This is a genomic window from Nocardioides seonyuensis, assembly GCF_004683965.1.
GTDB classification, from domain to species: domain Bacteria; phylum Actinomycetota; class Actinomycetes; order Propionibacteriales; family Nocardioidaceae; genus Nocardioides; species Nocardioides seonyuensis.
Genome location: NZ_CP038436.1, coordinates 284,370 through 340,888, shown reverse-complemented (window position 1 = coordinate 340,888; position 56,519 = coordinate 284,370). Strand labels below are relative to the sequence as shown.

Below are 56,519 nucleotides of genomic sequence, written 5' to 3'. Positions count from 1 at the left end.
CTGCACTTCATGCGGAGCGCGATCACGAGGGACTCGACGGTGTCGCCGAGGTACTCCGCCGGGTAGTGGCGTGAGAAGACCAGCATCGCGCGCCGGTTGCAGGCACGGAAGCCGGAGGTGACGTCGGTGAGCCTGGTGCCTGCCAGCCTGCTGAGCACGGCGGCCAGGAGGAACATGGCCCAGCGGCGCGGACCGCGCACCCGGTAGGGGTCGTCGGAGGAGGCGAAGCGGGCTCCGATGACGATGTCGTGGTCCTCGAGCGCATCGACGAGCGGCTTCAGGAAGGACGGGTCGTGCTGGCCGTCGGCGTCGATCTGCACCGCGACGTCGTAGCCCTGGGCGTAGGCCCAGCGGTAGCCGGCGCGCATGGCGCCTCCGACCCCGAGGTTGAAGGGCAGCCGCAGGACTGCGGCGCCGGCTGCACGTGCCCGCGAGGTGGTCAGGTCGCCGGAGCCGTCGTCGACGACGAGCAGGTCGGCGTCAGTCACTCGCTCGCGGATCTCGCGCACAGTGTCGGCGATGCAGTCCTGCTCGTTCCACGCCGGCACGATCACCAGGACGCGAGGCTTGGGGATGGCTGCCGGCACGGCGGGGATGCTACCAACGGACGCCGGTCCCACCGGCTCCATCAGGCCTCGCCCATCATGAGCGCGAGCCCCCACGTGAGGACGCCCAGGGCCAGCAGTGCGTACCTGGCCCAACGGTGGCGGGTGTCGACGAGCAGGGCGGCGGAGAGGATGGCCCAGGGGAGGAGCGAGTGGCCGTAGCGACTCGGCAGGGGCACGTAGTTCTCCTCCACGACGCCGACTGCGATGGCCAGGGCAGGTGCTGCCACGATCGCGACCACCACGGTGGCCAGGCCCACGAAGCGGTGCTGGGCGATGACTCCCTTCGACATGGCCAGGCCGGCCGCGCCTCCGATCGCGAGCAGCGTCGCTATGGCGAAGACCGGCAGGCTGGCCGGCCCCGTCGCGTGGGGGGACAGCGCTCCCTGGCCGATCACCGGGAGGAAGTTGCCCAGCTCGATGACCAGGTGCTTGCGCTCGAGGGGGACGGCGAAGCCGAACTGGGGCTGGGGTCCGAGCGCGATCGACGACCGGATCGCGAGCCACACGGCCTGGGCCGCCATCGAGCCGAACACGATGGTGAGGGCCGACAGGGTGCGCCGGTCGCGGACGAAGGCAGCAACCCGGGAGCCGGCGCCCCGGCGATCCCGGTGTGCCGCGAGCGCGGCGGCCAGCAGCAGCACCACGGCGGCCACCACGAAGCCGATGAGGTTCTGGAGCTTGAACAGCGTGGCGAGGGCAGCGGCCGCGGGAAGCACCACCAGGGACCAGCGGACGCCGTCGAGGGCCCGCACGGTCAGCCATGCGGCGATCGCCCCCGAGGCGAGGGCTGGCGCGTCTGTGGAGATGTACGTCGTCGCCCAGTAGGCCGGGAGCGACCCCACCAGCACCAGGCCCAGCCCCAGGGCGACCGGAAGCGGCACCCGGGCCCGACGCATCGCGAGGTAGAGGAACACCGCTCCGAGGCTGAGCCAGAAGCCGCCGACCGCGCGTCCGGCGTCGACGAAGTCGACCCCTGCCCAGATCAGCGGCTGGGCGAGCGCGCGCGTGGTGAGGAAGTAGAGCGGGGTGTAGAGGTCGGCGGTGGTGCCGCCGGCGATCGGGTAGCCCACGCTGTTGGGGGCGCGGCACGCGTCCTTGTTGACCCCCATCTCCGGGATGGCTCGGACGCCGTTGCAGACCATGTAGCGACGCGCGAAGAGGGGCATCTCCTCGCCCTGCCGCACGATTCCCTGGTCGGCGACCACGGCGTAGTAGCCGACGTACTGGTACTCGTCGATGGGCGACATCATCTCGTGCTCGGCCACCTGCTCGGTGGTGAAGACGAACGAGGCCAGCACCAACGCGAGCACGGCCAGGAGATCACCTCGGCGGTGCCACCAGCGACGCGTCGAACGGGTGGTCGCTGCTTCTTCCATGGCCGCGACCCTAAACCGCGGACAGGCACTCCTCGCACACGAGGTCTAGCCTTGGCGCTCGTGCGCCAACAGCCCGAGCAGCAGGCCCCGCCCGTCCAGCGCCTCCGCGTGAGGTACGCCAAGCGCGGGCGGCTGCGATTCACCAGTCACCGTGACTTCAGCCGTGCCTTCGAGCGAGCGGTCTTCCGGGCGCGCATCCCGATGGCGTACTCCTCGGGCTTCAACCCGCACCCCAGGATCTCCTACGCGGGGGCCGCCCCGACCGGATCGGCCAGCGAGGCCGAGTACCTCGAGCTGGCGCTCGCCCAGGTGGTCTCGCCGGCCGACGTCCACGCCGACCTCGACGAGGCCCTGCCTCCCGGCCTCGACGTGCTCGAGGTGGTCGAGTCACAGGGAGGGTCGTTGGCAGACCTCCTCGAGGCCAGCCACTGGCGTCTGGAGGTCGATGGGGAGCCGGCGGCGGCACTCGAGGCGGTCACGGCCTTCCTGGGCGCCTCGGAGGTGCTGGTCGAACGGATGACCAAGAAGGGCCTGCGCGAGTTCGACAGCCGTGCCGCCGTCGCCTCCCTGGCGGTCGTGGACTCCCAAGCGCGTACGACGATCGACCTGGTCCTGCGTCACGGCACCCCCTCGGTCCGGCCCGACGACGTGCTCCGCGGCCTCACCCAGCTCACCGGCTTCGAGGCGGGGGACGCCCCGCTCATGACCCGGGTCTCCCAGGGTCCCATCGGGGACGACGGCGTCGTGGGCGACCCGCTGGCCCCGCGCGCATGACGACGCGCGGGGGTCGATGTGCGATACTCGCCACGTTCGACGGCCCTTGGGAACGTCCAGGGACCCGCCGAGCCGACGACGTTCTCGCCGGTCCGCACGACGGGCCGGCACCCCGGGTGGTGGAACGTCACCGGACCGCGACGCGGCCCTGACGAGACGGTGACAGCGACTCGTCGCACAGGGGCTCGGCGACCGCGGCAGGTGACGTCACGGCGCCCGACGGCGCAGCAGCGGAGGAAGTCGCCGCCAGACAAGCTTTGTGTTCGCCGCCGATGGTGGGCGAGCGCCATACACCGGCATCTCCCTCGGGGATGCCTGAGGAGCGTCACATGCTCGACGAGGACCAGCCCGGCAACAGCACCGAGAACGCCAGCGGCGAAGGCGGCACCACCGAGGCGGCGCCTGCCGCGCCGGACGCTCCGGCGAAGCCGGTGGTGAAGAAGACCACCCGCAAGGCGCCGGCCAAGCGCACTGCCAAGAAGGCGGCGGCTCCCGCGCCGGCCCCGGAGGCGGTGCCCGACGCTGCTGCGCCTGAGGAGCAGTCCCAGGCGACTGCGCCGGAGAAGCCGGTGGTGAAGAAGACGACCCGCAAGGCTCCTGCCAAGCGCACCGCCAAGAAGGCGGCTCCCGCCACCGACACAGCGGCCGACTCCGCTCAGGACACGCTGCCGGAGATGTCGGCAGAAGCCGAGCCGACGCCCAGGAAGTCGGCGTCCGGCCGGGCCACGAAGAAGGCGACCGCCCCGCGCAAGAGGGCAGCGTCCAAGCCGGAGGCCGATGTCCCCCTCGAGGTCGAGGCAGGTGCTGAGGACGCGCCGCTGGAGACACCGTCGGCGGGCGTGGGTGCCGTGCTCTTCCAGGCTCCCGACGCCACCAAGGCGCCGGTTCGCCGCTCGCGCAAGAAGGCGGCGGCCGTGCCGCCGGTCGAGGACGCCGAGGACACTGCTGACGACGCTGCGGACGACGCACCCGTCGAGGTCGCGGGAGCGGCTGAAGCCGAGGTCGCGCAGGCCGCCACCGACGAGGTCACCGACGAGGAGTCCGCCGAGGACGCTGCCGAGGAGGGCGCTGCCACGCGCCGCCGCCGGCGTCGTGGCGGTCGCCGCCGCCGCAAGCCGGGCGACGGCGCGGCCGACCAGGAGGGCAACGGCGACGACGAGCAGCCCGCTGACGTCGACGACGACTCGACTGCAGAGAGCCCCAGCGGCGAGGGCAAGGACGACGACCAGGGCGGCGAGGGGGAGCCCTCGTCGCGCCGTCGTCGCCGTCGTCGCCGCACCGGCGAGGAGGGTGGCGGTGACGAGGGTCCCAACACCGTGACCCGCGTCCGGAAGTCGCGCACTGGTGACGACCAGATCACCGCTGTCTCCGGCTCGACCCGCCTGGAGGCCAAGAAGCAGCGTCGCCGCGAGGGTCGCGAGGCGGGCCGCCGACGCGCACCGATCGTCAGCGAGGCCGAGTTCCTCGCCCGCCGCGAGTCGGTGGACCGGACGATGGTCATCCGCCAGCGCCAGGACCTCACCCAGATCGCGGTGCTCGAGGACAAGGTGCTCGTGGAGCACTACGTCGCCCGGGAGTCGCAGACCTCGTTGATCGGCAACATCTACCTCGGCCGGGTCCAGAACGTGCTCCCCTCCATGGAGGCGGCCTTCATCGACATCGGCAAGGGGCGCAACGCCGTCCTCTACGCCGGTGAGGTCAACTGGTCGGCGCTGGGGCACAAGGAGGGCCAGGCGCGCAAGATCGAGTCGGTGCTCCAGAGCGGTCAGTCGGTCCTCGTCCAGGTCACCAAGGACCCGGTCGGGCACAAGGGCGCGCGCCTGACCAGCCAGATCAGCCTTGCCGGTCGATTCCTCGTCTACGTCCCGGACGGGACGACGTCCGGGATCTCGCGCAAGCTGCCCGACACCGAGCGCAACCGGCTCAAGAACCTCCTCAAGGAGATCGTCCCCGACACGGCCGGGGTCATCGTCCGGACTGCCGCCGAGGGCGCCAGCGAGGAGGAGCTGACCCGCGACGTCGAGCGGCTCAAGGCCCGCTGGGAGGACGTCGAGAAGAAGTCGAAGGGGAGCGCGCCGCAGCTGCTGTACGGCGAGCCGGACCTGACGCTCAAGGTCGTGCGGGACCTCTTCACCGAGGACTTCGCCAAGCTGGTCATCGAGGGTGACGACGCGTGGGCCACCGTCCACGACTACGTCGAGTACATGGCCCCGGACCTGGCCGAGCGCATGGAGAAGTTCGAGCGCGGCCCGCAGGAGAAGGACGTCTTCGCCGTCCACCGCATCGACGAGCAGATCCACAAGGGCCTGGACCGCAAGGTGTGGCTCCCGTCGGGCGGTTCCCTGATCATCGACCGCACCGAGGCGATGACCGTCGTCGACGTCAACACCGGCAAGTTCACCGGCTCCGGGGGCAACCTCGAGGAGACGGTCACCAAGAACAACCTCGAGGCCGCCGAGGAGATCGTGCGCCAGCTCCGCCTGCGCGACATCGGCGGCATCATCGTCATCGACTTCATCGACATGGTCCTGGAGTCCAACCGCGACCTCGTCGTACGACGCCTCGTCGAGTGCCTCGGACGGGACCGGACGCGCCACCAGGTGGCCGAGGTCACCTCCCTGGGGTTGGTGCAGATGACGCGCAAGCGGATCGGCACCGGCCTCCTGGAGGCGTTCAGCGAGAACTGCGAGCACTGCCACGGTCGCGGTGTGGTCATCAAGGACGCTCCCGTCGAGCCCTCGAAGTCCGACGACGAGGGCCGGCGCAGCAATCGCCGCAAGGGACGCAAGGGCGACAGCGACGACAACGGCAGCAGCGACAACGAGTCGGGAAAAGACCGCTCCGGCCGCGGCTCCGGGCGTGGTGGTCGCGGTTCCTCGGAGCCCGCCGCGCAGACGCCGCCCTCTCCCAAGGACGTCGCGGCCATGGCTCGCCCGGACAAGCCCGTGAGCGACGCGGCTGAGTCGGGCGACACCACCGACGAGACCACGCCGACCCGCCAGCCGGAGCCGGCTCCCGAGCCCGTCGTGCCTGACGCGGCGCCCGAGCAGTCCGAGCCTGTCGTGCCTGACGCGGCGCCCGAGCCTGTCGAGCAGGTCGAGCCGCCCGCATCCCCCGAGCCCGAGCCCACGAAGCCGGCCGTGGTGACCCGGACCCGCAGGCGGGCGGCCAGCCGTCCGGCCGGCCCTCCGGAGCTGGTGCCCGTCGGGGTCGCCGGAAGCAGTCCGACGACTGGCCAGGTCGAGCCGGGCACGGCCACGGTCGAGCCCGGCGTCGCCGGTGACGACGCCGCGCCGGTCGAGCACGTCCCGATCAAGAAGAAGGGGCCGCGCAAGCGCTGAGAGCGCTGCCTGGACGAGACAGAAGAAGGACGCCCGCCGCGAGATCGCGGCGGGCGTCCTTCTCGTGTCGGGTCAGGCGCGCCTGGCGAACCAGGCGTTCGAGTCCTTCTGCCACAGGAACCACAGGGTCGCCACCCCGAGCGCCATGTAGACGCCGTTGAGGATCGGGATGATCCCGGGCTGGGGCTGGGTGAAACTGAACAGCCCGAAGAGGAGGCCCAGCGCCGTCAGCACCGTGAAGACGATGCGTGCCCAGTTGGCTCCCTTCTTGATGAACATGAGCAGGACGATGGCCAGGCCGACGCTGACGAGCAGGGAGATCACCATGGTCCCGATCGCGAACGCCCTGGTGAAGCTCTCGAGGTCGGCGGCGCTGACGCCGTCCGTCGGCGGCTGGCTCTCCAGCGCCTCGTCGATGATGGAGTCGAGCATCACGAAGGTGACCACCATCGTCAGCACGGTCAGCGCGACGCGGGCCCAGATCAGGTTGACGGCTGTCCGGACGGACTTCGGGGGCTCGGTCATGAGGGCCTGCTGGCCGTCGCCGGCCGTGCCGTACGACGACTGGCCGTAGGGGGCCTGACCGTAGGGCTGGGCCGGCTGCTGGCCGTAGTCGGGCTGGCCGTGAGGCTGCTGGCCGTAGTCGGGCTGGCCGTATCCGTCCCCCGGAGGCGGTGTGGAGCTCATGTATCTTTTCCCCTCGTGTGGTGTTCGTGCCCGGGATCGAGCACGTCGGCCAGTATGTCGGAGGTCGGCATTTTGCGGCTCCGAGGGCCGATCCCGTACTCTTGACCGTCGGCGTGATCATGCGCCGATTCCTGTGCGCCCGCGTAGGCGGTGTCGTGCGCAGGCCGTCAGTCCTGACTCGTCAGTGCTGGCCCACCAGTCCTGACCCATCAGTTTCATGCAAGTCCCGACGAGGAGAGTGCCGTGTACGCGATCGTGCGCAGTGGCAGCAAGCAGCAGAAGGTCGCCGTGGGCGACGTCATCGAGATCGACGCGATGGCTGCCGAGGGTGACACCCTCACCCTGCCCGTGGTGATGGTCGTCGACGGCGAGAAGGTCACCGCGACCGGCCTCGACAAGGCGAGCGTGACCGTCGAGGTCACCGGGCGGACCAAGGGCCCGAAGATCATCATCCAGAAGTACAAGAACAAGACCGGCTACAAGAAGCGCCAGGGTCACCGCCAGAAGTACACCCAGGTCAAGGTCACCGACATCTCCCTGTGAGCCCACGCTCCAGGTCGCAACTCCTCGAGAAGGACTGAACTCATGGCACACAAGAAGGGCGCCGCGTCCACCAAGAACGGCCGCGACTCCAACTCCCAGCGCCTGGGCGTCAAGCGCTTCGGCGGCCAGACCGTCAACGCCGGCGAGATCATCGTCCGCCAGCGCGGCACCCACTTCCACCCGGGCTCGGGTGTGGGTCGCGGCGGCGACGACACCCTGTTCGCCCTGGTGGCCGGCGCCGTCGAGTTCGGCACCCGCCGGGGCCGCAAGGTCGTCAACATCGTCCCTGGCGAGTGACGCACCAGCGACACTGAATCTTCCGCGGAGGGCGTCCCTATGCTGGGGACGCCCTCCGCTCCATTTCTCCACCACTCCTCAGGCAGGAACCCCATGGCAGTCCCGACCTTCGTCGACCACGTGACGCTGCACATCGCAGCAGGGCGGGGCGGCAACGGCGTGGCGTCCGTGCACCGCGAGAAGTTCAAGCCCCTCGGCGGGCCCGACGGCGGCAACGGCGGGCCTGGCGGCTCGGTGATCCTGCGGGTCGACACCGACGTCACCACGCTCGTCGACTACCACCACAGCCCCAAGCGCACCGCCGAGCACGGCGGTCACGGCGCGGGTGCCCACCGCAACGGCGCCCACGGCAAGGACCTGGTCCTCCTCGTCCCTGACGGCACGCTCGTCAAGGACATGCACGGCAACGTCCTCGGCGACATGGTCGGGGCCGGCACCGAGATGGTCATCGCGGCTGGTGGTCGTGGAGGACTCGGCAACGCGGCGTTGGCGTCGTCCAAGCGCAAGGCGCCCGGCTTCGCCCTGCTCGGCGAGCCCGGCGACGAGCTGGACGTCCGCCTCGAGCTCAAGGTGGTCGCCGACATCGGCCTGGTCGGGTTCCCCAGCGCCGGCAAGTCCTCCTTGATCGCCGCCATCTCGCGTGCTCGTCCCAAGATCGCCGACTACCCCTTCACGACCCTCGTGCCCAACCTCGGCGTGGTCACTGCGGGGGACACGACGTTCACGGTCGCCGACGTGCCCGGCCTGATCGAGGGCGCCGCCGAGGGCCGGGGGCTGGGCCACGACTTCCTTCGCCACGTCGAGCGCTGCGCGGCCCTGGTCCACGTCGTCGACACGGCCTCGATCGAGCCCGGCCGCAACCCGGTCGACGACCTCGACATCATCGAGGGAGAGCTCCAGCGCTACGGCGGCCTCGAGGACCGCCCCCGCCTGGTCGCCCTCAACAAGATCGACGTCCCCGACGGCCAGGACATCGCCGACATGGTCGTCGACGACCTGGCCGGCCGTGGCCTGCGCGTGTTCCAGGTCAGTGCGGCGTCGGGGGCCGGCCTGCGCGAGCTCACCTTCGCGATGGCGGAGATCGTCGAGGCGGCCCGCGCCGAGAAGCCGGTCGTGGAGGCGACCCGGATCGTGCTCCGGCCGCCCTCCATCGACGGCGGTGCTGACTTCGAGGTCATCGAGACCCCGGACGGCTGGCGCGTCCGCGGCATCAAGCCCGAGCGCTGGGTGCGCCAGACCGACTTCAGCAACGAGGAGGCCGTCGGATTCCTCGCAGACCGCCTCAACCGCCTCGGCGTGGAGGCCAAGCTCGTCGAGATGGGTGCGGTCGAGGACGACCCGGTCCTCATCGGCCCCGAGAACAACTCGGTCGTCTTCGACTTCAAGCCCGGCATCGAGGCCGGCGCCGAGATGCTGGGTCGACGGGGTGAGGACGAGCGGCTGCGCGAGGAGCGTCCCTCGGCCACTCGCCGGCGCGACATCCAGGAGCAGATGCCCGAGCGCGGCGAGACCGAGACGCGAGCCGATGTCGCCCGGCGCATCGACCGCGAGAAGCGCGCCGAGAAGAAGGCCGCCAACAGCTCCGGGATCGGGCCCATGGCCTACGAGATCGGTTCTCCGCAGGACCCCGACTGGGACGGCGAGGAGTGACCGGTCGCAAGTCGCTGGTCCTCGCGGCTCGGCGGATCGTCGTCAAGGTCGGCTCGTCCTCGCTGACCACCACCGAGGGCGGCATCGACCCGGCGCGCGTCCGACAGCTGGTCGAGGTCCTTGCCGGCGTGCGGTCACGAGGGACCGAGGTGGTGCTGGTGTCCTCCGGTGCGATCGCTGCCGGGTTGTCGCCGCTCGGCCTCAAGCGACGTCCGCGTGGGCTCGCCACCCAGCAGGCCGCGGCGTCGGTCGGCCAGGGTTTGCTCGCACACCGCTACCAGGAGGAGTTCGACCGCCACGGGCTGGTCACCGGGCAGGTGCTGCTCACCGTCGACGACGTCACCAGGCGATCGCACTACCGCAACGCCCACCAGACGTTTGCCAAGCTGCTCGAGCTCGGCGTGCTGCCGATCGTCAACGAGAACGACACCGTCGCGACGGACGAGATCCGCTTCGGCGACAACGACAGGCTGGCGGCGCTGGTCGCGCACCTGGTCCACGCCGACCTCCTCGTCCTGCTCTCCGACGTCGACGGCCTCTACGACGGCCCTCCCTCGCGCGCGGGCTCCCGCCTGGTCCCGCTGGTCGGGTCCGACGACGACCTGGGCGGCGTCGAGCTGGGGGCGCCCGGAGGCGCAGGCGTCGGCACCGGGGGGATGACGACCAAGGTCGAGGCCGCTCGCATCGCGACCGGCGCCGGCATCCCGGTCGTGCTGACCTCCGCCGAGCAGGCCGCAGCCGCACTGTCGGGGACCGAGGTCGGGACGCTGTTCCAGGCGACGGGACGCAGGCGTCCGACGCGGCTGCTGTGGCTCGCCCACGCCACGTCGGGCCAGGGCACCGTCTCCCTCGACGCTGGCGCCGTCCGGGCCGTGGTCGAGCGGGGCGCCTCGCTGCTCCCTGCCGGCATCACCTCCGTCTCGGGCGCGTTCGTCGCCGGAGACCCCATCGACCTGGTCGACCCCTCCGGCCAGGTCGTGGCCAGGGGTCTGGTCAACTTCGACGCGGGTGAGCTGCCGGCGCTGCTCGGGCGGTCGACCGCCGACCTCAAGGTCGAGCTGGGCGCGGGCTACGAGCGAGAGGTCGTCCACCGCGACGACCTGGTCGTGCTCTGAGGCAACGTAGGCTTGCCGGGTCATGACAGAGCCACACGTCTACCTCGACCACGCCGCGACGACTCCGATGCGCGGCGTCGCGATCGAGGCGATGACCCGGCACCTCGCCGACGTCGGCAACGCCAGCTCCCTGCACGGCTCGGGCCGGGCGGCACGCCGCGTGGTGGAGGAGTCGCGCGAGACCGTGGCGCGGGCGCTCGGCTGCCGGCCGGGCGACGTCGTGTTCACCTCCGGGGGCACCGAGTCCGACAACCTCGCGCTCAAGGGCATCTTCTGGGCGCGGCGGTCCGCAGATGCGCGCCGCGTGCGGATCCTCTCCACGGCGATCGAGCACCACGCCGTCCTCGACCCGCTCGCCTGGCTGGCTGAGGAGACCGGGGCGGTGGTCGAGCTGCTGCCCGTCGACAACCTCGGTGTCCTCGACCTCGACGCCCTGCGCGCCTCGGTCGCGCGGGACCCCGGGTCGGTCGCCCTCATCTCGGTCATGTGGGCCAACAACGAGGTCGGCACGCTGCAGCCGATCGACCGGGTGGTGGAGATCGCCGCCGAGCACGAGATCCCCGTCCACACCGACGCGGTCCAGGCTGTCGGCTCGGTTCCGGTCGACTTCGGGACCAGCGGGGTGGACGCGCTGACGTTCACCGGGCACAAGGTCGGCGGGCCCTACGGCGTGGGCGCGCTCGTCGTACGACGAGATCTCCCTGTTGCTGCCCTGGTGCACGGGGGAGGGCAGGAGCGCGACATCCGCAGCGGGACCCTCGACGTCCCGGCGATCGCCGGCCTCGCCGCCGCGGTCGAGGCGGCGGTCAAGGCTCAGCCCGAGCACGCCTCGCGGGTGCAGGCGCTGCGCGACGACCTGGTCAGGCGCGTCATCGAGGTGGTCCCCGACGCGCACCTCCACGGCGCTCCGGCCGGGGAGGGGCGACTGCCCGGCAACGCCCACCTGGGCTTCCCGGGCTGCGAGGGCGACTCGCTGCTCATGCTGCTCGACGCGCGCGGCATCGAGTGCTCGACCGGCTCCGCCTGCTCGGCGGGGGTGCCGCAGCCCTCGCACGTGCTCATCGCGATGGGGTGCCGCGACGACCAGGCCCGCCACTCGTTGCGCTTCTCGCTCGGGCACACCTCGCGCGAGTCCGACGTCGACGCCGTGGTGGAGGCCATCGGCCCTGCCGTCGAGCGAGCGAGGGCGGCCCGGGCATGAAGGTCGTGGCGGCGATGTCGGGCGGCGTCGACTCCGCGGTCGCCGCGGCGCGGGCCGTGGAGGCCGGCCACGAGGTGACGGGGATCCACCTGGCGCTCTCGCGCAACCCCAAGTCCTACCGAACCGGTGCTCGCGGCTGCTGCACGATCGAGGACAGCAACGACGCGCGGCGTGCGGCCGACGTGATCGGGATCCCGTTCTACGTGTGGGACCTCTCCGACCGCTTCCACGAGGACGTCGTCGAGGACTTCATGGACGAGTACGCCGCAGGCCGGACGCCCAATCCCTGCCTGCGCTGCAACGAGAAGATCAAGTTCGCCGCGGTCCTGGACCGGGCGCTGGGGCTGGGCTTCGACGCCGTCGCCACCGGCCACTACGCGCAGCTGCGCACGGGGGCGGACGGGCTGATCGAGATGCATCGCGCCGTCGACCACGCGAAGGACCAGTCCTACGTCCTCGGTGTCCTCGACCAGGAGCAGCTTCGCCACTCGCTCTTCCCCCTCGGTGACTCGACCAAGCCCCAGGTCCGGAAGGAGGCGGCCGGGCGCGGGCTCCTGGTCGCCGACAAGCCCGACTCCCACGACATCTGCTTCGTCGCCGACGGCGACAACGCCGGCTGGCTCAAGGAGAAGCTCGGCGCGCGCAACCCCAACACCGGCGGCGACATCGTCGACAGCGTCTCGGGCGAGGTCCTCGGCACCCACGGCGGCACGGTGGGGTTCACCATCGGCCAGCGTCGAGGCCTGCGACTCGGCACTCCCGCTCCGGATGGCAAGCCCCGTTTCGTGCTCGACATCGAGCCGGTGAGCGGCACGGTCACCGTGGGGCCGCGCGCCGGGCTCGCCATCGACCGGATCAGCGGCGTCAGGCCCCGGTGGTGCGGCACCGTGCCGGCCGTGCTCGACGCCGACGACGTCACCGTGCAGCTGCGCGCCCACGGTGCCGAGCACCGCGCCGCGGTGTCGGTCAGTCCCGATGGAGGCGTCGTCGAGATCGAGCTCCTCGAGCCCGCCGAGGGCATCGCCCCCGGCCAGGCCGCGGTCATCTACGAGGGTTCGCGCGTGGTCGGCTCCGCCACGATCAGCGCCACCTCACGCAGCGAGGCCCTCGCGTGACCCCACTCGCCGCGCGGGCCGGCGACCTGCTGGGTCCGCGCCACACCACGTTCGTCGCTGCACTGGTGACTCCCCACGGCGCCGAGACCGACGCGGTCGGCACCGACGTCCACGGTGACGTGGAGCTCGGGTCGGTGACCAAGGGCATCACCGGGATGCTGTGGCGCGACGCCGTCTCGCGCGGCGAGGTCGCCGAGGAGGCCCTGCTGGGAGACCTCCTCGACGTCCCCGATGCCCTCGGGCAGATCCGCCTGGCCTCGCTCGCCACGCACTCCGCTGGCCTGCCACGACTGGCCGGTGGGTCCGAGATGCTCGGCCGCACCTGGGCCCTGTGGCGCTCGGGCCGCAATCCCTACCGCGAGGACCTGGGCGGTCTGCTCGCCCAGCTGGAAGACGTCAAGGTCCGAAGACCGAAACCGGCCTACTCCAACCTGGGGTTCGAGCTGCTCGGCCACGCGGTGGCGGCCGCCGCAGGGAGGCCGTACGCCGACCTGGTGACCCAGCGGATCGCGGAGCCGCTCGGCCTGGTGGACACCTACGTCCCCACGTCCGTCGCGCAGCTGCGGCCCGGAGCGGTGACGCCGCGCAACCGTGCCGGCCGTTCCGTCGAGCCGTGGTCCAACGAGGCCGTCGCCCCCGCCGGGGGAGTGCGGTCCTCCGCGGCCGACCTGGCCGTCCTGCTCCGCGCGATGCTCGACCGCACGATCCCCGGCGCCGACGCCCTGGATCCGCTCGCACCGTTCGTGGGGAGGATGCGGATCGGAGCCGGATGGCTCACCGGCCCGCTCCTCCGGCGCACCGTCACCTGGCACAACGGCGGCACGGGCGGGTTCCGCTCGTTCGTCGGGATCGACCGCGACCACGGTGTGGGGATCGCCCTGGTCAGCTCGACGACCCGTTCCGTCGACCGTGCCGCTGCCCGGCTGCTGGCGGAGGCTGGCGACGCATGACGACCGCCACCGGCATCGGGTCCCTGCCCGGAGACGACGACCGCGCCTACTCCGAGGCCGTCCGCACGGTGCTGGGCGAGCTGCCCGACCTCCCCCACCTGCCCGAGCTGCCGGGGCGCGGCATGACCGCGTCGATGGTGGGACGCGCCCTCGCGGTGGTGTCGGGCTTGGGTGCCGACCTGCAGCCCGCAGGATGGCGCCTCACCGACGCCCCCGGCGTCGACCACCGGCGCGCGCGGTCGCTGCTCGCCCAGGACCTCGACCAGGTCGAGGAGCAGGGCCATGGCCTCACCGGGGGCTTCAAGGTGCAGGTCACCGGACCGTGGACCCTCGCGGCGACCGTCGAGAAGCCGCGCGGCGACAAGGTGGTGTCCGACCACGGAGCCCGCCGTGACCTCGCCCAGGCGCTCGCCGAGGGTGTCCGCGAGCACGTGGCGGACGTGAGACGCCGGCTCCGCGACGTCGACCGGGTCGTCGTACAGGTCGACGAGCCGGCGCTGGCCGCGGTCGTGGGAGGAGGGGTGCCCACCGCGAGCGGTTTCGGGCGGCACCGCCGGGTCGACCTGCCCGAGGCGTCTGCCCACCTGGAGTGGGTGATGGAGGCGATCTCTGCCGCCGGGGGAGAGCCCTGGGTCCACTCGTGCGCGGCGGACACGCCGTGGGGACTGGTCGCCGGCTCGGGGGCGGTCGGACTGTCGGCAGACCTGTCGCTGCTCGGCGCTGCCGACCTGGACGTCTTCGCCGAGGCCCTCGAGTCCGGTCGTACGGCAGCGCTCGGCGTCGTGCCCTCCACCGAGCCGACCACCCCCCCGACCGACGCCGCGTCGGTCGAGCGGGTGCTCCGATGGCTCGACATGCTGGGGCTCGACCACGAGTCCGTCAGCGGGTCGCTCGTGATCACGCCCACCTGCGGGCTGGCAGGCGCGACGTCCGACTGGAGCCGGCGCGCGATGTCGCTGAGCCGCGACGTCGCGCTCAGGCTCTGAGCCCGCCGACCATCGCCAGCGAGGACTCCAGGGCCACGCGGTTCCACTCGCGCACGCCGGTGAGCATGTAGTGGCCGAGCGGGCCCATGTCGTGCAGGGCGACCTCTGCGGCGACCGGCCGGGCGCGGTCGAGGTAGGCCACGGTCTGGTCGAAGGACGTGATGCGGTCGTGCCGCCCGTGGGCACCGACGACGGTCTTGCCCCGCACCGTGTGCACCGGGTCGGCGGCGGACCACCACGGGGCGAGCCCGACCACGCCGACGACCGAGGGGTGGTCGGCGACGTGGACCGCGACCCGGGCGCCCATGGAGTGCCCGAGCAGCGCGACCGGGACCTCGCCGTGCTCGGTGACGACCTGGTCGAGGGCAGCGACCGCGTCCTCGCGCCGGTCCGCCCCGCCGTTCCAGCCGCGCTCCCGGTAGCGGACCAGCCACACCGACGCGCCGGCCTCACGTGCGGGGCCCGCGAGGGTGCGAGCCATCGACGCGGAGCGGAGCCACGACGCGCTGCGGCGGTCCGCCGCCAGCGTGGAGTGGGGCTTGCCGCCGTGGAGCATGACGATCACGGCTCGCGGGCGTCCCGTGGTGTCGTACCGGGTCACGTCGGAGTCAGTCACACCTGTCCTTCGTCGCGGTCGTCGGGGTGGATGGGACGTCAGTGGACCGGTGCCACCTCCTGTGGACCGTCCGTGGCGAGCTCCTCGTGCTTGACGTCGAGGAAGACCCAGACGAGGAGGGAGGCCGCCAGCATCATCCCGGCGCCCGTGAGGAAGGCCTGGGTGGCACCGTCGGCGAAGCCCGCCGCCCTGGTCAGGCCCGCCAGCACCTCGGGGGTGAGGTCGGTCCCGCCCTGTGCTGCCGCGCCGGCCAACTGTGGGCCGACCTCCTCGGCCCGGTCCTGGCTGAAGTGCAGTGCGACCGTGCTAAGCGCGGCGAGCCCGAGTGCTCCACCGACCTGCTGCATGGTGTTGAGGACGCCGGACCCGATCCCGCTGTCCTGCGCCCTCAGGTGGTGGAGGGCGACGAGGGTGAGGGGCACGAAGTTCAGGCCCATGCCGAGCGCCATCAGCACCACGAAGGGAAGCACGTCGGTCCAGTAGCTGACCCCGTCGCCGAGGTAGCGCCCCGACGTCAGGATGCCTGCCGCGTCCTGGGGGACCGAGAGTCGCGAGAAGCCGAAGAGGGCGGTCGCGGACATCAGCGTGCCGACGCCGGAGAGGAACCTCGGGTCGACGTGGCTGATCAGCTTGGAGGCCAGGGTCGCCGAGACGATCATCGCGATCGAGAACGGCAGGAACGCGAAGCCGGTGCGGAGAGGCGAGTAGCCGACGATGCTCTGGATGAAGAGACTGAGGAAGAAGAACATCGCGAACATCGCGGCCGGCACGATCATCATCACTGCGAAGGCGGTCGCGCGGTTGCGGTTGGCGAACACCCGGAACGGCATCAGCGGGTGCACCACGCGGGTCTCGATGAGCAGGAACAGCGCGAGGAGGGCCACGCCGACGACGAGCGCCGTGATGGTCCACGTGTCGCCCCAGCCATAGCTCTCCTGACCTGCCCGCGTCAGGCCGTAGACGATGGACAACAGGCCGGCCGTGGCAGTCACGGCACCGGGGACGTCGAGCTCGCCGGTGTGGCGCTCGGACTCGGGGAGCACCTTGGGCGCGAACACCGCGGCCGCGATGCCGATCGGGACGACGACGAAGAAGGTGTAGCGCCAGCCGGCGACGCCCAGCGGGGAGTCGAGGCCGGTGAGCCAGCCACCGAGGATCAGGCCGACGGCGGCACCCACGCCGGCCATGGCGGCGTAGATCGCGAAGGCTCGGTTGCGCTCGCGACCGGCAGGGAACGTGGTGGTGATCAGCGCGAGGGCGGCGGGGGAGGCCATGGCAGCACCCAGGCCCTGGAGGCCTCGGGCGCTGAGCAGGAGGAGCTCGGTCTGCGCCATGCCGCCCAGCAACGACGCGGCCGAGAACACCAGGACGCCGATCATGAAGACCCGGCGGCGGCCGTAGAGGTCTGCCAGGCGACCGCCCAGCAGGAGGAACCCACCGAAGGTGAGGGCATAGGCGGTGACGATCCAGGACAGGTTGGCGTCATCGATGTCGAGATCGCCCCCGATGTAGGGGAGCGCGATGTTGGCGATGGTGCTGTCGAGCACCACCATCAGCTGGGCGAGGGAGATCAGCACCAGGGCCCAGGTGAGCCGGCGGTGCTCGGCGGGGGTGACCTCCGGCTCGAGCGGGGTCGTTTCGGTGGCGGTCGTGTCGGTCATGGACGTCCTTCGTGAGGAGCTCTGGGCTCGGAGAACCGGGGAGCAGCGGGTCAGGGAGCGGGTACGGCAGCGCGCGCCGCCGGGAGGATCAGGTGGTCGACCACGCGAGCGATGAGGTCGGCGTCGGGCGTCTCGCCGAGCAGGAACACCCGGTGGAGGACGATCCCGGCAGCGGCGGGCGCCAGGAGGTCGACGTCGACGTGGGGAGGGATCTCCCCGCGCTCGATGGCGCGCTGGTAGATGCGGCGCGACACCTCGATCTTGGGGCCGATGAAGTCTCGGCGGTAGGTCTCGGCGAACTCCTCGTCCCGGCTCATGGCCGTGACGACTGCGGCCAGGACGGCGGGGGCCTGGGAATCGCCGAAGGCGCCCACGCCGCAGTAGGCCTCGATCAGGTCCTGGCGCAGGCTCCCCGTGTCGGGCTCGGGATGGGCCACCTTGCGGGAGCAGACCGCGTCGAACACCAGGGCGGGCTTGGACTCCCACCGCCGGTAGAGCGTGGCCTTGGACGCCTTGGCGGTCTGGGCCACCGCGTCCATCGTGAGGCGGTCGTAGCCGACCTCGACCAGGACTTCGATGGTGGCGTCGAGGATCTCGGCCTCGCGGTCGCCCTCCACACGGGGACGGGTCGCTGCCTGCTCCGGGGTCACGGTCGACGCCTCCTGCGGTCATGGAACGGTACGGTTTCGTTCTGTCTGATGGAACGGTACTGTCTCGTTCCATCCCGCGCAAGCGATTATCCGAGGACGGTGTGGTCGGACATCGGGGAGGACCCGTTCGCCACGTCCTCAGATGTCTCGTCGGTGGGGCACGGCAGGATGGTCCCCATGAGCACTGACGAGCCGGGAGGCCCGGAGCAGGTCGAGGTGGAGGCGGCTCCCGCCGAGGCGCGTGAGCGTCACCAGGCGCTCTCGGAGGAGGTCGACGAGGCGCGGTGGCGCTACTACGTCCTGGACGACCCCACCCTCTCCGACGCCGACTTCGACGCGCGGATGCGTGAGCTCGAGGCGCTCGAGGAGGCCTACCCGGAGCTGCGCACCCCCGACTCGCCGACCCAGAAGGTCGGCGGGGCGGTGTCCACCGAGTTCACCGCCGTCGACCACCTGCAGCGGATGGAGAGCCTCGACAACGCCTTCAGCGACGAGGAGCTGACGAGCTGGTACGACCGGATCGTCCGGGACGGGATCGACGATCCGGCGTTGCTGTGCGAGCTGAAGGTCGACGGCCTCGCGATCAACCTGCTCTACGAGAACGGCCGCCTCGTGCGAGCCCTCACCCGTGGCGACGGCCGCACCGGTGAGGACGTCACCCCCAACGTGCGCACGATCGAGTCGGTGCCCGACCGGCTCACGCCGAGCGACGGCTTCGCCGTGCCGGCACTGGTCGAGGTGCGCGGCGAGGTGTTCCTTCCCGTCGCGGCGTTCGAGGCGCTCAACCTGTCGATGAGCGAGGCCGGCAAGGCGATGTTCGCCAACCCCCGCAACGCCGCGGCCGGGTCGCTTCGCCAGAAGGACCCCCGCGTGACGGCCACGCGGGCGCTCGGCATGGTCTGCCACGGGATCGGTGCCCGCGAGGGCTTCGAGCCGACCGCGCAGTCCCAGGCCTACGAGGCCCTGGCGGCGTGGGGGCTCCCGGTCTCCGACCAGGTGCGGGTCCTGCCGTCGATGGAGGAGGTCCGCGCGTTCGTGGATCTCGTCGGCGAGCAGCGCCACTCGATCGTTCCCTACGAGATCGACGGCGTGGTCATCAAGGTCGACGACGTAGCGCTCCAGAGGCGTCTGGGCTCGACCTCGCGTGCTCCGCGGTGGGCCATCGCCTTCAAGTACCCGCCCGAGGAGGTCAACGCGCGCCTGCTGGAGATCCGCACCAACGTGGGACGCACCGGACGCGTGACGCCGTACGGCGTGATGGAGCCGACTCGGGTGGCTGGCTCGACCGTCGAGCGGGCCACCCTCCACAACGCACACGAGGTCCGCCGCAAGGACGTCCGCCCCGGCGACACGGTCATCCTGCGCAAGGCCGGCGACGTGATCCCCGAGATCCTCGGCCCGGTGCTGGCGCTGCGCGAGGAGGGCCTGCCTGAGTGGGAGATGCCCACCGAGTGCCCGTCCTGCGGCACGACGCTGGTCCAGCAGAAGGAGGGTGACAAGGACCTGCGCTGTCCCAACCACCGCGAGTGCCCCGCCCAGGTCCTCGACCGCGTCTTCCACATGGCCGGCCGCGGAGCCTTCGACATCGAAGGGCTCGGTGCCGAGGCCGCGGCCGCGCTCCACGAGGCCGGTGTCGTCGTCAACGAGGGCGACGTGTTCGGCCTCGACGCCGACAAGCTGCGCCGTACGACCCTCTTCACCAGGGCGCCGAAGAAGACTGAGGAGGGGCCCCAGCTCAGTGCCAACGGCGAGCGGCTGCTGGACAACCTCCAGACCCGCAAGGACGTCCCACTCTGGCGGGTCCTGGTGGCCCTGTCGATCCGTCATGTCGGACCGACCGCGGCCCGCGCCCTGGCGACGCGGTTCGGCTCCCTCGACGCGGTTCGCGACGCAGACGAGGAGCAGCTGGCCGACACCGAGGGAGTGGGTCCCACGATCGCCGCCTCGGTGCGGGAGTGGTTCGACGGGCCCGAGAGCGAGTGGCACCGCGAGATCGTCGAGAAGTGGCGCGCCGCAGGGGTGCGCATGGCCGACGAGCGCGACGAGTCCGTCCCGCGCACGCTCGAGGGGCTGACGGTCGTCGCCACCGGCTCCCTCGAGGGGTTCACCCGCGACTCCGTCAAGGAGGCGATCATCAGCCGCGGTGGCAAGGCCTCCTCGTCGGTGTCGAAGAAGACCGACTTCGTCGTGGTCGGGGAGAACGCCGGCTCCAAGGCCGACAAGGCCGAGCAGCTCGGCGTGCGCACGCTCGACGAGGCGCAGTTCGTCGCGCTGCTCGAGGGCGGTCCCGACGCGGTCGCGCAGGACTGAGGTTTGGGTCAGGTCCGTCCACGGTATGAGTAGGGGACCGCACGCCACACACTCGGGGGTCCACCATGCGTCTCGTCTCGATCACCGCGCTCGTCCTGGGGGTCGTCACCCCCTTGGGTGCCGTCCCGGCCGCCGACGCCGCTGCCCCCACCTGCGCCGGCGTCAAGGCCACCATCGTCGGCAACGCCCAGGACAACCGGATCAAGGGCACCCCGCGACGTGACGTGATCGTCGCAGGAGCCGGCAACGACACGATCCGTGGCCTCGGCGGCAACGACCTCGTCTGCGGTGGGGAGGGCGCCGACAAGATCTTCGGGGGGCCCGGCGACGACCGGCTGTTCGGCGAGGCGGACGCCTACTGGGCAGACCCCTACGGACGAGTCCGGCGCGTGGGCGACACCCTGGTGCCCGGCGAGGGCGACGACCGGGTCGACCCCGGCGCCGACCCCCGTCCCGTCTCGGCCGGGGTGACGGCGGTGCCCGACGGCGTGAGCTTCTCGGGAGCGCCGACCGGCCTGGTGATCAACCTGCGGGTGAGTCCCGTCGTCACCACCGCCGAGGGCACCGACTCGATCGTCACCATCCCCACCGGCATGCGGCTGATCGGCACCCAGCACGCCGACACCGTCTTCGGCACCAACTCCGCCGACTGGATCTCCCTGCGCGACGGGGACGACAAGGCGTTCGGCAACGGCGGTGACGACACCATCAGCGCCGACGGCTCCGGTCCTGCCGGCAACGACACGGTGGTGGGCGGTGCCGGCGACGACACGCTCACCGGCTCCTCGGGGTCCGACATGTTCGTGGGCGGCACCGGCCAGGACCGCCTGTCGAGCACCTCGGTCCTGCACCAGGTGTTCCGCGGCGGCGGAGGAGCCGACACCGTGACCTTCCCCCTACCGGTCGAGAGCGGCTTCGTGGCGAAGGGTCACGGCGGCCAGGACAGGCTGCGGCTGCTGGCCAACCCGAACCCTGCGGTCAAGGCGCGAGTGCGCCTGGACCAGAAGCGGGGCCGCACGAAGGTGCGCGACCTCGTGCCGACGTCGCTCGAGGGCACCATCGACGGCTTCTCCGACGTCTACCTGCCGGGCCGGGCCACGACGATCTACAAGGGCACCAACGACTCCGAGATCATCACCGCCGACCTCGACTACCGGGCTCAGATCTACGGGCGTGGTGGCGCCGACGTGCTGATCGGCTCCAACGAGCCCGACCGGCTCGAGGGAGGCGCGGGCTTCGACATCGCCCGGGGCAAGAAGGGCAACGACACCTGCAGGTCGGCCGAGCGGCGCTCGAGCTGCTGATCCGGGAGCCACGCGCGGGTGGTGCTTCCCACCACCACCCCCGGGGTGGACGATGCCTCCATGTCGCGCGCCCGCAGGTTGACCGTGATCGCGGTCGCCTGGGTGGTGCCCGTCGTGTGGGTGGTGGGTGCGCTGTTCGCAGGGCCATCCGACGGGACCGTGCTCTCCTCCGCCCACGGTGGCGCGGGCCGGGACGGCGGGGCCTTGGTGGCTCGCGCGCTCGGCGACGGTCCGCTGCGTCCCGGCGACACCGTGCTGGCCATCGGGGGACGCTCCGTCGGTCAGTGGCTGGAAACCGCGTCCCCGCCCGAGCGGCTCGTCGGTGAGGTGGTCACCTACGAGGTGAGACGGCCGGCTCGGGGCCTCGACCGGATCCTCGACCTGGACGTCACCTTGGTCCGCTTCCCGTTGGCCGACGCGATCGTGCAGGACGTCGCGGCAGTTGCGGTGTGCCTCATCCTCCTGCTGACAGGTTCCGCGGTGTTCTGGCGTCGCCCGGGCGCAACCGCTGCCAGGGCCTTCCTCGCGGGCACCGCCGGGCTCCCCGCCGTCCTCACGAGCGCGCCCTGGGGCATCGGTGCCATCGACCTCGCCGGATCGCGGGGCACGTGGCCGCAGGTGGGCGGGGAGGCGCTCGCCGCCCTCGGCGTCGGGTGTGTGTTCGTGGCGGTCGCCGCACTGGCCCCCGCCGACGCGTGGCGGCGTCGGTACCCGCCGGTCATCCTGACAGCGCTCCTCGTCCCCTGGGTGGGGTACGCCGTGTGGCTCGCTGTCGCGCTCGGGCGCGCGGGGTCCCCGGGCGAACGGCTCCAGGTCATCGGCACCGTCCTCGGGCCTGCAGTGGTTGCCACGATCCCCGTGCTCCTGTCGGTGGTGGCGTTCGACCAGGCGCGTGCATCGCGTCGTGAGGACGTGCTGGCGACCAGGCTCGTGCTCCTCGGTGTCGGATCAGGAGTGGGGGCCTGGCTGCTCCTCGACCCGGTGGCACGCTGGTTGACGGGGGAGACGGTGCTGCCTCGGCAGCTCCTGCTCCTGGTGGTGCTCACCGCCGTCGTGGGCTGCGTCGGATCCGCGATCGCGCACTACCGGCTCGGTGAGATCGAGCCCAAGGTGCGCCGCGGCCTGGTCCAGGCCATCGTCCTGGTCGTGGTGGCGGCTGCGTTCACGGGACTCGTGCGTGCCGCGGACCTCGCCGCCGACGTCTCGGTCGGCTCGATGCTGGCCGGAGGCCTCGCCGCACTGGTCCTGCTGCCGGTCGCGGTCTGGGTGCAGCGCACGCTGCGACGCATGGTCTACGGAGACCGGGAGTTCCCTCGCCGGGTCGTGGCCGACCTGCGTCGTCTCGACCCGTTGACGGCCCCCGAAGACGCCTTGGGTGAGATGCTGGAGCTGCTGTCGCGGCGCCTGCACCTGTCCTTCGCGGCGGTGGAGGTCTTCGCGACTCCGACGTCCGAGGCGATCTCCACGGCCGTCGGCACGTCGTACGGCACACCGGCGACGATCGACCTGGTCGTCGGACGCACCACGCTGGGAAGGCTCATGCTCGAGGTCGACGCCGCGCACGACCCCTTCGGTCCGGGTGACCGGCGCCTCCTGGAGGACGTGGGGACCCAGGCCGGAGCCCTGGTGCAGGCCGTGTCGGTCAACCGTGAGCTGCAACGCTCGCGCCAACGCCTCGTGTCCGCGCGTGAGGAGGAGCGCCGCCGGATCCGGCGCGACCTCCATGACGGTCTGGGACCGTCGCTGGCGACCTTGGCCATGCGCCTCGAAGGGGCGCAGGAGCTGATCGCCCAAGACCCCGGGGCGGCGGCAGACCTGGTGGGTCGGCTGTCCGACCAGGCGCGCGATGAGATCGCCGAGGTGCGTCGCCTCGTGGAGGGGCTTCGCCCGCCCGCGCTGGACCAGCTGGGTCTCGTCACGGCGCTTCGCCAGCGCGCGGCCGAGCAGAGCAGGGGGGCACGGCAGGCAATGGCCTGGACGGTCGAGGCCTCCGACGACGTCGACCCGCTGCCGGCAGCGGTGGAGGTCGCGGCCTACCGGATCGCCATCGAGGCGGTCAACAATGCGCAACGACACAGCCAGGCCGACGAGTGTCGGGTCCTCCTCAGGCGTGAGCCCGATGAGCTCGTGGTGACCATCCGCGACGCGGGCACAGGTCTGGCCCCGGACCGCCCGTCGGGTGTAGGCCTGTCCTCGATGCGCGAGCGGGCCGAGGAGCTGGGCGGCTCGTTCGAGGTGCTCACGGAGGTCGGGACAGGTACGACGATCCGCGCGCGCCTGCCGATTCTTGCTGACACGACGAGGGAGCAGTGATGGGGGAGGCACTACGGGTGCTGATCGCTGACGACCACGACGACTTCCGTCACGGCCTCGAGGCGCTGCTCGCCGCGGCGCCGTCGATCGACGTGGTGGGCACGGCGTCCGACGGAGCGATGGCAGTGGCCCTGTCGCTCGACCTCCAGCCGGACGTGATCTTGATGGACCTCCACATGCCGCGCCTCAACGGTGTGGAGGCGACCGCCCGCATCGTGCAGTCCTCGCCCCACATCGGCGTCGTGGTGCTCACGATGATGGAGGACCAGGAGTCAGTGTTCGCGGCCGTCCGCGCCGGGGCCCGCGGCTACCTGCTCAAGGGTGCTCGTCGGGCCGAGATCACTCGGGCGGTCGCAGCCGTGGGCGCGGGCGAGGTGATCTTCGGTCCGGGCATCGCCGATCAGGTCATGGCCTACTTCGCCGCGGCTCGCGCTCGTCCGGCCGCTGATGCCTTTCCGGAGCTCACCGAACGTGAGCGGGTGGTCCTCGGCCTCATCGCCGAGGGCAAGGAGAACGGCGAGATCGCGCGCCAGCTGAGCCTGTCGATCAAGACCGTGCGCAACCACGCGTCCAACATCTTCGCCAAGCTCCAGGTCGCCCATCGTGCCCAGGCGATCGTCAAGGCCCGAGACGCCGGTCTGGGCCAGGACTTCTAGCGGCAGCCACCCTCGAGCCGCGCGTCCTCGCGGGCGTCGTCACCGAGTGCTCGGGCCTGGGCGAGGTCGAGGCGAATGATGCTCGCGCCGAACTCGGTGCCGGGGGTGCCACCGATCACGCAGGACGTGGCGCGGGAGGGGTCCACCGTCGTCAGCGCCTGCACGAGACGGTAGAGCTCTCGTGGGGAGAGATCGGTCTGCAGACCCGAGATCGCGGCAAGAGCCACGTCCTCCATGAACCCCTCGACGTCCTCGTGGTCGCGGAGCTGACGCAGCGCGCCCAGCAGCAGCCGCTGGTGGTTGGCGGACCGGTCGAGGTCACCACCCTCGAGGACACGTCGCGTGCGCGCGTAGTCCAGCGCCTCCTCGGATGTGAACGCGTTGGTCCCTCGGCGCACGGCCAGACCGTCGTCATCGGTGCGGAAGGCGACCGGCGACTCGACCTCGACACCCCCCAGGGCGTCCACCATCGAGAGGAAGCCGGCGAACCCCGTCACCAGGACCAGGTCGGGAGGTATGCCGACGATCTCGGCGACCGCGTCGGCGGCTCCTTGCGGCCCGGCGTCACGCAGCGCGGTGTTGATGCGTGCCTCGCCGTCGGGGAGCTCGATCCAGGCGTCCCGGGGGATACCGATGCCGACGGCACGTCCGGTGCGCCAGTCGATGCCGATCAGCTGGATCGAGTCGGTGAGTCCCTCGGCCACGTCTGTTCCCGGCCGTGCGTCCGAACCGAGGGCGAGCACCCAGAGCATGCCGTCACCGAAGTCCACCGCCCGGGCCGTCTCGACGGTCGTGAGGCTGATGGTGGCAGGTCGCACGGAGGGATCGGGCACGGCGAGGGAGAGCACGCCGAGGACGGCGACGAACCTGAGCCCCCGGCGCAGCCGTGACGCCCTCATGACGTCGACCCCGCGCGGACCACGTCGCCGTCGTCCATCGCGACGTCGTACCCGAAGACCGACCAGTCCCCGTCGTCCTCCTCCAGGAGGAACCGTCCCTTCAGCGTCAGGGGCCGCGTGGCGCCGTCGGGCATGGTCGCCTCGAACGCAAGGCTCACCGCCGCCGTGGCGCCCAGGGCAGCCTGGTCCTGGGAGAGCACCGAGATCCGCGCGTCCAGCCTCGTCGCGCGCACGGAGGTGGCGTCCTGCGCACCGGCTGCGGTCAGCTGCGCGATGTCACGCGCCGCGCTACGGGCCGCCCCGCTGGTGAACGACTCGAACGACTGGACGAACTCCTCCCGCGGGAAGTCTCCCAGGAACGCCGCGACGACGTAGCCGGAGAGCACGTCGCCGATCGACCCTTCGATCTCGGTGCGGGCAGCCTCGTCGAGGTCCTCCGCCCCGGACACGACCTGGACCCGCAGCGCGGCGGAGTCGGTGTCCGCGTCGGGGTCCTCCGAGGGTGTCGCCGGCTGGCAGCCCGAGCCGAGCGAGATCGCCAGGCACGCCGCCAAGGTGGTGAGCACCGTGCGCGCAGCGTCCGGTGTGCGGAAGACCATGCCGCTCATCATGACGGATCGTCCTGGAGGCGCGATCAACTCGCCGGGACCGTGTTCGTCGTGGGCAGGTCGAAGGCAGCCACGTTGTCGCGCGCGGGGTGTCGAGTCCCGACCGGGCCGGCGGCGAAGCGACGGACGAGGTTGTCGGTGACCCTGCCGACGAAGCGGCTCGTGGCAGCTCCCAGTGGCCGCTCGCAGGCGTCCTTGATCGCGCATCCCCACCGCAGGGTCCCCGCGCTGAACACGCCGGCACCGGACGGGGTCGTGTAGTACACCGACTGGCTCGAGGTGGTCACCCCGCGGCACGAGTACGGCGAGTGGCTGAGGACCTGCAGCGGGCGCGGGAGGTGCTGGTCCGGGTAGACGCGGTCCGCTTCGGGGCCCACCAGGCCCGCCACGTGGTCACCGGACCGGACGCCCGTGCCCCGGAAGCCCCACCACCCGGGGGAGGCGATCACGTAGTCGGTGTCGACCGGGTAGCACTCGTACTGCATGCCGAGGAGGTCGTGCTCGGGACTGGCGGCAGGTGCCTCGCGGAAGAGGTTGGTGGCCTCGCGCGAGCCTTCGGCGTACAGCGGGTCCAGGTGGGCGTCGTGGCGGTAGCCCACCAGCAGGCGAGCCGGGCCTGTCGGCCGGTCCTCCAGACGCACCCGCCAGTACATCGTGTTGGCGCTGAGGAAGGCGAGGTTCGTACCGGCGTCCCGGGCGGACATGACCGCTTCGCGCATGGCATTGGTCCAGTACTCGTCGTGCCCCATCGTGACGTAGCCACGTGCCCCCTCCAACACGGAGGGATCGGCGTCGAGGTCGACGTTGGTGAAGTACGACAGCGGCGCTCCGGTGCGCTCGGCGCGCAGGATGATGGGGATGGCCGCGGACCGGTAGTCGTTGGCCCCGGTCGCACCGTTGTAGGGCCGGTCGAAGCTGACGGCGTGGCTCTGCCGATCGCCCCCCGCCCCGGCGTAGAGGCTGTAGCCGCCCCACTGGTTGTAGGCCTGCCAGGTCGTGACGGGGGAGACAAGCGCGACCGTGCCGGCCGCGGAGTCCGCGGTGACGACGTACGGCGCCTGGGTCTCCCACCCCGTGTCCGTCCGCAGCGTGAAGACGTAGAACCCGGTCTCCCACCCTGTGGTGTCCACCGTCAGGTCGCGGTCCCAGGGAGCCACGACCGTGCGGGTCTCCACCGGCATGAGCACCGGCGGCCGCTGCTGGCGCCCACGCTGCGGCCCGGAGCGCCAGACCTCGAGCCCGGTCCCGCCGTCGTACGCGCCGATGCGGTAGGCCCACACCTCGTAGCGCCGTTCGGTGGTCGAGACCTTGAGACCCACGCTGGTGCCGGGCAAGCCGCTGACGCGCGTCGTGTAGGCCTCGATCTCGTGATCGGCCGCCCAGCGCCGGACCCGCCAGGCCTCCGAGCCACGCGGCCGCTCAGCCGCCCGGGCAGGGGAGGAGTCGCTGCGGCTCGACCCCTGCGAGGCCGGCGCTGCCAGGGCGCCCCCCGCGCTCCTGGCCTCGACCTCTGGCTGGCCGGCGCAGCCACCCAGCCACAGTGTCGTCAGGAAGCACGCCAGCACCGCCGATGCGATCGTCGTGGAAGGCCGACCCTGCTCGGGCATCGTCACCAGCTCCTCGGAGGCGGGGGACGGTCCGCCGCCTCCGGCCACGTTCGGCGGAGCAGCGTTCCCGGCGCCTGAGGCTGCGGTCCCGGCAGGGACAGGACCGACGGACCGTGGGTCCCGTGCACGGGGCAAGACCCCCCACGCCCGGGCGACGGCCGGCACCTAGGATTGCCGCCATGCCCGAAATCACCAGGGACGAGGTCGCGCACCTGGCCGATCTCGCCCGGATCGACCTGTCCGACGCCGAGCTCGACCACCTGGCCCCGCAGCTCAGCGTGATCCTCGAGTCGGTCGCGAGCATCAACGAGGTCGCGAGTGCCGACGTGCCGCCCACGTCCCACCCGCTGCCGCTGACCAACGTCTTCCGCGAGGACGTCGTCGTGCCGGGGCTCACGGCCGAGGAGGCGCTCTCGGGTGCGCCGGCGAGTGACCAGCAGCGCTTCTCCGTCCCGCGGATCCTGGACGAGGAGGCCTGATGAGCGACGTCCGCACCACTGCCGCCGCCATCGCCGAAGCCCTCGCTGCCGGCGACACGACGAGTGTCGAGGTGACCCGGGCACACCTCGACCGCATCGCCGAGGTGGACGGGCCGGTCCACGCCTTCCTCCACGTCGACGCCGAGGGCGCGCTCGCCCAGGCGGCCGAGTCCGACGCCCGTCGCAAGGCCGGCGAGGCTCGCGGTCCCCTCGACGGCGTGCCCGTCGCGGTCAAGGACGTGCTGGCCACGCGTGGGCTCCCCACCACGTGCGGGTCCAAGATCCTCGAGGGCTGGGTCCCGCCCTACGACGCGACGGTCGTCCGCAGGCTCAAGGAGGCCGGCCTGCCCATCCTGGGCAAGACCAACATGGACGAGTTCGCGATGGGGTCCTCCACGGAGCACTCCGCCTACGGCCCCACCCGCAACCCGTGGGACCTCGACCGGATCCCCGGCGGCTCCGGTGGCGGCTCGGCCGCGGCTGTCGCGGCCTACGAGGCCCCGCTGGCCATCGGCACCGACACCGGGGGCTCGATCCGTCAGCCCGGCGCGGTCACGGGAACCGTCGGCGTCAAGCCGACCTACGGCGGCATCTCCCGTTACGGCCTCGTGGCCCTGGCCAACAGCCTCGACCAGGCCGGACCCGTCACCCGGACCGTGCTCGACGCCGCCATGCTCCACGACGTGATCGGCGGCCACGACCCGCTCGACTCCACCTCGATCGACCAGGACTGGCCCAGCTTCACCGACGCCGCTCGGGCCGGTGCCGCCGGTGACATGAGCGGGCTGAAGGTCGGCGTCATCACCGAGATGGCGGGCGAGGGCTGGCAGGCGGGGGTGATGGCGCGGTTCCAGGAGTCGCTCGACCTCCTGGTCAAGGCCGGTGCCGAGGTCGTGCAGGTCTCCTGCCCGAGCTTCGTGCACGCGCTCGCCGCCTACTACCTGATCCTCCCTGCCGAGGCCTCCTCCAACCTCGCGAAGTTCGATGCCATGCGCTACGGCCTCCGCGTCGTGCCTGACGGAGACCCCAGCGCCGAGGAGGTCATGCGGGCCACGCGGGACGCCGGATTCGGCGACGAGGTGAAGCGCCGCATCATCCTCGGCACCTATGCCCTCTCCAGCGGCTACTACGACGCCTACTACGGCCAGGCCCAGAAGGTCCGCACCCTCATCAGCCGCGACTTCGCCGCGGCGTTCGACCAGGTCGACGTGCTCGTCTCGCCCACCGCCCCGACGACGGCGTTCAGGCTCGGCGAGAAGCTCGACGACCCGCTCGCGATGTACCTCAACGACCTCGCCACCATCCCGGCCAACCTGGCCGGGGTGCCGGGAATCTCGGTGCCCAACGGCCTCGCCGAGGAGGACGACCTGCCGAGCGGGTTCCAGGTGCTCGCGCCGGCGCTCGCGGACGACCGGGTCTACCGCGTAGGTGCGGCGCTCGAGGCGCTGCACCAGCAGGAGTGGGGAGGCCCGCTGCTGGCCAGGGCCCCCCAGCTGACCACCGGAGGAGTGGCATGACCGAGACCCTGCTGAGCTACGAGGACGCGCTGGCGTCCTACGACCCGGCGCTGGGCCTGGAGGTCCACGTCGAGCTCAACACCGCGACCAAGATGTTCTGCGGCTGCCCCGCGACCTTCGGCGGCGAGCCCAACACCCAGGTCTGCCCGACGTGCCTGGGCCTGCCCGGGGCGATGCCGGTGGTCAACGGCAAGGCCGTCGAGTCGGCGATCCGGATCGGTCTCGCACTCAACTGCGACATCGCCGAGTGGTGCCGCTTCGCCCGGAAGAACTACTTCTACCCGGACATGCCGAAGAACTTCCAGACCAGCCAGTACGACGAGCCGATCGCCTTCGACGGCTACATGGACGTCGACCTCGCCGACGGCACCACGGTGCGGGTGGAGATCGAGCGGGCGCACATGGAGGAGGACACCGGCAAGTCACTGCACGTCGGTGGCGCGACGGGTCGCATCCACGGCGCCTCGCACTCGCTGGTCGACTACAACCGTGCCGGCATCCCCCTCATCGAGATCGTCACCCGACCTGTGACCGGAGTGGGGGAGCGGGCGCCCGAGCTGGCGAGGGCCTACGTCCAGCAGCTGCGCGAGCTGATCGTCGCCCTCGGCGTCTCCGAGGCACGCATGGACCAGGGCAACCTGCGCGCCGACGTCAACCTCTCGTTGGCGCCGGCCGGCTCCGGCACCCTCGGCACCCGCACCGAGACCAAGAACGTCAACTCGTTCCGCTCGGTCGAGCGTGCGGTGCGCTACGAGGTGCAGCGCCACGCCGCCATCCTGTCGGCCGGCGGCTCCATCACCCAGGAGACGCGTCACTGGCACGAGGACACCGGGATGACGACGAGCGGCCGGGAGAAGTCCGACGCCGAGGACTACCGCTACTTCCCCGAGCCGGACCTCGTGCCCGTCGCGCCGAGCCGGGAGTGGGTCGACGAGCTTCGCGGCACGCTGCCGGAGAACCCCACGGCCAAGCGCGCGCGGCTCCAGGCCGAGTGGGGCTTCACCGACCTCGAGATGCGTGACACCGTCGGTGCCGGTGCCTTCGGGCTGGTCGAGGAGACCGTCGCCCTGGGCACCGCCCCCCAGGCCGCCCGCAAGTGGTGGCTCGGCGAGCTGGCCCGGCGCGCCAACGAGGAGGGCGTCGAGCTCACCGACCTCCCGATCGGTCCCGAGCAGGTGGCTCGGATCCAGGCGCTGGTCGACGATAAGACCGTCAACGACAAGCTCGCCCGTCAGGTCTTCGAGGGCGTCCTCGCCGGCGAGGGCACCCCGGACGAGGTCGTGGCCGCGCGTGGGCTCGCCGTCGTCAGCGACGACGGAGCGCTGTCGTCGGCCGTCGACAACGCGATCGCCGCCAACCCCGATGTGGCCGACAAGATCCGCGACGGGAAGGTCGCGGCGGCCGGCGCGCTGATCGGCGCGGTCATGAAGGAGATGCGAGGCCAGGCGGACGCGGGCCGGGTGCGGGAGCTGATCCTCGAGAAGCTCACCTGACCGACTGGTCCAGACCACCTCTGTTAACGTGCTGGGCGGACAACGTCATCCACACACGTCGCAAGGACCGGTCACGGGGGCCAGCAGCAACCGAGTGAGCTCCCACCGTGTCGCGGCGGGAAGGAAATCAATGTCTCACTCCGTCCGAAGGGCCGGGCTGCTCCTAGCAGCCGGGCTCACCACGACCGCCATGACCGTGACGGCGTTCGCGCCCGCGGCCACCTCGGCGCCGGTCCCACGACCAGCGACCGACGACACGCCTGTCAACATCGCCGCGAAGTGGCTCACCGGAGAGCTCGACAACGGCCTCATGGTCGGGAAGTCCCCGGACTACGGCCTCACCCTCGACACCGGCTTCGCGCTGGACCACGCGGGAGAGACCCGTGCGCTCCTGGCGATCCGCAACGCGCTCGAGCCCAAGCTCGGGGAGTACATCGGGACCGGCAAGGAGGTCTACGCCGGCCCGACCGCCAAGGCAGCGGTCTTCGCCAGGATCGCGCGCGCCAACCCGACCTCCTACGGCGGCTTCAACCTGATCACGCGTCTGGAGGGACAGGTCCAGGACGCGCCGAAGACCACGCCACCACCCAGTCCGTCACCGTCCCCCTCGCCGACGGCGACCCCGACCGAGACGCCGACGGTGACTCCGACGACGACCCCGACGACGACTCCGACCGCGACGCCCACCCCCGAGACGTCGCTGGCCACCGGGCGACTGTTCGACACCTCCGAGCACGGCGACCATGCCAACGTCGTGGGGCAGGCCTACGCGGTGCGCGCCCTCTCGCTCGCCGGCTCGAGCGAGACCGACGAGGCCCTGGCGTTCCTGCTCCAGCAGCAGTGTGCGTCCGGAGGCTTCCGGCTCGGCTTCTCCAAGCCGGGAGACGCCGCGCAGGGCTGCGTGGAGGGTCCTGCCGGTGACGTGGCCGACCCCGACGCCACGGCCCTCGCCGTGATCAACCTGGTGGGGTCCCACGAGAAGGCCAAGCCGGTGCAGGACGCCCTGGCCCGTGCCCGCACCTGGCTCGCCGGCCAGCAGCGTGGCAACGGCGCCTTCCGCGGAGGTGAGGGCGCCCGGCGCGTCAACACCAACACCACGTCGCTGGCCGGTCACGCGCTCGGGCTGCTCGGCGACAGCAGTGCCGCGAGCAGGGCGGCCGTGTGGGTGCGCAAGCGCCAGCCGGTCGACAAGTACAAGTGCCGCAGCGCCGTGACCCGCGAGCTGGGCGCGGTGGCCTACCGACCGGCCGCGATGCGTGCGGCTCGCACCGACGGGATCACCGCCGAGGTGACCGACGAGTGGCGCCGGGCGACCGCGCAGGCCGTGGCCGTGCTGGAGTACGCCCCCAACAGCCCGCAGGCGCTGAACATCTCCAGCGGGCAGAAGCGGGCGCGCGGCGGCGAGCGGGTGCACTTCCGTGTCCACGGCATCGCACCGGGCGAGCGTGTCTGCATCCAGATCCAGCGCGAGTTCAAGCGGGCAACCGGCAAGCTCACCGGCGGGAAGGTCGTGCGGACGCTGCGCGTTCCGTTCACCAACCGCGGGCGCTTCGCGATCGTCAAGACCGCTGACGACCGCGACCGTTTCTGGATCCGCATCCGCAAGTGAGGGAAACCCCCGCGTGAGAGCGCAACGGCCCGGCGTCCTTCGGCGCCGGGCCGTTGCCGTCTCCGCTGACAGGTCGGAGTATCGTGACCTGGTCACCCCGTCCGGGGCGACGACAACTGCACGCCCGTCGTGGGGGAAGCCGGTCCGAATCCGGCGCTGACCCGCAACCGTAGGCACGGAGACCCGTGCGAGCCGGAACACCTGTGACGACGCGTACCGATACCCACGCTGTCGAGGAAACGGCGGGTTCGGGCCGGTGCGTCCGGTTCCACCCGCCCTAGCAGCGGGAAGGAACCCATGTCACACCGCACGAGCCGCGTCAGCGTCCTGGCCGGCATCGCCGCCCTCACTCTCACCACGCTGGTCGTCGCGACCGCTCCCGCACAGGCACACCCCGCGGGGGACCGCGCCGTCACCGCGGGGGCCACCTGGCTCGAGGCCCAGCTCACCGACGGCCTGGTCACCGGCCACTACCCCGATGAGAACGGCGACCCGGTGACCTACACCGATCACGGGCTCACCGCCGATGTCGCGTTCGCCCTGGACGAGGTGGGCGGGTACGACGCCGAGGTCGCTGCCATCGCAGATGCCGTCGCCCCCGAGGTGCAGGGCTGGTACGACTCCTACGGCACCATCTACACCGGCTCCGCCGCCAAGGCCACCGTTCTGGCTCAGGTCGCAGGCCAGGACCCCACCAGCTTCGGGGGCCAAGACCTCCAGGCGGTCGTGGAAGGCAACGTCGCGGCAAGTGCTCCCATCCTCGGGCGTGTCCAGAACGTCGGCGAGACCGATTGGCAGACCCAGGAGCCGGCGGACTCCCTCAACGTGATCTCCCAGGGATGGGCCGCTCGCGCCCTTGCCGGACAGGGGTCCGCACTCGCCGACGAGGTCGAGGCGTTCCTCCTCGACCAGCAGTGCGACGCCGGGTTCTTCCGCTACGGGCTCACCGAGGACAAGACGGCCCCCGAGCAGGGGTGCGTGGACGGCGTCGACACCGCGCACCTCGACACCACGGCGCTGACCGTGGTCAACCTCCTCGCCACCCCTTCGCGCTCGGCACGTGCCGACGCCGCGGTCCAGGACGCCGTCGCCTGGCTCGAGACACAGCAGGCCGCCGACGGGTCCTTCGACGTGGGCGGCACCGAGGGCGTCAACGCCAACACCACCGGCCTGGCTGCCTGGGCGCTCGCCGAGGCGGGAAGGACCGCGACTGCCGTCGAGGCGGCCTCATGGGTGCGTGGACTGCAGGTGGCCGACATCGCCCCGTGCTCGACGGTGCTGGCCGCCGAGAACGGCGCCGTCGCCTACGACGCCGAGGCGCTTGCTTCGTCCCGCACTGCCAAGAGCATCACCATGCTTCGGGACCAGTTCCGTCGGACGACCGCCCAAGCTCTTCCGGCGCTCGCCCTCGTGCCCGCCGGCAACGGGCCGCTCGGCGTCCAGGTCCCGGCCACAGCGCCCGAGAAGAGCGCGGTGAGCGTCACGGTCTCCGGCCTGGGCGCCGGCGAGCCGGGATGCGTGACCCTCGGCACCGCAGCCAAGCCCGTCCTTGGAACGGGTGGTGACGTCACGGTCGTCCTCGGCCTCTCGGCCGGTGCTGCCACGTACCCCGTGAAGGTGACCGCCGTCGACGGCTCGTCCGCCACAGCCACCGTGACCGCGACCGTCCTCCCCGCGCCGGCTCCCAGCGTCCAGCCCGTGCCGGCACCGTCGGTGGGCGACGTCGTGACCAAGCGACTCGTGAAGGTGCGGAAGAACCGCTTCGCCCTGAAGGTCGCGTGCGAGGCGACCGCGCCGTGCGAAGGCAGGATCCTGGTCCGGAGCAAGGGCAAGGTGGTCGCGAAGCCCGGTCAGCGGGCGCGGAGGATCGTGGTCGCCAAGAAGTCCTACGCCGTCGCTCCGGGACAGACCCGCAAGGTCGTGTTGCAGGTGCGCAAGCCGGCCCGACGAGTCCTGGCCGCCGGCAAGGTCAAGGTCCGAGCGGTCGCGGCCGCGCCGGGCGCTCGTCGTACGACCGAGACGTTCTGGCTGAAGAAGGCGCGATGAGAGTGCTCCGCGCGCTCGCCGCGACCGCGCTGGCAGCGGGAGGGGCCGTGATGGTCGCCCCGGCGCCGGCGGGAGCAGCCACCTGCTCCGGGGACGGCGTGAGCGTGGTCGTGGACTACCGCGAGCTGGGCGGCACCACGGTCACCGCGTGCGCCCCCGACGGGGCCGGCAAGAGCGCCGCAGCGATCTTCGCCGAGGCCGGCGTGCAGGTCTCCTACGCCTCGCGGCAGCCGGGGTTCGTCTGCAGGGTGAACGGAGTGCCCACCAGCGATCCGTGCGTCAACACCTCGCCCACGGATGCCTTCTGGGGCCTGTGGTGGTCCGACGGCGCCAGGCCGTGGACCTACTCCAGCAGCGGGGTCGGCAGCCTCACCGTGCCGGCCGGTGGCTCGATCGGCTGGTCCTGGCAGCAGGACCGGGAGGCCGGGGGCGCCGTGCCGCCCGGTGTGGCCGCTCCGACGGCCCCGACGTCGAGTCCCTCGCCTTCCGCGACGTCCACCACGTCGCCTGCGCCCGCACCCTCGCCCACGTCGACCTCGAGCAGCACCGCGTCACCGACCCGGTCGCCCGGGCCGACCTCGTCACCGACGCCGAAGGCCGGGGGCGGCACGAAGCCGGGCACCGGGCGCGGGGACCGTGGAGACGCGGCGACCGAGGAGGACGCGGCCGACGAGGCTGGTGCCGCGCCGGAGGAGGAGGCGAGCGCGACTCCCACCAGCGCTCCCAGCACGCGTGGTGCCGGTCGTGCCAAGAAGGAAGAGCGACGTGACTCCGGTGCCTCGGAGGCTGGTGCGAAGACTGCCGCCGAGCCGACGGCCAGTGCGGTGACCCCGAGCGGTGACGCGACCACCGAGCCGGCCGGCGCGGCCGGGACCGGCAGCGCCGACGAGCCGACCCGCATCCCGGCGGCGCTGACCTGGGGCGTCGTCGCACTGCTGGGCGCGGCCGCCCTGGGCAGTGCCGTGGTGAGCCGTCGACGTCGCGGCGCATGAGCCCGGCGATGCTGCCGCGTGACCTTCATCCCGTCGCCTGGTGGGCGTGGGCGCTGGGGCTCGCGACGGCAGCATCGTTGACGACCAACCCGTTGCTCCTGCTCGTCATCATCGGCACCACGACGGTCGTGGTGCTGCTGCGACGCTCGGGTCATCCGTTCGGTCGCTCCTTCCGCCTCTACGCCATGCTGGCGGCGCTGACCGTGGTCATGCGCGTGGTCTTCCGGATCCTCTTCGGGGGACAGGAGATCGGCCGGGTCGTCCTCGACCTTCCCGAGATCCCGCTGCCTGACTGGGCGGCCGGGGTCAGGCTGCTCGGCCCGGTCACCGCCGAGGCACTGCTCGCGGGGACCTACGACGGTCTCCGCCTCGGCACGGTGATCCTGTGCGTGGGTGCCGCGAACTCACTGGCCAACCCGAAGCGCCTGCTGGCCAGCGTGCCGCCGGCGCTCTACGAGATCGGCACCGCGCTCGTCGTCGCCGTCACGATCTTCCCGCAGCTGGCCGAAAGCGCCCGGCGGGTGCACGCCGCCCAGGCGCTGCGAGGCGGTGCGGAGGGCCGTGTCGGGCGGGTGCGCCGCTTCCTGGTGCCGGTGCTCGAGGACGCGCTCGAACGCTCCCTCGCGCTGGCCGCGGGGATGGACACCCGGGGATACGGCCGCTCGGGACACGCCTCCCGCTCCGAGCGTCGTACGACGGGCGCGTTGCTGCTCGCGGCCCTCGTCGGGATCTGCGTCGGTGTCTACGCCTGGCTCGACCCGACCGCGCCGCGCGTCCTGGCGCTGCCGATGCTGGGCGCGGGTGTCGTCGTGGCCGTGGCGGGGATGGTCAGCGCAGGCCGGCGTGTCGAGCGCACCCGCTACCGGCCGGACCCGTGGCTCGCCCCGGAGGTCGCCACCGTCGCGACGGGCGTCGGCGTGGCGGCGGCCGGGTGGTGGCTCAGTCGGAGCCAGGTGGCGGTCGCCTACCCGGCCCTCGACGCGATGCCCTTCCTCACGCCACTGGCCCTGGCGGTCGCACTCCTCGGACTGGTCCCGGTCGTCGTCACGCCCGTGCCTGCCAGTGCCCTGAAGGAGGTCAGGGCGTGATCAGCCTGCGGGACCTGACGTTCTCCTACGACGAGCGCACCGTCCTCGACCACGTCGACCTCGACCTCGAGGAGGGCGAGCTCGTCCTGGTCGCCGGCCGGACCGGCGTCGGGAAGTCCACCCTGCTCGGGGTCCTCACCGGGCTGGTGCCGCGCTTCACCGGCGGAGTGCTGTCGGGTGACGTCCTGCTCGACGGCCGCAGCATCGTCCACCAGCCGCCTCGCGAGCGTGCCCACCTGGTCGGCTACGTCGGGCAGGACCCGCTCGCGGGGTTCGTCACCGACACCGTCGAGGAGGAGCTCGCCTACGGCATGGAGCAGCTGGGGATCGCGCCCGAGACGATGCGCCGCCGGGTCGAGGAGACGCTCGACCTCCTCGGCATCGCCGAGCTGCGTGGGCGTGCCCTGCGCACCCTCTCCGGGGGCCAGCAGCAACGGGTCGCGATCGGCTCGGTGCTGACCGCGCACCCGCGGGTCCTCGTGCTGGACGAGCCCACCTCGGCCCTGGACCCCAACGCCGCCGAGGACGTCCTGGCCACGATCACCCGGCTGGTCCACGACCTGGGCCTCACCGTCGTGCTCGCCGAGCACCGCCTCGAGAGGGTCGTCCCCTTCGCCGACCGGATCTGCCTGCTCACCGGTGACGGCCGCCTGCGCGCCGGCGAGCCTCGGACGATGTTGCTCGACTCGCCGGTGGCGCCGCCGATCGTCGAGCTGGGCCGGGCGGTGGGCTGGTCACCCCTCCCGCTGACCGTGCGTGACGCCAGGCGCCTGGCCCGCTCGCTGGATCTCCGCCCGGCGCCGGAGCCCGCGCCGGCCCTGCTCGCGTCGCCCCTCCTGGATGCCCGAGGCGTCACCGTCACCCACGGCAACCGAGCGGTCGTGCGAGACGTCGACCTGACCCTTTCCGCAGGACGCGTCTGCGTGCTGATGGGACGCAACGGCTCGGGCAAGTCGAGCCTGATCTGGGCGCTGCAGGGCAGTGGCGCCCGCCGGTCGGGCACTGTGGCCGTGGAGGGTGACGACCCGGCCGACCTGGCTCCTGCCGAGCGCCGCAGGCGCGTGGGGCTCGTGCCCCAGACCGCCGCCGACCTCCTCTACCTCGAGTCCGTCGACGACGAGTGCGCCGCCTCCGACCGGTCGGCCCGGGCCGAGCCGGGTGCGTGCCGCAGTCTTCTCGACCGGCTCGCGCCGGGCGTCGCGGGGGCAACGCACCCGAGGGACCTCTCCGAGGGGCAGCGACTCGCGCTCGCCCTGGCGATCGTGCTCGTCGCACGCCCGCGGGTGCTCCTGCTCGACGAGCCGACCCGCGGACTCGACTACGCAGGCAAGGCCGAGCTCGCCCGCATCGTCGGCGACCTGGCAGCCGACGGTCACGCGGTCCTCCTGGCGACCCACGACGTCGAGTTCGCCGCTCACGTGGCCGACGAGGTCGTCGTACTGGCCGAGGGGGAGGTCATCTCGCAGGGCCCCACCCGACGGGTGCTCGCCGAGTCGCCGTCCTTCGCACCACAGGTGACCAAGGTGCTGGGTCCGCCGTGGCTGACGGTGGACGAGGTGACACGCGCCATGGCAGCCGCCCGTGTCACGGCCCCGGACGGAGACGGGACGTGAGCTCCCCGGTCGCGCTCCCGATCGGCCTGCGCACGGCCGCGGTCCTCGCCGTGGCGTCGGCAGCGGGGCTGATGATGCTCTGCTGGCCGCTGCTGCTCCATGCCGAGCCGGGCTCGCGGGTCGAGCCGCCGTTCCTCTTCCTGGTCCTGCTGCCGATCGTGGTGGTCGTGGTCCTGGCAGACCTCGCCGAGGGAGGCATGGACGCGCGCGTCCTCGCCGTCCTGGGGGTGCTCTCGGCGGTCAATGCCGTCCTGCGCGGGCTGGGCGCGGGGACCGCGGGCATGGAGCTGATCTTCTTCCTGCTGGTGCTCGGTGGCCGGGTCTTCGGGGCCGCCTTCGGTTTCGCCCTCGGGTGCACCTCCATGTTCGCCTCGGCGCTTCTGACGGCGGGGGTCGGCCCGTGGCTGCCCTTCCAGATGATCTGTGCGGCCTGGGTCGGGATGGGTGCCGGCTTCCTCCCGCGACGGGTGACCGGTCGGTGGGAGATCGCGCTCCTCGTGGTCTACGCCTGCGTGGCATCGTACGCCTACGGGATGCTGATGAACCTGAGCTTCTGGCCGTTCAGCCTGGGTGTCGCGGTCCCGGGCCACGAGGGCTCGCTGGCCTACGTCGCGGGGGCGCCGGTGCTGGAGAACGCCCACCGCTTCCTCGTCTACACCCTGCTGACCTCGACGGGCGGATGGGACACCGGGCGTGCGATCACCACGGCGATAGCCATCGTGGTGCTGGGACCCGCGATCCTGACCACGTTGCGCAGGGCCGCCCGGCGGGCCGTGGTCACTGCACCGTGACCCGGAGGATCCGGTCGTCGCCGGGTCGCGGGTCGCCACGGCCGTCCTGGTTCGAGGTGGCCACCCACAGGCTGCCGTCGGGAGCGGCGACCACGGGGCGTAGGCGGCCGTACTCACCGGAGAAGAAGGACGTCGGGTCGCGCGCCTCCTTGCCGGTGACGTCGATGCGCCACAGGCGCTCACCCCGCAGACCAGCCATGTAGAGGTGGCCGTCCAGGTGGGCCAGGCCGCTCGGCGACGCCTCCTCGACGGGCCACACCAGGTGGGGGTCGGTGAACTCCGGGGCGCCGCCCGCGCCCTCGACCCGGGGCCAGCCGTAGTTGTTGCCCTTCTCGACCAGGTTGAGCTCGTCGCGAGTCTGCGCACCGAACTCCGAGGCCCACATGCGGCCCCGGTCGTCCCAGGCGAGGCCCTGGACGTTGCGGTGCCCGCTCGTCCAGACGGGGGAGCCCGGGTCGGGATTGCCCGGAGCCGGTCTGCCGTCGGTGGTGATGCGGAGGATCTTGCCGCCCAGGCTCTCGGGGTCCTGGGCGATGTCGGGGTTGCCGGCCTCCCCGGTGGAGACGTAGAGGTAGCCGTCGGGGCCGAAGGCGAGCCGACCACCGTCGTGGGTGACGCCCTGCGGGATCCCGTCGAGGATCACCTCGGCCGGACCCAGGCCGCCACCCGCGAAGCGGGTACGCAGGACCCGGTTGTCATCCTCTGTGGTGACGTAGAGGAAGACGTCGCGGTCGGGGCCCACCGCGAGGCCCAGCAGGCCGCCCTCGCCGTCCGGCGCGGCCTCGTCGATCAGGCCCACCTGCGAGACCTGCCCGTCGGTGCTGATGGCCAGCACCCGCCGGGTGTCGCGCTCGGTCACGAGAGCCGTGCCGTCGTCGAGGAAGTCGATGCCCCACGGGACCGACAGCCCCTCGGCGACGGTGCCCTGGACCCGCGGCCGGCCGGCTGCGTCCGAGGAGCCGGTGGGGGCGCTCGGCGTCGGGTCGTCGGCCGACGTGGTCGGCTGGGTGACGCGCGGGATCTCCGGCTCCGGCTCGTCGCTCCCGCAGGCGGCCAGGGCCATCGTGGCGAGCAGGGTGACGGCGAGGGGTGCGCGCGGACGGGTGCTCATGGCGTCGATTGTGCCCCTCAGTCGGGTGCGGGCTCGGTGTGCAGCGGCGCCGAGGACCGTGTGGCACCGATGCTGGCGGCGACCACGCAGGCGACGGCGACCCACTGCACGGGGGCGAGGAGCTCGCCGAGCACGACGATCGCGGCCAGTGCCGCGGCGGCAGGTTCGAGGCTCATCAGGACGCCGAACAGTGCTGGCCGGATCGTCCGCAGGGCGACGAGCTCGCAGCAGTAGGGCACGACCGAGCTCAGCAGCCCGACCAGCGCGCCGATCGCCAGCACGCGCGGCTCCAGGAGCGTCGTACCGCCGGACAGGATCGCCGGCAAGGTGATGAGCGCGGCCGCGACGATGCTGGCGACGGTGAGTCCGTCGAAGCCCGGCCAGCGGCGCCCGGTGCTCGCGCTGAGCAGGATGTACGACGCCCAGCAGCCGCCGGCCAGCAGCGCGAACGCGACGCCCAGCGGGTCGAGGTCGGACCGCTCGAAGCCGAGCAGCAGCACGCCGGCAGCGGCGAGCCCTACCCACGCGAAGTCGCGTCGTCGCCGGGAGCCGAGGAGTGCCAGGGCGAGCGGACCCACGAACTCCAGGGTGACCGCGATGCCCAGCGGGATGCGTGCGAACGACTGGTAGATCGCCCAGTTCATCCCGCCGAGGCTGAGCCCGAAGCCGAGGACGACGAGCCAGTCAGACCGGCTCCTGCCCACGAGCCGTGGTCGCGCGATCAGGGCCAGCACGACGGCGCTGAAGAAGAGCCGCAGCCACACCAGCGCGGTGGGGGAGATGCTTCCGAAGAGGTCCTTGGCGATCGCGGCCCCGACCTGGACGGACACGATGCCGACGAGGACCAGCCCGACGGGTCCCAGCCGGAGCGTGGGCAGGGGACGGGGCACCGACCCAATCTAGGGCTCGTCGCTCCGGTCAGGATGCTCGGCCAGCCGCTCGAGGGCCTTGCGCGTGTGCCGGGCCTCCGCGACGAAGTAGTCCAGGCCCCAGTCGGCGACGACGGAGGGGTAGTAGAAGGCCTGGCCGGGCTCGTCCGCGGAACGCAGCGACTCGCGGACACCCGTGAGGTCGTCGAGGGCCGCGTCCAGCTCGTCGAGGTAGGCGCGCAGCATGCGACGCACGGTCTCGGGGTCGCTGGCGCGTGACATCAGCAGCCGCAGGAGGACCGTGTGCTTGAGCACGGGGAACCCTGCGGGGGTCTCGGTCATCCAGGCGCGCAGGGTCTGCTCGCCCGCGGGGGACAGGGCGTAGGTAGTCACCTCCCGGCCACCGTCGGCGCGGGTCCGGGCCTCGACCAGGCCGAGGTCGGTGAGCCGCGCCAGCTCCTTGTAGACCTGGCTCATCGCCGGTGCCACCCAGTAGAAGCGCAGCGTCGCGTCGGCACGCTGCTTGACCTCGTAGCCCGTCAGCTCGTCACCGAACGTGAGCAGGCCGAGGATGGCGTAGGTGGTCTGCGGCAGGTCTTGACTCATGGTGCCTGCAGAGTACTATTCCTAAGTGGAATAGTCACTCGGCCGTATTTCGCGCGACATGCACGCGACGCTCGGGCACCATCGACAGCAGAGCCGGTGGCATTCCGGCGAGGCCCAGACAGGGCTGTCGCACGATCACAAGGGGGAACGGACGACTGATGGAACACGATCTGGCGATCGAAGCTGACCAGCTGGTCAAGCGTTTCGGGGACACACTGGCGGTCGACGGCGTGAGCTTCGCCGTGCCGCGTGGCTCCGTGCTGGGACTCCTCGGGCCCAACGGGGCCGGCAAGACCACGACGGTGCGGATGATGACCACGCTCACCGAGCCCACGAGCGGGACGGCGCGCGTCGCGGGCCACGACGTGCTGCGCGAGGCCGCGGCCGTGCGCAGGTCGATGGGGCTCACCGGTCAGTCGGCGACCGTCGACGAGCTGCTGACGGGCCGCGAGAACCTCTGGCTGATCGGCAGCCTCTACGGCCTCGACCGGGCGACGATCAAGCGCGTCAGCGACCAGCTGCTGGAGCGGTTCTCCCTGACGGACGCCGGCGGACGGGTCGTGAAGACCTACTCCGGGGGGATGCGGCGCAGGCTCGACCTGGCGGTCAGCCTGGTGGCCACCCCGCCGGTGCTCTTCCTCGACGAGCCGACGACCGGGCTGGATCCCCGTAGCCGGGTGGAGCTGTGGGACGTCCTGCGCGACCTCGTGCGCGAGGGCACGACGTTGCTGCTCACCACCCAGTACCTCGAGGAGGCCGACCAGCTCGCCGACGACATCGTCGTCATCGACAAGGGCACGGTCATCGCGCACGGGACGCCCCTGCAGCTCAAGGACGCCTCCGGCAAGGCCTCCCTGGTCGTCACCGTCTCGCGTGCCGGCGACGTGGCGACAGCAGCCGAGCGCGTGCGTGCCGCCGGGCTCGAGGTCCATGTCGAGGAGGCGGCCAGGCGCATCACCGCTCCTGCCGACGGCCTGTCCGACGTCACCCGCATCGCGGCCCTCTTCGACGGCAGCGGAATCGACCTCGACGACCTCGGCCTCCAGCGCCCCAGCCTCGACGACGTGTTCCTGCACCTTACGGGGCACCGCGCCGAGCAGACCGCTGACACCGACCAGGAGACCGTGGAGGTCGACGCATGAGCCACACTCCCTACGGCGCCCTCGAGCGACCCGAGATCCGCCACACCTCGCTGTGGCACCAGTCGGTCACGATCTTCCGGCGCAACCTCATCCACATCAAGCGGATGCCCGAGATGCTGCTCGACGTCACCATCCAGCCGGTGATGTTCGTGCTGCTGTTCGCCTACGTCTTCGGGGGTGCCATCGCCGTGGCCGCCCCGGCTGGCTACCGCGAGTGGCTGCTGGGCGGGATCATGGGACAGACGATCGCGTTCGCCTCCTTCATCGTCGCGGTCGGTCTCACCGCCGACATCGACAAGGGCATCGTCGACCGCTTCCGATCGCTCCCGATCAACCCTGCCGCGATCCTCGTCGGTCGCAGCATGTCGAGCCTGACCCACTCGTTCATCGGCATCATCGTGATGTCGCTGACCGGGCTGGTCGTCGGGTGGCGCATCCGGGGCTCCGTCCTCGATGCCCTCGCCGCCTACGGCCTGCTGCTCATGTGGGGCTTCGCCATGATCTGGGTCGGCATCCTGGTGGGTTCGGCGATGCGTTCGGTCGAGGCCGTCAACGGCGTCATGTTCACCACGATGTTCCCGCTGACGTTCCTCTCCAACGCCTTCGCGCCGTCGGAGAAGATGGGGACGATCCTCCGGGCGATCGCTGAGTGGAATCCCATCTCGTCGCTCGTGCAGGCGGTGCGAGAGCTCTGGGGCAACACCGGCCCGGCGCCGGCTGATGCTCACCTGCCGATGCAGCACCCGGTGCTCTTCACGGTGCTCTGGACGTTGTTGATCACCGCGGTCATCGCGCCGTTGGCGCTGCGGGTCTTCAAGAAGCGCACGCTCGACTAGTTCGGAGGCAGGCAATGACGCACACGCTGTTGATGGTGGGCACCCGCAAGGGTCTGTGGCTCGCCACCTCGGACGAAGCTCGCCGCGAGTGGTCGTGGACCGGCCCCCACTTCCCCATGGAGGAGGTCTACTCCGTCATGGTGGACAAGCGCGGCAGCCAGCCGCGCCTGCTGGTCGGGTCCTCCTCGAGCTGGCTGGGCCCGCAGGTGTGGCGCTCCGACGACCTCGGGGCCTCCTGGCAGGAGACCCCCAACGGCGCCATCCGTTTCCCCGAGGACACCGGCGCCACGCTCGCCCGCGTGTGGCAGCTCCAGCCGGGCCTCGCGCCCGAGGGCGGCGACGGCGTGGTGTGGGCCGGCACCGAGCCGGGCGCGGTCTTCCGCTCCACGGATCGGGGCGAGAACTTCGAGCTGGTCAGGGGGCTGTGGGACCACCCGCACCGACCCGAGTGGAACGAGGGCTTCGGCGGGCAGGCGTTCCACACCATCCTCCCGCACCCGACCGAGCCGGCGCGTGTCCTGGCCGCCCTGTCCACCGGGGGCGTCTACACCTCGGCCGACGGGGGAGAGTCCTGGGCGCCCTCCAACCAGGGCATCAAGGCGGAGTTCTTCCCCGGCGAGCGCAACTACCCCGAGTTCGGGCAGTGCGTCCACAAGGTCGCGCGGGATGCCGTCGACCCCGGGCGCCTCTACCTGCAGAACCACGGCGGGGTCTACCGCTCCGACGACGGCGGCGAGTCGTGGACCGACATCGCGCCGGGGCTGCCGAGCGAATTCGGCTTCGCCATGGTGGCCCATCCGCGCCGGGCCGACACCGCCTTCAACTTCCCGATCGCGGCGGCCGAGGGGCGCTGGCCAGTCGACGGCAAGGCGAGGGTCTACCGCACCGCCGACGCCGGCTCGAGCTGGGAGCCGCTGGGCGAGGGTGCCCTGCCCGACCACTACTACGCAGCAGTAATGCGCGACGCCATGTGCGCCGACGACCACGCTGAGGTGGGTCTCTACTTCGGTGGGCGCAGCGGCGGGGTGTGGTGCTCACCGGACGAGGGTGCGACCTGGGCGGAGATCCACAAGGACCTCCCTGACGTCCTCGTCGTCCGTGCTGCTGCGCTCGACTGACGGGCACCGGACGCCTGAGACGAGCAACGACCGGTGCAGGCCGGCGACTAGCCTGAGGCCATGACCGACGCAGGCCGCCAGCCCGACATGAAGCCACGCTCCCGCGACGTCACGGACGGCCTGGAGAGGGCCGCGGCCCGCGGCATGCTGCGCGCGGTCGGGATGGGCGACGACGACTGGGCCAAGCCCCAGATCGGTGTCGCGTCCAGCTGGAACGAGATCACGCCCTGCAACCTCTCCCTGGACAGGCTCGCCAAGGCGGTGAAGAACGGCGTGCACGCCGCCGGTGGCTATCCGCTCGAGTTCGGGACGATCTCCGTCTCCGACGGCATCTCGATGGGTCACGAGGGGATGCACTTCTCCCTCGTGAGCCGCGAGGTCATCGCCGACTCGGTCGAGACCGTGATGATGGCCGAGCGCCTCGACGGCTCGGTCCTCCTGGCGGGCTGCGACAAGTCGCTGCCGGGAATGCTGATGGCCGCCGCCCGCCTCGACCTGGCGAGCGTGTTCCTCTACGCCGGCTCCACCATGCCGGGCCAGGTCGACGGCAACGACGTCACGATCATCGACGCCTTCGAGGCTGTCGGCGCGTGCCTCGCGGGAAAGATCACGCGCGAGGAGGTCGACCGGATCGAGCGCAACATCTGCCCCGGTGAGGGCGCGTGCGGCGGCATGTACACCGCCAACACGATGGCGAGCGTCGCCGAGGCCCTTGGCATGTCCCTCCCCGGCTCCGCGGCCCCGCCGGCCGTCGACCGCCGCCGCGACGGGTTCGCGCACCGCTCGGGCGAGGCGGTCGTCGAGATGCTGCGCCAGGGCATCACCGCCCGTCAGGTGATGACCAGGCCGGCCTTCGAGAACGCCATCGCCGTGGTCATGGCCCTGGGTGGCTCGACCAACGCCGTGCTCCACCTGCTCGCCATCGCGCGCGAGGCCGAGGTCGACCTGACCCTCGACGACTTCAACCGGATCGGCTCGAAGGTCCCCCACATCGGAGACCTCAAGCCCTTCGGACGCTTCGTCATGAACGACGTCGACAAGATCGGCGGGATCCCGGTCGTCATGAAGGCCCTGCTCGACGCGGGTCTCATGCACGGCGACACCCTCACCGTGACCGGTCGCACCATGGCCGAGAACCTCGAGGCGCTGGCACCCCAAGGTCTCGACGGCGAGGTGCTGCGCTCGTTCGAGGCGCCGATCCACGCGTCCGGTGGCATCACGATCCTCAAGGGCTCGCTCGCGCCGGAGGGGGCCGTGGTCAAGAGCGCGGGCTTCGACGACACCACGTTCCGGGGCACCGCTCGGGTCTTCGACGGGGAGCGGGCTGCCATGGACGCCCTCGAGGAGGGCCGCATCGTGGCCGGCGACGTGGTCGTCATCCGTTACGAGGGGCCCAAGGGCGGCCCGGGCATGCGCGAGATGCTCGCGATCACCGGTGCCATCAAGGGCGCTGGTCTCGGCAAGGACGTCCTGCTCATCACCGACGGCAGGTTCTCGGGAGGCACCACCGGCCTCTGCGTCGGTCACATCGCCCCTGAGGCCGTCGACGGAGGGCCGATCGCGTTCGTGCGCGACGGCGACCCGATCACCCTCGACGTCGCCGGCTGCACCCTCGAGGTCGAGATCTCCGACCTCGAGACCCGCAAGGTCGGCTGGTCGCCCAACCCGCCGAAGTACACCCGCGGCGTGCTCGGCAAGTACGCCAAGGTGGTGCAGTCGGCCGCCCACGGCGCGGTCTGCGGCTGAGACCTGACCTAGAGCGCAACTCCATGTGTAACTGATTGTTCACTTGTGGGTCGAGGTCCGCTAGCGTGTGGTGACCGTCACACCTCTCGGAGGATCCCATGTCTCGACCCACCCGCTCCCGGGTTCTGCTCGTCCTGGCCGTCGTCGTGCTCGCCCTCGGGATCCCGCTCGCTGCGGGAGGTGCGGCGTCCGCCGATGGGGACAGGTGGTGGGAGCCGGTGGACCGGCCCGTCCCTGACTCGCAGATCAACGTCGTCGGCGAGCCGCTCTCCGGCACGGACGCCCAGGGCGACGTGCGCGGCTTCCTCGAGGCCCACAACCACGTCTTCAGCAACGAGGGCTTCGGCGGCCGGATGATCTGCGGCAAAGTGTTCGACCCCGATGGCGACATCGAGGAGGCGCTCAAGGACTGCCCCGAGCACTACCCGAACGGGATCGGGGCCATCTTCGAGCACGTGACCGGCGGTGACGACGGCACCCACGACCCGGTCGGCTATCCGACCTTCACGCACTGGCCGTCCTACAAGTCGCTCTCCCACCAGCAGAACTACTACGCCTGGATGGAGCGTGCGTGGCGCGGCGGTGTGCGCGTGATGGTTAACGACCTGGTCACCAACGGCCTGATCTGCTCGCTCCTGCCTCGCGACCGCGGGTGCAACGAGATGGAGTCCATCCGTCTCCAAGCGGAGAAGACGCGTGAGCTGGAGTCCTTCGTCGACGACATGTACGGCGGTCCCGGCAAGGGTTGGTTCCGCATCGTCACCTCGCCCGAGCAGGCTCGACAGGTGGTCGAGGCCGGCAAGCTCGCCGTGGTCATGGGCGTCGAGATGTCCGAGCCGTTCGGCTGCAAGCAGGTGCTGGGGGTTCCCCAGTGCAGCAAGGCCGACATCGACCGCGGGCTCGACGAGTTCAAGGAGCTGGGCATCTCCTCGACGTTCCTGTGCCACAAGTTCGACAACGCGCTGTGCGGCGTCCGGTTCGACACCGGCACCACCGGCATCGCGGTCAACGCCGGCCAGTTCCTCTCCACCGGCACCTTCTGGCAGACCGAGAAGTGCACGGGCCCGGAGGCGGACAACCCCATCTCGAGCGACGACCTGACCGGACTGCTCAGCGACCTCGTCCCCGCCGACCCGCCGGCCTACGACCCGGCCAAGCGGTGCAACACCCGCGGGCTCACCGCACTGGGGGAGTACGCCCTGCGAGGCGCGATGAAGCGCAACATGATGGTCGAGCTCGACCACATGAGCGTGAAGGCCGCGGGCCGCACCCTCGACGTCATGGAGCAGGTCGGCTACCCGGGAGCGATCTCGAGCCACTCCTGGATGGAGCCGCTCTGGCACGAGCGGGTCTACGCGCTGGGCGGCCTGGTGGCGCAGTACGGCCACACGGCAGACCACTTCGTCGAGGAGTGGAGCCGCGAGGCGCCGCTGCGCGAGGAGTACGACAAGGCCTACGCGTTCGGCACCGACATGAACGGCGTCGGCGGCACGCCCGCTCCCCGGAACGGCACGACCGAGGTCGAGTACCCCTTCGAGAGCTTCGACGGCGGTTCGACCCTGGAGCGTCAGACCACCGGTGAGCGCACGTGGGACGTCAACGTCGACGGCGTCGCCCACTACGGCCTGGTGCCCGACTGGATCGAGGACCTCAGCCTCGTGGGTGGTGAGGAGATCGTGGACGACCTGGCCGCCGGCGCCGAGATGTACCTCGACACCTGGACGGCCACCAGCGACTGGACCGCGCAGACCAACCTCGCGCGCGGCAGGGCGACGACGGCGAGCTCGACCGAGTGGACCCTGTTCGGCCGGCTGGCTCCCGCCAGGGCCACGGACGGCGACCTCGGCACGCGCTGGGCCAGCGGCTGGTCCGACGACCAGTGGTTGCGGGTCGACCTCGGCGCTGTGCAACAGGTGGGGCGGGTCTCGCTCGACTGGGAGACCGCGCACGCGCTCGACTACGACGTCCAGGTCTCGGTCGACGGCTCCACCTGGACGACCGTGGCAGCGGTCAGGGGGAGCAACGGGTCTCTCGACACCTCGGTGTTCACTCCGCAGAGCGCCCGTCACGTCCGGGTGAAGATGCTCAGGCGCGCCACCCGCTACGGCTACTCGGTGCGCGAGGTGGAGGTCAACGCACGCTGACCCGTCTGGGAGAGTGGGCGGGTGAGCACCGCTGCAGAGCTCGACGCCGCCGACCCGCTCGCGTCCTACCGCGACCGGTTCGTCGGCGCTGCCTCCGACCTCGTCTACTTCGACGGCAACTCGCTGGGCCGGCCGCTGGTGTCCACCGCCGGGCGCCTGGGTGAGTTCGTCCGTGAGGACTGGGGAGGGCGCCTGATCCGCGGGTGGGACGAGCGCTGGATGGACGCCCCGACCAGACTGGGGGACGAGCTCGCCAGGACGGTCCTCGGCGCCGCTACGGGGCAGACGGTGGTCGCGGACGCGACGACGGTGTGGCTCTACAAGCTGATGCGAGCCGCCGTCGACGCCATGGGCCGACGCGACAGCTCGCGCACGGAGATCGTCCTCGACACCGACAACTTCCCGACCGACCGCTACGTCGCCGAGGGCATCGCGCGCGAGCGCGGCCTGCAGCTGCGCTGGATCGAGGTCGACAGCCGTGCCGGTGTCACCCCGGACCAGCTGGGTGAGGCGGTCTCGGAGCGGACCGCGCTCGTCGTCCTCTCCCACGTCGCCTACCGCTCGGCCTGGCTCGCCGACGCAGCCGGGCTCACCCGCATCGCCCACGACGCCGGTGCCCTGGTGCTGTGGGACCTGTGCCACTCGGCCGGCTCGGTGCCCGTCGAGCTCGACGCGTGGGACGTCGACCTCGCGGTGGGGTGCACCTACAAGTACCTCAACGGCGGGCCCGGCTCGCCCGCCTTCGGGTATGTCAGCGCGCGGCTGCAGGACGAGCTGACCCAGCCCATCCAGGGATGGATGGGTCACGCGGAGCCGTTCGCGATGGGTCCGGGCTACCGGCCCGCCTCCGGGATCCGACGGTTCCTCTCCGGCACGCCGCCGATCCTCGGCATGCTGCCGATGAAGGACATGCTGGGGCTCGTCGAGGCTGCCGGGATCGACGCGATCCGCGCGAAGTCGGTGGCCCTGACGTCGTACGCCGTCGAGCTCACCGACCGCCTGCTGCCGGAGGTGGCGGTCATCTCGCCACGCGACCCGGCCCTGCGCGGAGGGCACGTCACGTTCCACCATGAGCGCATGCGCGAAGTGACCGCTCGGCTTTGGCAGCGCGACGTCATCCCCGACTACCGCGACCCCGGTGGGCTCCGGATCGGCCTCTCGCCGCTGTCCACCTCCTTCGCCGAGGTCGAGGCCGGCCTCGCGGCCGTTGCCGAGGAGCTGCGCCGATGATCCGGTTCCCCGCTCCGCTGCGACCCGGTGACCGGATCGGCGTCACCTCCCCGTCCTCGGGAGTGGAGGGCGCGGGTGCCCGGCGCATCGAGTTCTGCGTCGACTGGCTGCGCGAGCGCGGCTACGCCGTCGAGGTCGGCGACTGCATGGACGGGTCGACCCACATCTCCGCACCCAAGGAGGCGCGGGCGGCCGAGCTGAACCGCATGCTCACCGACCCCGCGATCCGCGCCGTCGTCCCCCCGTGGGGCGGTGAGACCGCGATCGACCTCCTCGACCAGCTCGACTGGGACGCCATCGCCGCCGCCGAGCCCACGTGGTTCGTGGGCTGGTCCGACATCTCGACGCTGCTGCTGCCGATCACCCTGCGCACCGGGGTGGCGACGCTCCACGGCGACAACCTGGCCGACACGCCCTACTCGGTCCCAGACGGCCTGGTCCACTGGCTCGACGTCGCCGGCGCCACCGGTCCCGTCGTCCAGCGCCAACCCGGGCTCATCGCCGACTGGGTGCGCTTCGAGGAGGACCACACCGCGACCGAGTGGAAGCGTGTGGGCGTGGGGGAGTGGAGCCTGCACGGCGCTGATCGTCTGGCAGCGACCGGGCGGCTGCTCGGGGGATGCCTCGACACGGTCAGTGCGCTGACCGGGACGCCGTACGGCGACGTGGCCGGCTTCGCCCGCGACCACTGCCCCGAGGGGACGATCATCTACCTCGAGGTGTGCGAGGACGACGCCTTCACGAGCTGTCGCGAGTTCCACAACCTTCGCTACGCCGGGTGGTTCGACGCCGCCAACGCCATCCTGATCGGCCGAACCAAGGCTCCCGACTCCAGCACCCTGACCCAGCGCGAGGGGGTGCTCGACGCGCTCGGCGACCTCGGCCTCCCGATCGTCTTCGACGTGGAGTTCGGCCACGTGCCGCCGAAGCTCCAGCTCCTCAACGGCGCTCTCGCGACCGTCGAGGTGGGTCCCGACGTCCGTCAGATCACTCAGGAGCTCCGATGAGGAAGGCACGATGACCACCACGAACGAGCACGGTCAGCGAATCGGACGCGAGGTCGAGTGGGCCCCCCGGCTGCGACCTGAGCCGGTGCTGCTGGAGGGCAAGGGCGTGCGGCTCGAGCCGATGTCGGCCGAGCACGTCGACGACCTCTTCGAAGCGGTCTGCGACGAGCGCGACGAGTCCCTGTGGACCTACCTGTTCCAGGAGAGGCCGACGACGCGCGACGGGCTCGCGGCGTTGCTCGAGACCGCCGTCGCAGACCCCGCCACGGTGCCGTACGCCATCGTGCCGGTCGAGACGGGCCGCGCCGCCGGGTTCAGCTCTCTGATGCGCATCGACCCCGCGATGGGCTCGGTGGAGGTCGGCGGCATCTGCTTCGGGCGCCAGCTCCAGAGGTCACGGGCCGCGACCGAGGCGATGTACCTCCTGATGCGCCACGTCTTCGACGACCTCGGCTACCGCCGCTACGAGTGGAAGTGCGACAGCCTCAACGCGCCGTCGCGGCGCGCTGCGGTCCGCCTCGGGTTCATCTGGGAGGGCCGGTTCCGCAACGCCCTCGTCTACAAGGGCCGCAACCGCGACACCGACTGGTTCTCGATCACCGACCGCGAGTGGCCGCGCGTGCGCAAGGCGCTCGAGGACTGGCTCGACGACCGCAACTTCGACGCCATGGGCCGCCAGCGCGTCCGTCTTGCCGCCCGCCCCACCCCACCGGAGGCGTGATGGACCAGCGCGTCAGCTTCATCACGCTCGCCGTGCGCGACCTGGCGGCCAGTCAGGCCTTCTACGTCAGCGGCCTCGGCTGGGAGGCCGAGCTGCAGGTGCCCGGCGAGGTGCTGATGTTCCGGGTCGCCGACAAGGTCGTGCTGTCGCTGTGGGACGAAGCCCACTTCACCGCTGAGGTCGGTACGGCGCCCGCGCGCGGCGGCATCCCTCCTCTCACCCTCGCTCACAACGTCGCATCCCCGGAGGGCGTGGACCGCTGCCTGGAGCAGGCCCGGACGGCCGGCGCCAGCCACGTGGGTGAGCCGGCCGAGCGCGAGTGGGGTGGTTACACCGGCTACTTCGCAGACCCCGACGGCTTCCGCTGGGAGGTCGCCTTCAACCCCGGCGAGATCGGTCAGTCCGTGCTGCCGTGAAGGTCTGGGTCCGTCGGGGCGGGTGACTCGGGAGGCCGGGTCCACAAGGATGTCCTGATGCGTCGCTTCGACCCGCCCGCCCTGTACGCCGCCCTCGACTCGGAGCGGTCCAGCCGTGGGCTGACGTGGAGCCAGGTCGCAGCAGAGGTGGGCGTGAGCCTCGGGACCATCCGGCGCCTCAGGGAGTACGGCAGGTTCGAGGCCGACGGCATCCTCACCCTGGCGCGGTGGGTGGGGCGTCCGGTGGAGGAGTCCACTCGCGAGACCAGCTGTTGACCTGTCTGGACATGCCGGTCGCCCCGCCGGGTGTCGCTGCGGCGGGGTGCGGGGCGGGGTCAATGTCGTGGGTCGTCGTTGGTTGAGGAAGGACGGAGCACTTCGCTGGTTGAGGAAGGACGGAGTCCTGTCTCGAAACCAGGTGATGCGATTGGCGTGGTGCCTTCAGGGTCTCTCAGGTACCGGTGGCCGTCAGGGCTGGTCCACTCGAAGACACCGGGGTCGACCATGGTGTAGCGCCAGCCGGTGTGGGTCTTGAGGCGGTGGTGGAAGGTGCACAGGGCGGCGAGGTTCTGTGTCTCGGTTGGCCCGGGTTGGGGTCTGCCTTCTGCTTGTGCGTCGTGGTCGTAGGAGGTGATGTGGTCGACCTGGCAGCGGCGGGCTGGCCTGGTGCAGTGGGGGAACACGCAGGTCCGGTCTCGCAGGGTGACGTGTTCGCGGATCCGGTCGGGGATCGCGTAGCCGTTGGCTCGCTTCGGCTGGTTGAGGTCGATGACGGGCTTGAGGACGACCTTGGTGTGGGAGTCGCCGCACCAGGACCTGACCTGATCGAGCAGGAGGAGACGCATGCCTTCCTCCATGCGGCCGAGGTGGTCGAAGGAGATCCCACCGTCACCGACTGCGGCGGCGGTGAGGTGGATGTGGAGGACGAGCTGGCGGGCCGCGGGGGTTTCGAGACGGCGCTGGCGCGCCTCCTCAACCACCGAACTCGGCTCAACCACGGAAGGTGGCTGGCCGTCCTCAACCACCGAACCCCGCTCAGCCGCCGAGGAGTCGTGACCGAGGAGGCCGGCGAGGTCCATCGAGGTCTGGGTGCGGACGAGGTGGCCGAGCGCGGTGGCGCGGCGGGCGTCAAGGCTGTCGGTGGAGCCGAGTGCCTTCAGGACTGCGGCGTGGTGGGCCAGGGTGTGGTCGAGGTCGAGCGCGTCGATCAGGTCGAGGGATGCGTTGACGGCGATGGTGCCGCACCGGGAGACGACGTCCTTCTCGATGGTGACGTGCCGGGTCTCGCCCGGTGACCTCTCGTCGTCGGGGTCGGTGGTGTCGAGCTGGAACCGGGTGATGGCCTCGGTCACCAGCCGGTCGAGCTGGGCGGCGCCGACCTTGCCGGCAACGGCGGCGACCTGGGCGTCGATCCAGCCGGCGGCTTCGAGGGTCAGGGCGGGGGAGGCGTGGGCGGTGGCCTCTGCCACGAGCCGGGCCCGCCACGCCGGCACCTGACCGGACTGGACGGCTGCCCAGAGCCGGGGGAGGCGGTGCCTGAGTTCGAGGGCGTTGCCGATCAGCCGCTTCGCCGCCGTGGACGAGACGCCCAGGACGGCGCCGAGCTCGGCGCAGCAGAACTCCGCCACCAGCGGCGTGCCGGGTCCGGCGAGGGGTTCCTCGTGCTCACAGCCCGGCATCGAGAACCCGGCGGCGTGGTGGATCGACTCCGGTGGGTGCAGGTCAGCCCACTCGGCAGCCAGGGTCAGGACATCCGCGGCGGCCCTGTTCTCGATCGCTCGTCGTTCCTTCACCGCCGCCAGCACCGCAGCCGCAGAACCCGGCTGCGTCATGGTGGTGGCGGCGGTGGTGGACATGACTCAATCCAACAGGAGACCACTGACAGTCGGAGGTCGAGGAAAGCGCCATTCCACAAGGGTTTCGAGACAGGACTCCGTCCTTCCGCAACCAACGATGGCGGGTGGTTTCGAGACAGGACTCGTCCCTCCTCAACCACCGAGATCGACGGCAACCACCGGCCGCCGGGCTGGCAGGGTGTGCGGGTGCCCACCCCAGACCTGGACGTCGTCGTCGCCACCGGCCCGCTCCTCGAGGACTGGCGTGCCATCCACAACGCCATCATCCCGACCGATCCGCTGTCCGCGGACGACGTCGCCGAGCGGGCCACCCGTCACCGCCTCACGCTGGCCTACTCCGGTCGCGAGCTGGTCGGGAACGCCACCGTGCGTCCGCCGCAGGACCCCGACGCGATCGCGACGGTGATCGTCCGCGTCCTGCCGGACCATCGCCGACGTGGACACGGCACCGCCTACCTGCAGCACGAGCTGGCCGAGGCGACCAACCTGGGAGCCCGGCGCATCGAGACCGTCGTGCTCGAGACCAACACCGATGGGTTCGCCTTCGCACTGGCCCACGGCTTCGTCGAGCACGACCGCTACGTCCTCGACGGTGACACCGTCGCCTACGTCGACCTGCACCTACCTGGTCACTGAGGCCGGACCCACACCAGCTCGCCGGCCTCCCACTTGGCCAGCCCGACCGGCACGAGGAGCGACAGGGCGTCGCCGATGGAGCCGATACGCAGCTCGGGGTGGGCGGCGCCGTACTCCTGGCCGACCGCGTTGTTGTGGTGGTCGACCTGCGAGTCGCGACGGTTGGGAGTGCCTGTCTCCTGCGCCTGGGCGACCGAGTGCGCGACGTGCTGGCCGAAGCGCGCGGTCAGGAGCGCCTGCCACATGAAGTGGCGCAGGGCGTTGGCGCGACCAGGGGTGCCGCTGCCGTGCGCAGCAGCACTGCGCAGCGATGCCTCGGAGATGCGGAGCACCTGTACGACACCCGCGGGGCCGACGCCGGCGCGGGCGGCGGCAGAGGCGAGTCGCGGGACGCCCGACGCCGAGTGGACCGCCTGCCGCACGAGGTCGCCGAGAGCCATGCCAGCACTCTAGGAGTGCTGGCACGGCTCTGGCACCATCCGGAGGGTCAGGCACTCACCACTTGTAGGACGTGCCGTAGGCGATGTTGTGGTACATGCCGATGTGCGTGTAGAAGTTCATCGCGCCGAACAGCAGGAACACCGCGCCGCCGATGACCCAGGCCCACACGGCCCAGCGCAGCAGCTGCGGCCGCTCGGTCCACAGGGCGAGGGCGAAGAGCAGCGCACCGAGGGCGACGACGCCCCACAGGCCTCCGAGGAAGAGCGCCTCGAGGATCGGCAGGTGGCCGAAGCGTCCGCTGATGGGTTCCTCCGGAGGGGCTGCGCCGAGCTGGAACCGCACGAACGTGATGGCCAGCACGGCCATGCCCAGGCCGAGGGCGCCGACGAAGATGCCTGCGGGCTTGAGAGAGGCGAGTGCGCTGGCGTTGGCCGCCTCGACGTCGCCGGCGAAGAGCGAGCGGTTGCGCCAGAGGTAGACCGCGGTCAGCAGGAGGAGCGCCCCGAACCCGGCGGCGGGCTGGCCGAAGGCGATGTTGGCGTACTCGAACCCGTCGCCGCCGAAGGGCCACGTCATCGTCGTGTGCAGTCCCAGGACCAGCAACAGCACCCCGGTGACGCCGAAGAACGCCGCCCACCCCTCGCTGTCCACCCGCTTGGTCTTGATCAGTGTCGACAGGAAGGCCGCGAACCCCAGGAGACCTGCTCCGGCGGTCACCGCGACCAGCTCGTTGTAGACGACCATGTCGGCCGCTCCTTTCATGAACCTATGTAGTTGAAGATCGAACTACCTCTCTCAACCAACCGGATCACCTATCCATTCCAGAGACCCTCGCGGCACTGGTCAGTGGTCCCGCCTGGTGGCAGGGTGGCTCGCATGACCGACCCGAAGCAGACGCTCACCCACCGGGACGTGCTCGACGCCGATCTTGCTGACTGGCGACAGGTACTGGGCAGGATCAAGGCCCGTTTTCGGACGGGCGACTTCGCCACCGGGCTCCGGCTGGTCAACCGCATCGGTGAGGCGGCGGAAGCTGCCAACCACCACCCCGACATCACGCTCACCTATCCCGAGGTCCTCGTGACGCTGTCCAGCCACGACGTCGGTGGCATCACCTCGCGCGACGTCGACCTGGCGCGTCAGATCAGCCAGTACGCCGCCGAGCTCGGCGCCACCGCCGACGTCTCGGGGATCACCCAGCTCGAGATCGGGCTCGACACCGAGTCGGGTGCCCGCCACGCGGAGTTCTACGCGGCGCTGCTCGGCGGCGAGGTGAAGAACGGGGAGCCGACCGACCCGAGCGGCCAGGTGCCGCTGATCTGGTGGCAGGAACCCGACGAGGAGGACGACCACCCGCTTCCGGAGCAGGACTTCGACCAGCGGTGGCACTTCGACGTGTGGGTGCCGATCGACGAGGGGCCGAAGCGGGTCGAGGCGGCCCTGGCCGCCGGCGGCACCCTGGTGAGCGACGACCGAGCTCCGGCCTACTGGGTGATCGCCGACGCCGACGGCAACCGGTCGTGCGTGTGCACGGTCGCCTACCGCGACTGAATCGAGCGGGGGTCTCGTGACGGGACCCTTCGAGACGGCCGTGGACGGCCTCCTCAGATCGGCGCCTCGCCCTTCCTCGACCAGCGGGATGGGACACATCGCGAGACCGGCGTACCAAATAGTGGGACGCGTGACACACTGACTTGACGCTGGCGAGCCCGGCGGCGACGGTTGTCTCATGCGCGAGTTCATTC

The 56,519-nt window shown here is 71.4% G+C and carries 50 protein-coding genes and 1 riboswitch (1 of these 51 only partly in view); of the genes, 35 read left to right on the top strand and 15 right to left on the bottom strand.

What is annotated here, in order from left to right:
- Together EXE58_RS01640 and EXE58_RS01635 are read right to left on the bottom strand one after the other, a co-directional pair.
- Positions 1-587, bottom strand: partial view of a glycosyltransferase family 2 protein gene (locus tag EXE58_RS01640; RefSeq protein ID WP_244242375.1) — the 5' portion only. Its footprint begins 190 nt before the window's first position; only the first 587 of its 777 coding nucleotides appear in the window; the start codon lies at positions 585-587; its stop codon lies beyond the left edge, outside the window.
- A gap of 41 nt (positions 588-628) precedes the next feature.
- A complete protein-coding gene (locus EXE58_RS01635) occupies positions 629-1,984 on the bottom strand; it encodes a hypothetical protein (RefSeq protein WP_135266272.1) in 1,356 nt (451 codons plus the stop codon).
- A 60-nt stretch (positions 1,985-2,044) separates the two neighbouring features.
- Between EXE58_RS01635 and EXE58_RS01630 the strand changes: the two genes are divergently transcribed.
- Together EXE58_RS01630 and EXE58_RS01625 are read left to right on the top strand one after the other, a co-directional pair.
- The gene (locus EXE58_RS01630; protein ID WP_135266271.1) at positions 2,045-2,758 is read left to right on the top strand and encodes a TIGR03936 family radical SAM-associated protein; all 714 of its coding nucleotides are present in this window, start codon (positions 2,045-2,047) and stop codon (positions 2,756-2,758) included.
- Between the two features lie 329 nt (positions 2,759-3,087).
- Positions 3,088-6,099, top strand: a complete 3,012-nt coding sequence (locus EXE58_RS01625) for an Rne/Rng family ribonuclease (protein ID WP_135266270.1) — start codon at positions 3,088-3,090, stop codon at positions 6,097-6,099.
- 72 nt (positions 6,100-6,171) lie between these two features.
- On the opposite strand, the gene EXE58_RS01620 is transcribed toward EXE58_RS01625, so the two are convergent.
- Positions 6,172-6,786: a DUF4064 domain-containing protein gene (locus EXE58_RS01620; RefSeq protein ID WP_135266269.1), complete on the bottom strand. Its 615-nt coding sequence runs from the start codon at positions 6,784-6,786 to the stop codon at positions 6,172-6,174.
- 243 nt (positions 6,787-7,029) lie between these two features.
- Between EXE58_RS01620 and rplU the strand changes: the two genes are divergently transcribed.
- The 8 genes from rplU (at position 7,030) to EXE58_RS01580 (ending at position 14,643) form a co-directional block, all read left to right on the top strand.
- Positions 7,030-7,329 carry a 50S ribosomal protein L21 gene (gene rplU / locus EXE58_RS01615; RefSeq protein ID WP_135266268.1) on the top strand — a complete coding sequence of 100 codons (300 nt, stop codon included), beginning with the start codon at positions 7,030-7,032 and terminating at the stop codon, positions 7,327-7,329.
- Between the two features lie 42 nt (positions 7,330-7,371).
- The gene (rpmA, locus tag EXE58_RS01610; RefSeq protein WP_135266267.1) at positions 7,372-7,626 is read left to right on the top strand and encodes a 50S ribosomal protein L27; all 255 of its coding nucleotides are present in this window, start codon (positions 7,372-7,374) and stop codon (positions 7,624-7,626) included.
- 93 nt (positions 7,627-7,719) lie between these two features.
- Positions 7,720-9,276: a GTPase ObgE gene (gene obgE, locus EXE58_RS01605; RefSeq protein WP_135266266.1), complete on the top strand. Its 1,557-nt coding sequence runs from the start codon at positions 7,720-7,722 to the stop codon at positions 9,274-9,276.
- A complete protein-coding gene (proB, locus tag EXE58_RS01600; RefSeq protein ID WP_208544098.1) occupies positions 9,273-10,391 on the top strand; it encodes a glutamate 5-kinase in 1,119 nt (372 codons plus the stop codon). The genes obgE and proB overlap by 4 nt, the downstream gene beginning before the upstream one ends.
- A 22-nt stretch (positions 10,392-10,413) precedes the next feature.
- On the top strand, positions 10,414-11,592 hold the full coding sequence (locus EXE58_RS01595) for a cysteine desulfurase family protein (protein ID WP_135266264.1): 1,179 nt from the start codon (positions 10,414-10,416) through the stop codon (positions 11,590-11,592).
- Positions 11,589-12,707 (top strand): tRNA 2-thiouridine(34) synthase MnmA, encoded by a 1,119-nt coding sequence (gene mnmA / locus EXE58_RS01590; RefSeq protein ID WP_135266263.1) that lies wholly within the window; start codon positions 11,589-11,591, stop codon positions 12,705-12,707. Before EXE58_RS01595 ends, mnmA begins: the two co-directional genes overlap by 4 nt.
- Positions 12,704-13,657 carry a serine hydrolase domain-containing protein gene (locus tag EXE58_RS01585; RefSeq protein ID WP_135266262.1) on the top strand — a complete coding sequence of 318 codons (954 nt, stop codon included), beginning with the start codon at positions 12,704-12,706 and terminating at the stop codon, positions 13,655-13,657. Before mnmA ends, EXE58_RS01585 begins: the two co-directional genes overlap by 4 nt.
- Positions 13,654-14,643: a uroporphyrinogen decarboxylase/cobalamine-independent methonine synthase family protein gene (locus EXE58_RS01580; protein WP_135266261.1), complete on the top strand. Its 990-nt coding sequence runs from the start codon at positions 13,654-13,656 to the stop codon at positions 14,641-14,643. The genes EXE58_RS01585 and EXE58_RS01580 overlap by 4 nt, the downstream gene beginning before the upstream one ends.
- Here EXE58_RS01580 and EXE58_RS01575 read toward each other — a convergent pair.
- Genes EXE58_RS01575 through EXE58_RS01565 form a run of 3 tightly spaced genes read right to left on the bottom strand, consistent with a single transcriptional unit; the run spans position 14,633 to position 17,570 of the window.
- A complete protein-coding gene (locus EXE58_RS01575) occupies positions 14,633-15,259 on the bottom strand; it encodes an alpha/beta hydrolase (RefSeq protein ID WP_208544097.1) in 627 nt (208 codons plus the stop codon). The genes EXE58_RS01580 and EXE58_RS01575 overlap by 11 nt on opposite strands.
- A gap of 38 nt (positions 15,260-15,297) precedes the next feature.
- Positions 15,298-16,920, bottom strand: a complete 1,623-nt coding sequence (locus EXE58_RS01570) for a DHA2 family efflux MFS transporter permease subunit (protein ID WP_135266260.1) — start codon at positions 16,918-16,920, stop codon at positions 15,298-15,300.
- 50 nt (positions 16,921-16,970) lie between these two features.
- A complete protein-coding gene (locus EXE58_RS01565) occupies positions 16,971-17,570 on the bottom strand; it encodes a TetR/AcrR family transcriptional regulator (protein ID WP_135266259.1) in 600 nt (199 codons plus the stop codon).
- Between the two features lie 177 nt (positions 17,571-17,747).
- On the opposite strand from EXE58_RS01565, the gene ligA reads away from it, so the two are divergent.
- The 4 genes from ligA to EXE58_RS01545 all read left to right on the top strand — a co-directional run bounded on the left by ligA (position 17,748) and on the right by EXE58_RS01545 (position 24,153).
- Positions 17,748-19,880, top strand: coding sequence for an NAD-dependent DNA ligase LigA (gene ligA / locus EXE58_RS01560; RefSeq protein ID WP_208544096.1), 2,133 nt, complete (start codon positions 17,748-17,750; stop codon positions 19,878-19,880).
- A 65-nt stretch (positions 19,881-19,945) separates the two neighbouring features.
- Positions 19,946-21,184: a calcium-binding protein gene (locus EXE58_RS01555; RefSeq protein ID WP_135266257.1), complete on the top strand. Its 1,239-nt coding sequence runs from the start codon at positions 19,946-19,948 to the stop codon at positions 21,182-21,184.
- A 60-nt stretch (positions 21,185-21,244) separates the two neighbouring features.
- Positions 21,245-23,497 carry a sensor histidine kinase gene (locus EXE58_RS01550; RefSeq protein ID WP_135266256.1) on the top strand — a complete coding sequence of 751 codons (2,253 nt, stop codon included), beginning with the start codon at positions 21,245-21,247 and terminating at the stop codon, positions 23,495-23,497.
- A 17-nt stretch (positions 23,498-23,514) separates the two neighbouring features.
- Positions 23,515-24,153, top strand: coding sequence for a response regulator (locus EXE58_RS01545; RefSeq protein WP_341869525.1), 639 nt, complete (start codon positions 23,515-23,517; stop codon positions 24,151-24,153).
- Here EXE58_RS01545 and EXE58_RS01540 read toward each other — a convergent pair.
- Genes EXE58_RS01540 through EXE58_RS01530 form a run of 3 tightly spaced genes read right to left on the bottom strand, consistent with a single transcriptional unit; the run spans position 24,150 to position 27,267 of the window.
- On the bottom strand, positions 24,150-25,052 hold the full coding sequence (locus EXE58_RS01540) for an LCP family protein (protein ID WP_135266254.1): 903 nt from the start codon (positions 25,050-25,052) through the stop codon (positions 24,150-24,152). The genes EXE58_RS01545 and EXE58_RS01540 overlap by 4 nt on opposite strands.
- Complete coding sequence (locus tag EXE58_RS01535) at positions 25,049-25,663, bottom strand: hypothetical protein (RefSeq protein ID WP_135266253.1); 615 nt, start codon at positions 25,661-25,663, stop codon at positions 25,049-25,051. The genes EXE58_RS01540 and EXE58_RS01535 overlap by 4 nt, the downstream gene beginning before the upstream one ends.
- A gap of 23 nt (positions 25,664-25,686) precedes the next feature.
- Positions 25,687-27,267, bottom strand: coding sequence for a N,N-dimethylformamidase beta subunit family domain-containing protein (locus EXE58_RS01530; protein WP_135266252.1), 1,581 nt, complete (start codon positions 27,265-27,267; stop codon positions 25,687-25,689).
- A 179-nt stretch (positions 27,268-27,446) separates the two neighbouring features.
- Between EXE58_RS01530 and gatC the strand changes: the two genes are divergently transcribed.
- The 9 genes from gatC to EXE58_RS01485 all read left to right on the top strand — a co-directional run bounded on the left by gatC (position 27,447) and on the right by EXE58_RS01485 (position 38,895).
- Complete coding sequence (gatC, locus tag EXE58_RS01525) at positions 27,447-27,746, top strand: Asp-tRNA(Asn)/Glu-tRNA(Gln) amidotransferase subunit GatC (protein ID WP_135266251.1); 300 nt, start codon at positions 27,447-27,449, stop codon at positions 27,744-27,746.
- Complete coding sequence (gene gatA, locus EXE58_RS01520) at positions 27,746-29,263, top strand: Asp-tRNA(Asn)/Glu-tRNA(Gln) amidotransferase subunit GatA (RefSeq protein ID WP_135266250.1); 1,518 nt, start codon at positions 27,746-27,748, stop codon at positions 29,261-29,263. Before gatC ends, gatA begins: the two co-directional genes overlap by 1 nt.
- Positions 29,260-30,756, top strand: a complete 1,497-nt coding sequence (gene gatB / locus EXE58_RS01515) for an Asp-tRNA(Asn)/Glu-tRNA(Gln) amidotransferase subunit GatB (protein ID WP_135266249.1) — start codon at positions 29,260-29,262, stop codon at positions 30,754-30,756. The genes gatA and gatB overlap by 4 nt, the downstream gene beginning before the upstream one ends.
- A gap of 130 nt (positions 30,757-30,886) precedes the next feature.
- A complete protein-coding gene (locus EXE58_RS19370; RefSeq protein ID WP_167288613.1) occupies positions 30,887-32,365 on the top strand; it encodes a prenyltransferase/squalene oxidase repeat-containing protein in 1,479 nt (492 codons plus the stop codon).
- Between the two features lie 132 nt (positions 32,366-32,497).
- Positions 32,498-32,550: riboswitch (cobalamin riboswitch) on the top strand.
- 112 nt (positions 32,551-32,662) lie between these two features.
- On the top strand, positions 32,663-34,411 hold the full coding sequence (locus tag EXE58_RS01505; protein WP_135266248.1) for a hypothetical protein: 1,749 nt from the start codon (positions 32,663-32,665) through the stop codon (positions 34,409-34,411).
- Positions 34,408-35,403, top strand: coding sequence for a hypothetical protein (locus EXE58_RS01500; RefSeq protein WP_135266247.1), 996 nt, complete (start codon positions 34,408-34,410; stop codon positions 35,401-35,403). Before EXE58_RS01505 ends, EXE58_RS01500 begins: the two co-directional genes overlap by 4 nt.
- Positions 35,400-36,491, top strand: a complete 1,092-nt coding sequence (locus tag EXE58_RS01495; RefSeq protein WP_135266246.1) for an energy-coupling factor transporter transmembrane component T — start codon at positions 35,400-35,402, stop codon at positions 36,489-36,491. The genes EXE58_RS01500 and EXE58_RS01495 overlap by 4 nt, the downstream gene beginning before the upstream one ends.
- Positions 36,488-38,104 carry an ABC transporter ATP-binding protein gene (locus tag EXE58_RS01490; RefSeq protein WP_135266245.1) on the top strand — a complete coding sequence of 539 codons (1,617 nt, stop codon included), beginning with the start codon at positions 36,488-36,490 and terminating at the stop codon, positions 38,102-38,104. Before EXE58_RS01495 ends, EXE58_RS01490 begins: the two co-directional genes overlap by 4 nt.
- Positions 38,101-38,895, top strand: a complete 795-nt coding sequence (locus EXE58_RS01485; RefSeq protein ID WP_244242374.1) for an ECF transporter S component — start codon at positions 38,101-38,103, stop codon at positions 38,893-38,895. Before EXE58_RS01490 ends, EXE58_RS01485 begins: the two co-directional genes overlap by 4 nt.
- Here the strand turns inward: EXE58_RS01485 and EXE58_RS01480 are convergent.
- The 3 genes from EXE58_RS01480 to EXE58_RS01470 are packed head-to-tail and all read right to left on the bottom strand — an operon-like array spanning position 38,882 to position 41,481.
- Positions 38,882-40,006 carry a PQQ-dependent sugar dehydrogenase gene (locus EXE58_RS01480; RefSeq protein ID WP_208544095.1) on the bottom strand — a complete coding sequence of 375 codons (1,125 nt, stop codon included), beginning with the start codon at positions 40,004-40,006 and terminating at the stop codon, positions 38,882-38,884. The genes EXE58_RS01485 and EXE58_RS01480 overlap by 14 nt on opposite strands.
- Before the next feature lie 17 nt (positions 40,007-40,023).
- Positions 40,024-40,896, bottom strand: a complete 873-nt coding sequence (locus tag EXE58_RS01475; protein ID WP_135266244.1) for an EamA family transporter — start codon at positions 40,894-40,896, stop codon at positions 40,024-40,026.
- A gap of 9 nt (positions 40,897-40,905) precedes the next feature.
- Entirely contained in the window at positions 40,906-41,481 is a 576-nt protein-coding gene (locus EXE58_RS01470; protein ID WP_135266243.1) for a helix-turn-helix transcriptional regulator, read from the bottom strand.
- A gap of 158 nt (positions 41,482-41,639) precedes the next feature.
- Between EXE58_RS01470 and EXE58_RS01465 the strand changes: the two genes are divergently transcribed.
- The 10 genes from EXE58_RS01465 to EXE58_RS01420 all read left to right on the top strand — a co-directional run bounded on the left by EXE58_RS01465 (position 41,640) and on the right by EXE58_RS01420 (position 52,117).
- Positions 41,640-42,623 carry an ATP-binding cassette domain-containing protein gene (locus tag EXE58_RS01465; RefSeq protein WP_135266242.1) on the top strand — a complete coding sequence of 328 codons (984 nt, stop codon included), beginning with the start codon at positions 41,640-41,642 and terminating at the stop codon, positions 42,621-42,623.
- On the top strand, positions 42,620-43,459 hold the full coding sequence (locus EXE58_RS01460) for an ABC transporter permease (protein ID WP_135266241.1): 840 nt from the start codon (positions 42,620-42,622) through the stop codon (positions 43,457-43,459). Before EXE58_RS01465 ends, EXE58_RS01460 begins: the two co-directional genes overlap by 4 nt.
- Positions 43,460-43,473: 14 nt before the next feature.
- Positions 43,474-44,577 carry a WD40/YVTN/BNR-like repeat-containing protein gene (locus tag EXE58_RS01455; protein ID WP_135266240.1) on the top strand — a complete coding sequence of 368 codons (1,104 nt, stop codon included), beginning with the start codon at positions 43,474-43,476 and terminating at the stop codon, positions 44,575-44,577.
- A gap of 60 nt (positions 44,578-44,637) precedes the next feature.
- Positions 44,638-46,323 (top strand): dihydroxy-acid dehydratase, encoded by a 1,686-nt coding sequence (gene ilvD / locus EXE58_RS01450; RefSeq protein WP_135266239.1) that lies wholly within the window; start codon positions 44,638-44,640, stop codon positions 46,321-46,323.
- A gap of 98 nt (positions 46,324-46,421) precedes the next feature.
- Positions 46,422-48,467, top strand: a complete 2,046-nt coding sequence (locus EXE58_RS01445) for a discoidin domain-containing protein (protein WP_135266238.1) — start codon at positions 46,422-46,424, stop codon at positions 48,465-48,467.
- Between the two features lie 21 nt (positions 48,468-48,488).
- Complete coding sequence (locus EXE58_RS01440) at positions 48,489-49,697, top strand: kynureninase (RefSeq protein WP_135266237.1); 1,209 nt, start codon at positions 48,489-48,491, stop codon at positions 49,695-49,697.
- Positions 49,694-50,704 carry a S66 family peptidase gene (locus EXE58_RS01435; RefSeq protein WP_135266236.1) on the top strand — a complete coding sequence of 337 codons (1,011 nt, stop codon included), beginning with the start codon at positions 49,694-49,696 and terminating at the stop codon, positions 50,702-50,704. The genes EXE58_RS01440 and EXE58_RS01435 overlap by 4 nt, the downstream gene beginning before the upstream one ends.
- Positions 50,705-50,714: 10 nt before the next feature.
- Positions 50,715-51,425, top strand: coding sequence for a GNAT family N-acetyltransferase (locus EXE58_RS01430; RefSeq protein WP_135266235.1), 711 nt, complete (start codon positions 50,715-50,717; stop codon positions 51,423-51,425).
- Entirely contained in the window at positions 51,425-51,841 is a 417-nt protein-coding gene (locus EXE58_RS01425; protein WP_135266234.1) for a VOC family protein, read from the top strand. The genes EXE58_RS01430 and EXE58_RS01425 overlap by 1 nt, the downstream gene beginning before the upstream one ends.
- A 57-nt stretch (positions 51,842-51,898) precedes the next feature.
- Positions 51,899-52,117 carry a hypothetical protein gene (locus tag EXE58_RS01420; protein ID WP_135266233.1) on the top strand — a complete coding sequence of 73 codons (219 nt, stop codon included), beginning with the start codon at positions 51,899-51,901 and terminating at the stop codon, positions 52,115-52,117.
- 59 nt (positions 52,118-52,176) lie between these two features.
- Here the strand turns inward: EXE58_RS01420 and EXE58_RS01415 are convergent, their stop codons facing one another.
- The gene (locus EXE58_RS01415) at positions 52,177-53,697 is read right to left on the bottom strand and encodes an HNH endonuclease signature motif containing protein (protein ID WP_135266232.1); all 1,521 of its coding nucleotides are present in this window, start codon (positions 53,695-53,697) and stop codon (positions 52,177-52,179) included.
- Positions 53,698-53,883: 186 nt separating this feature from the next.
- Between EXE58_RS01415 and EXE58_RS01410 the strand changes: the two genes are divergently transcribed.
- The gene (locus EXE58_RS01410; RefSeq protein WP_244242373.1) at positions 53,884-54,333 is read left to right on the top strand and encodes a GNAT family N-acetyltransferase; all 450 of its coding nucleotides are present in this window, start codon (positions 53,884-53,886) and stop codon (positions 54,331-54,333) included.
- On the opposite strand, the gene EXE58_RS01405 is transcribed toward EXE58_RS01410, so the two are convergent.
- Both EXE58_RS01405 and EXE58_RS01400 read right to left on the bottom strand, forming a co-directional pair.
- Positions 54,327-54,773, bottom strand: coding sequence for a DUF6973 domain-containing protein (locus EXE58_RS01405; RefSeq protein ID WP_135266231.1), 447 nt, complete (start codon positions 54,771-54,773; stop codon positions 54,327-54,329). The two genes, EXE58_RS01410 and EXE58_RS01405, sit on opposite strands and share 7 nt — an antisense overlap.
- Before the next feature lie 55 nt (positions 54,774-54,828).
- Positions 54,829-55,518 carry a DUF981 family protein gene (locus tag EXE58_RS01400; RefSeq protein WP_135266230.1) on the bottom strand — a complete coding sequence of 230 codons (690 nt, stop codon included), beginning with the start codon at positions 55,516-55,518 and terminating at the stop codon, positions 54,829-54,831.
- Between the two features lie 132 nt (positions 55,519-55,650).
- On the opposite strand from EXE58_RS01400, the gene EXE58_RS01395 reads away from it, so the two are divergent.
- Positions 55,651-56,325: a 4a-hydroxytetrahydrobiopterin dehydratase gene (locus tag EXE58_RS01395; RefSeq protein WP_135266229.1), complete on the top strand. Its 675-nt coding sequence runs from the start codon at positions 55,651-55,653 to the stop codon at positions 56,323-56,325.
- Positions 56,326-56,519: the final 194 nt, after the last annotated feature.

Bases quoted from the DNA above. Each gene is read 5' to 3' on its own strand.
- EXE58_RS01635 (WP_135266272.1), bottom strand. From the start codon at position 1,984: ATGGAAGAAGCAGCGACCACCCGTTCGACGCGTCGCTGGTGGCACCGC.
- EXE58_RS01625 (WP_135266270.1), top strand. From the start codon at position 3,088: ATGCTCGACGAGGACCAGCCCGGCAACAGCACCGAGAACGCCAGCGGC.
- EXE58_RS01620 (WP_135266269.1), bottom strand. From the start codon at position 6,786: ATGAGCTCCACACCGCCTCCGGGGGACGGATACGGCCAGCCCGACTAC.
- rpmA (WP_135266267.1), top strand. From the start codon at position 7,372: ATGGCACACAAGAAGGGCGCCGCGTCCACCAAGAACGGCCGCGACTCC.
- obgE (WP_135266266.1), top strand. From the start codon at position 7,720: ATGGCAGTCCCGACCTTCGTCGACCACGTGACGCTGCACATCGCAGCA.
- EXE58_RS01595 (WP_135266264.1), top strand. From the start codon at position 10,414: ATGACAGAGCCACACGTCTACCTCGACCACGCCGCGACGACTCCGATG.
- mnmA (WP_135266263.1), top strand. From the start codon at position 11,589: ATGAAGGTCGTGGCGGCGATGTCGGGCGGCGTCGACTCCGCGGTCGCC.
- EXE58_RS01580 (WP_135266261.1), top strand. From the start codon at position 13,654: ATGACGACCGCCACCGGCATCGGGTCCCTGCCCGGAGACGACGACCGC.
- EXE58_RS01570 (WP_135266260.1), bottom strand. From the start codon at position 16,920: ATGACCGACACGACCGCCACCGAAACGACCCCGCTCGAGCCGGAGGTC.
- ligA (WP_208544096.1), top strand. From the start codon at position 17,748: ATGAGCACTGACGAGCCGGGAGGCCCGGAGCAGGTCGAGGTGGAGGCG.
- EXE58_RS01555 (WP_135266257.1), top strand. From the start codon at position 19,946: ATGCGTCTCGTCTCGATCACCGCGCTCGTCCTGGGGGTCGTCACCCCC.
- EXE58_RS01550 (WP_135266256.1), top strand. From the start codon at position 21,245: ATGTCGCGCGCCCGCAGGTTGACCGTGATCGCGGTCGCCTGGGTGGTG.
- EXE58_RS01540 (WP_135266254.1), bottom strand. From the start codon at position 25,052: ATGAGGGCGTCACGGCTGCGCCGGGGGCTCAGGTTCGTCGCCGTCCTC.
- EXE58_RS01535 (WP_135266253.1), bottom strand. From the start codon at position 25,663: ATGATGAGCGGCATGGTCTTCCGCACACCGGACGCTGCGCGCACGGTG.
- EXE58_RS01530 (WP_135266252.1), bottom strand. From the start codon at position 27,267: ATGCCCGAGCAGGGTCGGCCTTCCACGACGATCGCATCGGCGGTGCTG.
- gatC (WP_135266251.1), top strand. From the start codon at position 27,447: ATGCCCGAAATCACCAGGGACGAGGTCGCGCACCTGGCCGATCTCGCC.
- gatA (WP_135266250.1), top strand. From the start codon at position 27,746: ATGAGCGACGTCCGCACCACTGCCGCCGCCATCGCCGAAGCCCTCGCT.
- gatB (WP_135266249.1), top strand. From the start codon at position 29,260: ATGACCGAGACCCTGCTGAGCTACGAGGACGCGCTGGCGTCCTACGAC.
- EXE58_RS19370 (WP_167288613.1), top strand. From the start codon at position 30,887: ATGTCTCACTCCGTCCGAAGGGCCGGGCTGCTCCTAGCAGCCGGGCTC.
- EXE58_RS01505 (WP_135266248.1), top strand. From the start codon at position 32,663: ATGTCACACCGCACGAGCCGCGTCAGCGTCCTGGCCGGCATCGCCGCC.
- EXE58_RS01500 (WP_135266247.1), top strand. From the start codon at position 34,408: ATGAGAGTGCTCCGCGCGCTCGCCGCGACCGCGCTGGCAGCGGGAGGG.
- EXE58_RS01495 (WP_135266246.1), top strand. From the start codon at position 35,400: ATGAGCCCGGCGATGCTGCCGCGTGACCTTCATCCCGTCGCCTGGTGG.
- EXE58_RS01480 (WP_208544095.1), bottom strand. From the start codon at position 40,006: ATGAGCACCCGTCCGCGCGCACCCCTCGCCGTCACCCTGCTCGCCACG.
- EXE58_RS01470 (WP_135266243.1), bottom strand. From the start codon at position 41,481: ATGAGTCAAGACCTGCCGCAGACCACCTACGCCATCCTCGGCCTGCTC.
- EXE58_RS01465 (WP_135266242.1), top strand. From the start codon at position 41,640: ATGGAACACGATCTGGCGATCGAAGCTGACCAGCTGGTCAAGCGTTTC.
- EXE58_RS01460 (WP_135266241.1), top strand. From the start codon at position 42,620: ATGAGCCACACTCCCTACGGCGCCCTCGAGCGACCCGAGATCCGCCAC.
- EXE58_RS01455 (WP_135266240.1), top strand. From the start codon at position 43,474: ATGACGCACACGCTGTTGATGGTGGGCACCCGCAAGGGTCTGTGGCTC.
- ilvD (WP_135266239.1), top strand. From the start codon at position 44,638: ATGACCGACGCAGGCCGCCAGCCCGACATGAAGCCACGCTCCCGCGAC.
- EXE58_RS01445 (WP_135266238.1), top strand. From the start codon at position 46,422: ATGTCTCGACCCACCCGCTCCCGGGTTCTGCTCGTCCTGGCCGTCGTC.
- EXE58_RS01435 (WP_135266236.1), top strand. From the start codon at position 49,694: ATGATCCGGTTCCCCGCTCCGCTGCGACCCGGTGACCGGATCGGCGTC.
- EXE58_RS01430 (WP_135266235.1), top strand. From the start codon at position 50,715: ATGACCACCACGAACGAGCACGGTCAGCGAATCGGACGCGAGGTCGAG.
- EXE58_RS01425 (WP_135266234.1), top strand. From the start codon at position 51,425: ATGGACCAGCGCGTCAGCTTCATCACGCTCGCCGTGCGCGACCTGGCG.
- EXE58_RS01420 (WP_135266233.1), top strand. From the start codon at position 51,899: ATGCGTCGCTTCGACCCGCCCGCCCTGTACGCCGCCCTCGACTCGGAG.
- EXE58_RS01415 (WP_135266232.1), bottom strand. From the start codon at position 53,697: ATGTCCACCACCGCCGCCACCACCATGACGCAGCCGGGTTCTGCGGCT.
- EXE58_RS01405 (WP_135266231.1), bottom strand. From the start codon at position 54,773: ATGGCTCTCGGCGACCTCGTGCGGCAGGCGGTCCACTCGGCGTCGGGC.
- EXE58_RS01400 (WP_135266230.1), bottom strand. From the start codon at position 55,518: ATGGTCGTCTACAACGAGCTGGTCGCGGTGACCGCCGGAGCAGGTCTC.
- EXE58_RS01395 (WP_135266229.1), top strand. From the start codon at position 55,651: ATGACCGACCCGAAGCAGACGCTCACCCACCGGGACGTGCTCGACGCC.